Source organism: Pseudomonas sp. I8001, from assembly GCF_013385345.1.
Classification (GTDB): domain Bacteria; phylum Pseudomonadota; class Gammaproteobacteria; order Pseudomonadales; family Pseudomonadaceae; genus Aquipseudomonas.
This window is the reverse complement of the sequence record NZ_JACAQC010000032.1, coordinates 53416-110621: the sequence shown is the minus strand read 5'-3', so window position 1 is coordinate 110621 and position 57206 is coordinate 53416. Positions and strand designations below refer to the sequence as shown.

General features: G+C 62.2%; 53 protein-coding genes (1 of these 53 running past the window's edge). 30 read left to right on the top strand and 23 right to left on the bottom strand.

The window, feature by feature from the left end; translation table 11 throughout:
• Together HX839_RS21285 and HX839_RS21280 are read right to left on the bottom strand one after the other, a co-directional pair.
• Positions 1-1135, bottom strand: the 5' portion of a protein-coding gene (locus tag HX839_RS21285; protein ID WP_177067657.1) for a sensor histidine kinase. The gene continues 239 nt to the left of window position 1, outside the view; only the first 1135 of its 1374 coding nucleotides appear in the window; the start codon lies at positions 1133-1135; its stop codon lies beyond the left edge, outside the window.
• Complete coding sequence (locus HX839_RS21280; RefSeq protein ID WP_177021394.1) at positions 1132-1794, bottom strand: response regulator; 663 nt, start codon at positions 1792-1794, stop codon at positions 1132-1134. Before HX839_RS21280 ends, HX839_RS21285 begins: the two co-directional genes overlap by 4 nt.
• A 147-nt stretch (positions 1795-1941) precedes the next feature.
• On the opposite strand from HX839_RS21280, the gene HX839_RS21275 reads away from it, so the two are divergent.
• From HX839_RS21275 to phnX, 9 genes are all read left to right on the top strand, one after another.
• Positions 1942-2208: a PepSY domain-containing protein gene (locus HX839_RS21275; protein ID WP_003210334.1), complete on the top strand. Its 267-nt coding sequence runs from the start codon at positions 1942-1944 to the stop codon at positions 2206-2208.
• On the top strand, positions 2208-2753 hold the full coding sequence (locus HX839_RS21270; RefSeq protein ID WP_003210336.1) for a cytochrome b/b6 domain-containing protein: 546 nt from the start codon (positions 2208-2210) through the stop codon (positions 2751-2753). Before HX839_RS21275 ends, HX839_RS21270 begins: the two co-directional genes overlap by 1 nt.
• Before the next feature lie 23 nt (positions 2754-2776).
• On the top strand, positions 2777-4045 hold the full coding sequence (locus HX839_RS21265; protein ID WP_102606350.1) for an exo-alpha-sialidase: 1269 nt from the start codon (positions 2777-2779) through the stop codon (positions 4043-4045).
• Entirely contained in the window at positions 4045-4644 is a 600-nt protein-coding gene (locus HX839_RS21260) for a hypothetical protein (RefSeq protein ID WP_087695143.1), read from the top strand. The genes HX839_RS21265 and HX839_RS21260 overlap by 1 nt, the downstream gene beginning before the upstream one ends.
• The gene (locus HX839_RS21255; RefSeq protein ID WP_177067656.1) at positions 4644-6662 is read left to right on the top strand and encodes an LTA synthase family protein; all 2019 of its coding nucleotides are present in this window, start codon (positions 4644-4646) and stop codon (positions 6660-6662) included. The genes HX839_RS21260 and HX839_RS21255 overlap by 1 nt, the downstream gene beginning before the upstream one ends.
• Positions 6663-6788: 126 nt before the next feature.
• Positions 6789-7880, top strand: coding sequence for an iron-containing alcohol dehydrogenase PsrA (gene psrA, locus HX839_RS21250; RefSeq protein ID WP_003210343.1), 1092 nt, complete (start codon positions 6789-6791; stop codon positions 7878-7880).
• Positions 7881-7973: 93 nt separating this feature from the next.
• Positions 7974-9269, top strand: coding sequence for an MFS transporter (locus HX839_RS21245; RefSeq protein WP_003210345.1), 1296 nt, complete (start codon positions 7974-7976; stop codon positions 9267-9269).
• A 36-nt stretch (positions 9270-9305) separates the two neighbouring features.
• Positions 9306-10178: a LysR substrate-binding domain-containing protein gene (locus HX839_RS21240; RefSeq protein ID WP_087695146.1), complete on the top strand. Its 873-nt coding sequence runs from the start codon at positions 9306-9308 to the stop codon at positions 10176-10178.
• Positions 10179-10266: 88 nt separating this feature from the next.
• Entirely contained in the window at positions 10267-11094 is an 828-nt protein-coding gene (gene phnX, locus HX839_RS21235) for a phosphonoacetaldehyde hydrolase (protein WP_003210349.1), read from the top strand.
• Positions 11095-11133: 39 nt separating this feature from the next.
• On the opposite strand, the gene HX839_RS21230 is transcribed toward phnX, so the two are convergent.
• Entirely contained in the window at positions 11134-12099 is a 966-nt protein-coding gene (locus HX839_RS21230) for an oxidoreductase (protein WP_003210351.1), read from the bottom strand.
• A gap of 79 nt (positions 12100-12178) precedes the next feature.
• Between HX839_RS21230 and HX839_RS21225 the strand changes: the two genes are divergently transcribed.
• Positions 12179-13117 (top strand): AraC family transcriptional regulator, encoded by a 939-nt coding sequence (locus tag HX839_RS21225; protein ID WP_023659137.1) that lies wholly within the window; start codon positions 12179-12181, stop codon positions 13115-13117.
• A 1-nt stretch (position 13118) separates the two neighbouring features.
• On the opposite strand, the gene HX839_RS21220 is transcribed toward HX839_RS21225, so the two are convergent.
• Complete coding sequence (locus tag HX839_RS21220) at positions 13119-13502, bottom strand: cytochrome c family protein (protein ID WP_003210355.1); 384 nt, start codon at positions 13500-13502, stop codon at positions 13119-13121.
• A 27-nt stretch (positions 13503-13529) separates the two neighbouring features.
• On the bottom strand, positions 13530-14051 hold the full coding sequence (locus HX839_RS21215) for a GNAT family N-acetyltransferase (protein WP_177040133.1): 522 nt from the start codon (positions 14049-14051) through the stop codon (positions 13530-13532).
• A gap of 124 nt (positions 14052-14175) precedes the next feature.
• Between HX839_RS21215 and HX839_RS21210 the strand changes: the two genes are divergently transcribed.
• The 4 genes from HX839_RS21210 to HX839_RS21195 all read left to right on the top strand — a co-directional run bounded on the left by HX839_RS21210 (position 14176) and on the right by HX839_RS21195 (position 18356).
• The gene (locus HX839_RS21210; protein WP_008438472.1) at positions 14176-14895 is read left to right on the top strand and encodes an SDR family oxidoreductase; all 720 of its coding nucleotides are present in this window, start codon (positions 14176-14178) and stop codon (positions 14893-14895) included.
• A gap of 142 nt (positions 14896-15037) precedes the next feature.
• Entirely contained in the window at positions 15038-15415 is a 378-nt protein-coding gene (locus tag HX839_RS21205; RefSeq protein ID WP_003210361.1) for a response regulator, read from the top strand.
• Between the two features lie 101 nt (positions 15416-15516).
• Positions 15517-16131 carry a biliverdin-producing heme oxygenase gene (locus HX839_RS21200; RefSeq protein WP_177008168.1) on the top strand — a complete coding sequence of 205 codons (615 nt, stop codon included), beginning with the start codon at positions 15517-15519 and terminating at the stop codon, positions 16129-16131.
• Positions 16128-18356, top strand: a complete 2229-nt coding sequence (locus HX839_RS21195) for an ATP-binding protein (protein WP_102605925.1) — start codon at positions 16128-16130, stop codon at positions 18354-18356. Before HX839_RS21200 ends, HX839_RS21195 begins: the two co-directional genes overlap by 4 nt.
• A 360-nt stretch (positions 18357-18716) precedes the next feature.
• Here the strand turns inward: HX839_RS21195 and HX839_RS21190 are convergent, their stop codons facing one another.
• Positions 18717-20036: an ATP-binding protein gene (locus HX839_RS21190; RefSeq protein WP_102368174.1), complete on the bottom strand. Its 1320-nt coding sequence runs from the start codon at positions 20034-20036 to the stop codon at positions 18717-18719.
• Positions 20033-20743 carry a response regulator gene (locus tag HX839_RS21185; protein WP_023659139.1) on the bottom strand — a complete coding sequence of 237 codons (711 nt, stop codon included), beginning with the start codon at positions 20741-20743 and terminating at the stop codon, positions 20033-20035. Before HX839_RS21185 ends, HX839_RS21190 begins: the two co-directional genes overlap by 4 nt.
• Before the next feature lie 164 nt (positions 20744-20907).
• Between HX839_RS21185 and HX839_RS21180 the strand changes: the two genes are divergently transcribed.
• The 4 genes from HX839_RS21180 to HX839_RS21165 all read left to right on the top strand — a co-directional run bounded on the left by HX839_RS21180 (position 20908) and on the right by HX839_RS21165 (position 25139).
• Positions 20908-21696 carry a VacJ family lipoprotein gene (locus HX839_RS21180; RefSeq protein WP_003210369.1) on the top strand — a complete coding sequence of 263 codons (789 nt, stop codon included), beginning with the start codon at positions 20908-20910 and terminating at the stop codon, positions 21694-21696.
• Entirely contained in the window at positions 21686-21931 is a 246-nt protein-coding gene (locus HX839_RS21175; RefSeq protein WP_003210371.1) for a hypothetical protein, read from the top strand. The genes HX839_RS21180 and HX839_RS21175 overlap by 11 nt, the downstream gene beginning before the upstream one ends.
• A 137-nt stretch (positions 21932-22068) precedes the next feature.
• Positions 22069-23988 carry an alkaline phosphatase D family protein gene (locus HX839_RS21170; RefSeq protein ID WP_177067655.1) on the top strand — a complete coding sequence of 640 codons (1920 nt, stop codon included), beginning with the start codon at positions 22069-22071 and terminating at the stop codon, positions 23986-23988.
• 137 nt (positions 23989-24125) lie between these two features.
• A complete protein-coding gene (locus tag HX839_RS21165; protein ID WP_102605927.1) occupies positions 24126-25139 on the top strand; it encodes a diguanylate cyclase in 1014 nt (337 codons plus the stop codon).
• Between the two features lie 4 nt (positions 25140-25143).
• Here the strand turns inward: HX839_RS21165 and HX839_RS21160 are convergent, their stop codons facing one another.
• Positions 25144-26172 carry an amino acid ABC transporter substrate-binding protein gene (locus tag HX839_RS21160; RefSeq protein WP_008438485.1) on the bottom strand — a complete coding sequence of 343 codons (1029 nt, stop codon included), beginning with the start codon at positions 26170-26172 and terminating at the stop codon, positions 25144-25146.
• Positions 26173-26316: 144 nt separating this feature from the next.
• On the opposite strand from HX839_RS21160, the gene HX839_RS21155 reads away from it, so the two are divergent.
• Positions 26317-27213 carry a LysR substrate-binding domain-containing protein gene (locus HX839_RS21155; protein ID WP_003210377.1) on the top strand — a complete coding sequence of 299 codons (897 nt, stop codon included), beginning with the start codon at positions 26317-26319 and terminating at the stop codon, positions 27211-27213.
• Positions 27214-27319: 106 nt separating this feature from the next.
• Positions 27320-28570: an aspartate aminotransferase family protein gene (locus HX839_RS21150; protein ID WP_134325788.1), complete on the top strand. Its 1251-nt coding sequence runs from the start codon at positions 27320-27322 to the stop codon at positions 28568-28570.
• Between the two features lie 44 nt (positions 28571-28614).
• Here HX839_RS21150 and HX839_RS21145 read toward each other — a convergent pair whose 3' ends face one another.
• Positions 28615-28998, bottom strand: coding sequence for a DUF1640 domain-containing protein (locus tag HX839_RS21145; RefSeq protein WP_003210382.1), 384 nt, complete (start codon positions 28996-28998; stop codon positions 28615-28617).
• A 1-nt stretch (position 28999) separates the two neighbouring features.
• Positions 29000-29257, bottom strand: a complete 258-nt coding sequence (locus HX839_RS21140) for a hypothetical protein (protein WP_003210383.1) — start codon at positions 29255-29257, stop codon at positions 29000-29002.
• Positions 29258-29551: 294 nt separating this feature from the next.
• Here HX839_RS21140 and HX839_RS21135 point away from each other — a divergent pair, with 294 nt between their 5' ends.
• From HX839_RS21135 to HX839_RS21120, 4 genes are all read left to right on the top strand, one after another.
• Positions 29552-30889, top strand: a complete 1338-nt coding sequence (locus tag HX839_RS21135; RefSeq protein WP_177067654.1) for a carbohydrate porin — start codon at positions 29552-29554, stop codon at positions 30887-30889.
• 113 nt (positions 30890-31002) lie between these two features.
• Positions 31003-33420: a glucose/quinate/shikimate family membrane-bound PQQ-dependent dehydrogenase gene (locus HX839_RS21130; RefSeq protein ID WP_008438499.1), complete on the top strand. Its 2418-nt coding sequence runs from the start codon at positions 31003-31005 to the stop codon at positions 33418-33420.
• A gap of 244 nt (positions 33421-33664) precedes the next feature.
• Positions 33665-34522, top strand: a complete 858-nt coding sequence (locus HX839_RS21125; protein ID WP_102368166.1) for a 2OG-Fe(II) oxygenase — start codon at positions 33665-33667, stop codon at positions 34520-34522.
• Between the two features lie 34 nt (positions 34523-34556).
• Positions 34557-35981 (top strand): pyridoxal-dependent decarboxylase, encoded by a 1425-nt coding sequence (locus tag HX839_RS21120; RefSeq protein WP_177067653.1) that lies wholly within the window; start codon positions 34557-34559, stop codon positions 35979-35981.
• A 30-nt stretch (positions 35982-36011) separates the two neighbouring features.
• On the opposite strand, the gene HX839_RS21115 is transcribed toward HX839_RS21120, so the two are convergent.
• From HX839_RS21115 to HX839_RS21075, 9 genes are all read right to left on the bottom strand, one after another.
• Positions 36012-38348: a bifunctional diguanylate cyclase/phosphodiesterase gene (locus HX839_RS21115; protein WP_177067652.1), complete on the bottom strand. Its 2337-nt coding sequence runs from the start codon at positions 38346-38348 to the stop codon at positions 36012-36014.
• Positions 38349-38549: 201 nt separating this feature from the next.
• Complete coding sequence (locus tag HX839_RS21110; protein WP_177067651.1) at positions 38550-39725, bottom strand: PotD/PotF family extracellular solute-binding protein; 1176 nt, start codon at positions 39723-39725, stop codon at positions 38550-38552.
• Complete coding sequence (locus HX839_RS21105) at positions 39722-40696, bottom strand: GTP-binding protein (RefSeq protein WP_177067650.1); 975 nt, start codon at positions 40694-40696, stop codon at positions 39722-39724. Before HX839_RS21105 ends, HX839_RS21110 begins: the two co-directional genes overlap by 4 nt.
• Before the next feature lie 85 nt (positions 40697-40781).
• Positions 40782-41075 (bottom strand): hypothetical protein, encoded by a 294-nt coding sequence (locus tag HX839_RS21100; RefSeq protein ID WP_087695160.1) that lies wholly within the window; start codon positions 41073-41075, stop codon positions 40782-40784.
• A 13-nt stretch (positions 41076-41088) separates the two neighbouring features.
• A complete protein-coding gene (locus HX839_RS21095) occupies positions 41089-41838 on the bottom strand; it encodes an SDR family NAD(P)-dependent oxidoreductase (protein WP_177020385.1) in 750 nt (249 codons plus the stop codon).
• Positions 41839-41999: 161 nt separating this feature from the next.
• Positions 42000-42761 (bottom strand): SDR family NAD(P)-dependent oxidoreductase, encoded by a 762-nt coding sequence (locus HX839_RS21090; RefSeq protein WP_003210402.1) that lies wholly within the window; start codon positions 42759-42761, stop codon positions 42000-42002.
• Positions 42762-42773: 12 nt separating this feature from the next.
• Entirely contained in the window at positions 42774-44114 is a 1341-nt protein-coding gene (locus HX839_RS21085; RefSeq protein WP_003210404.1) for an MFS transporter, read from the bottom strand.
• A 42-nt stretch (positions 44115-44156) separates the two neighbouring features.
• Positions 44157-45035, bottom strand: coding sequence for a polysaccharide deacetylase (locus HX839_RS21080; protein WP_003210406.1), 879 nt, complete (start codon positions 45033-45035; stop codon positions 44157-44159).
• A gap of 11 nt (positions 45036-45046) precedes the next feature.
• Positions 45047-46390 (bottom strand): amidase, encoded by a 1344-nt coding sequence (locus tag HX839_RS21075; protein WP_177067649.1) that lies wholly within the window; start codon positions 46388-46390, stop codon positions 45047-45049.
• 336 nt (positions 46391-46726) lie between these two features.
• On the opposite strand from HX839_RS21075, the gene HX839_RS21070 reads away from it, so the two are divergent.
• The 6 genes from HX839_RS21070 to cmoB all read left to right on the top strand — a co-directional run bounded on the left by HX839_RS21070 (position 46727) and on the right by cmoB (position 53430).
• Complete coding sequence (locus HX839_RS21070) at positions 46727-47716, top strand: GntR family transcriptional regulator (protein WP_003210410.1); 990 nt, start codon at positions 46727-46729, stop codon at positions 47714-47716.
• 222 nt (positions 47717-47938) lie between these two features.
• Entirely contained in the window at positions 47939-50359 is a 2421-nt protein-coding gene (gene lon / locus HX839_RS21065; protein ID WP_003210412.1) for an endopeptidase La, read from the top strand.
• 199 nt (positions 50360-50558) lie between these two features.
• Complete coding sequence (locus HX839_RS21060) at positions 50559-50951, top strand: protease inhibitor I42 family protein (RefSeq protein WP_003210413.1); 393 nt, start codon at positions 50559-50561, stop codon at positions 50949-50951.
• 1 nt (position 50952) lies between these two features.
• Positions 50953-51597: a lysoplasmalogenase gene (locus tag HX839_RS21055; RefSeq protein WP_102605186.1), complete on the top strand. Its 645-nt coding sequence runs from the start codon at positions 50953-50955 to the stop codon at positions 51595-51597.
• 136 nt (positions 51598-51733) lie between these two features.
• Entirely contained in the window at positions 51734-52477 is a 744-nt protein-coding gene (gene cmoA, locus HX839_RS21050; protein WP_093201534.1) for a carboxy-S-adenosyl-L-methionine synthase CmoA, read from the top strand.
• Positions 52474-53430, top strand: a complete 957-nt coding sequence (gene cmoB, locus HX839_RS21045; protein WP_177040122.1) for a tRNA 5-methoxyuridine(34)/uridine 5-oxyacetic acid(34) synthase CmoB — start codon at positions 52474-52476, stop codon at positions 53428-53430. Before cmoA ends, cmoB begins: the two co-directional genes overlap by 4 nt.
• Before the next feature lie 138 nt (positions 53431-53568).
• On the opposite strand, the gene tadA is transcribed toward cmoB, so the two are convergent.
• From tadA to recO, 4 genes are all read right to left on the bottom strand, one after another.
• Positions 53569-54060, bottom strand: coding sequence for a tRNA adenosine(34) deaminase TadA (gene tadA / locus HX839_RS21040; RefSeq protein WP_003210422.1), 492 nt, complete (start codon positions 54058-54060; stop codon positions 53569-53571).
• Complete coding sequence (locus tag HX839_RS21035) at positions 54060-55439, bottom strand: multicopper oxidase family protein (protein WP_087695164.1); 1380 nt, start codon at positions 55437-55439, stop codon at positions 54060-54062. Before HX839_RS21035 ends, tadA begins: the two co-directional genes overlap by 1 nt.
• 218 nt (positions 55440-55657) lie before the next feature.
• The gene (gene pdxJ / locus HX839_RS21030; protein ID WP_003210427.1) at positions 55658-56401 is read right to left on the bottom strand and encodes a pyridoxine 5'-phosphate synthase; all 744 of its coding nucleotides are present in this window, start codon (positions 56399-56401) and stop codon (positions 55658-55660) included.
• Positions 56402-56453: 52 nt separating this feature from the next.
• Positions 56454-57143: a DNA repair protein RecO gene (recO, locus tag HX839_RS21025; RefSeq protein ID WP_093201548.1), complete on the bottom strand. Its 690-nt coding sequence runs from the start codon at positions 57141-57143 to the stop codon at positions 56454-56456.
• Positions 57144-57206: the final 63 nt, after the last annotated feature.

Genomic DNA, 57206 nt, shown 5'->3' with positions numbered 1-57206 from the left:
GCACCATCACCCTCACCTCACTCCCCGCCGGCGAGAAATTCAGCGCATTGGTCACCAGGTTCTGCAGCGCAATCGCCAACGCCACGGGGTCCGTTTCAATCCAGCATTCCTCATCCCCTTCCAGCACCAACTCAACGCCTTTCTCCATCGCCAGGGGCGTCAGTTCCGCAAGTTCTTCGCGCACCAACTCCGTCAACGGCACACGCACTCGTACGGTGTTGTTCAACTGCGGCTCGATGCGCGCCATGGTCAGCAGTTGGCTGCCAATACGCGTCGCCCGGTCCACGCCATTCACCAGGAAGTCCAACGCCTCTCGCCGCTGCTCCTCGGTTTCCGCGCTCTGGGCGTTCTGCGCGTGAATGCGCAATATCGCCAACGGCGTGCGCAGTTCATGCGCCGCGTCCGCGATAAACCGACGCTCCCGCTCCAGCAGGTCATCCACCTGCACCAGCAGGCGGTTCAGCGCGGTTTGCATCGGTTCCAGGTCCGCCGGCAACGGTTCAAGTTGCAGCGGTCGCAACGTATTGCTGTCCCGCCCGCGAATGGCCTGGGCCATGGCGCGCAGGGGCTTGAGGCCCCAGCCGATGGTCAGCCAGATCAACAACGCCAGCAGCGGCACGCCAATCAGGATGGGCCAGAGGGTGTGGCGGATGATGCGCTGGATCACGTCCTGGCGAATGTCGTCGCGCTCGCCCACCCAGATCAGCAGGCCTTGTTGCATGTCGGCGAGCATGAACGCGCACCAGTCATTGCCGTTTTCCATCAGGTCGTGAGGCCCGAGGGTGGTGGGCGGTGCGTTGAGGATCGGCGCGTCGGTGGAGCGCACCAGCAGTTGGCCGTCGGCGCGCCATACCTGGAAGGTCAGGCGGGTTTCGTAGGGGTGCGCGGCGCCGTCTTCGCCGACACGGCTCATGGCTTGATCGAAAGCCTGGTAGAGGCGGTCCCAGTCGGCATCGCCGGGATCGCGCTGGCGCAGTACGCCTTGCAGCAAACGGGCGCTTTGGGCGAGTTGGGCGTCGTAGACTTCTTCGATTTCGTGGTGGCTGTCCCGCAGCACGAGCCAACTGATCAGGCCATCACCCAGCAGGATCAGCACCAGTACCGGAATGAGGATGCGCGCGCGGACCGAATTCATGGTTTGAGTTCCACCATGTAGCCCACGCCACGCACGGTGCGGATCAGTTCGGTGGAGAGTTTTTTGCGCAGGTTGTGGATAAGGACTTCGAGGGTGTTGCTTTCGACGCGGTCCTGCCAGCCGTACAGCGCGCGGGACAACCGCTCGCGGGTGACGACTTTGCCGGGGCGCACCATCAGTTGGTGCAGCAGTTGGTATTCCATCGGCGTGACCACAACGTCCTCGCCTTGATAACTGACCTGTTGGGTCACCGGGTCCAGGCTCACGCCCGCATGTTCCAGCAATGGTTGCGCGCGGCCCTGGCTGCGGCGCAACAGGGCGCGCACACGGGCCTTGAACTCTTCGACGTCGAAGGGTTTGACCAGGTAGTCGTCGGCGCCGGCGTCCAGGCCGGCGATGCGCTCGGCGGTGCCGTCGCGGGCGGTAAGGATCAGCACCGGCAGGTCGTATTGCTCGGCGCGCAGGGTTTGCAGGAGTGTGAGGCCGTCAAGGCGCGGCAGGCCGAGGTCGAGCAGCAGCAGGTCGAAGCTTTCGGTGCGCAACGCGTGCAAGGCGCTGACGCCATCCTGCAACCAGTCCAGGGTGTAGCCTTCGGCGCCCAGGGCCACGCGGATCCCTTGGCCAAGGGCACGATCATCTTCGACAAGGAGCAGGCGCATAACTGATTCTCTGGAGTAACCGGCGGCATGATGCCGTGTAACCGTCGAGGCTATTTCGGGAAAGATGTTACGAGCCGTTGCCAACTAAGCTTTCGCTAAGGTTGGTTTTGCACAGTGAAATCTCCCACATCTGCTGAGAGTGCTTCCATGCGCAAAATTCTCTTGCTGTCGCTGATTATCGCCAGCCCCATGGCCTTCGCCGGCCCGCAATGCACCACTGCCGAGCGCTCGCAATGGCAGGACCAGAAGGCCTTTCAGGAGCAACTCAAGGCCCAGGGCTACGAGATCAGCAAGTTCAAGGTTACTGACGGCAACTGCTACGAGATCTATGGCTTTGACAAGGACAAGCGCAAGGTCGAGATCTACCACGATCCAGTCACCGGCAAGGCCGTGAAGACAGAGATCAAGGGCTGATGCCAGCAACCTCCCTGCGCCTCTGGGACCCGGTGGTGAGGGTGTTTCACCTCTCCATCGCCGGCGTCTTTGTGGCCAATTACTTCTTCAACGAAGCAGGCGACGACTGGCACGTATGGCTGGGCTATTACGCCATGGCCTGGTTGCTGGTGCGGTTGGTGTGGGGATTTGTCGGTCCGCGCAGCGCGCGCTGGGCGGACTTCTGGCCAACGCCGGAACGGCTCATGGGCCATGTGCGTTCACTGCTCAACCGCCGGCCGCAGCACCGCCTGGGCCATTCGCCCATTGGCGCGCTGGTGATGATTCTGATGTTGCTGGCGCTGCTGGCTATCGGTGCCAGTGGCTTTTTGATGCAGGAAGTCGACGCCCTGTGGGGCGCCGATTGGCCGCTGCTGTTGCACGAAACTGCCGCCAATGTACTGGCCGGCCTGGTAGGCGTGCATGTGCTGGCGGCGTTGTTTGAAAGTATCCAGGTGCGGGACAACCTGCCGTTATCCATGCTCACCGGCCGCAGGAGGCGCCTGCCGGATGACCGTGCGCAGTAATCCTTTTTCCCGACAGGTTCTCTATGCGCCCGCTTTTAATGATCTGCAGTCTGCTGGTGGTGTTTTTCGCTGCCTGGCAAAGTCATCCGCCCCACGTATTGGCGCCGTTTGCCCAAGGCCCCAAGGACAGCTCGCCAACAGAGGCCGCCCCGCAATACAGCAGCCGCTTTGTCTCCTCGCAGCTCAATGACTTTGTGCATTCCTCCTCGGTCACCGCCCTGCCCGGCGGCGACCTGATGGCCGTGTGGTTTGCCGGTTCCCGCGAGGGCGCCGCCGATGTGCAGGTGCGCACCGCGCGCTTTGACGCGAAAAGCGCCGAGTGGGGCCCGGAGCAAGTATTGGCCACCCGCGAAAGCACCCGCGACGGCACGCACCGCTACATCCGCAAGCTGGGCAACCCGGTGATCGCCCTGGCACCGGACAATCGCCTGTGGATGTTCTACGTTTCGGTGTCGGTAGGCGGCTGGGCCACCAGCGCGATCAACGTGATGGTCTCGGATGACCTGGGGACGAACTGGTCGGCCCCTCGGCAACTGATCACCTCGCCATTCTTCAATATCAGCACGCTGGTGCGCGCCGCACCGGTATTCCACGCTGACGGTTCCATCGGCCTGCCGGTGTACCACGAGTTCATGGGCAAATTCGCCGAGTACCTGTACTTGAGCCCCGACGGTGCGGTGGTCGACAAATTCCGTATCAGCCGTGGGAAGAACTCGCTGCAGCCGACCATCGTCCCGCAGGACGGCCAACGCGCCATCGCCATGTTGCGTTACGCCGGCGAAACCCATCACCGAGTCCTCGCCAGTCGCACCGAAGACGCCGGCCAAACCTGGAGCGAGCCTTACCCATTGGAACCGTCCAATCCCAACTCCTCGCTGGCAGCCGTCAGCACTGAAGGCGACGGTTTGCTCGTGGCCCTCAACGACCTGCAGGACGGCCGCTTCAAGCTCAGCCTGTACGGCACCGATGCCAAGCTCAATCAGTGGCGCACCGTGGTGGAACTGGATCAATCCCCCGACCCCTTGGGCCAACCGTTCTCCCCCGAGGCCTACAAGGAAATCATCGGCGAAGGCTTCCGCGCCTCCAGCGGTGCCCTGCGCCTGCCGCTGGAACAACGCTTCCTCAGCAACCTGGATTACCGGGTGTGCAAGCCCCGTGGCTGCGATTTCGAATACGAGTACCCGTACTTCAGCCGCAGCCCGGACGGCATGTACCACCTGGTGTACTCGTGGAATAACACCTTTATCAAACATGTCAGCTTCAACGAAGCCTGGCTGTCGGAGCGCCTGTGATGGTTTCTGTATGGCAAGCGCATTTGAGTTTTGTGCTGTTGGGTTTTGTGCTGCTCAGCCTGTTGCGCGTCACAACACCCTGGCGCCCCTGGCTGCTGCCGGTGTTGGTGGTGGTAAGTTTTATCCCGGTCAACGAACTGCCGTTGGCGGCGTATGTGCGCAGCTTCACCGATGACCTGGCCATCAGCACCCTGGTGTTGCTGGCGTGGGTCAGCCTGTGCCGGTTGGGTGTGGTGCAGCCGCTCCAGCGCCCGCTGAAGGTCCAGGTGCTGCTGCTGTTTGGCATCCTGAGCCTGGTGCTGTACCCGGCAACGATGGGCCTGACGTACTTTGACCCCTACCGCTGGGGTTTCAACCCTCGGCCGATGATCGTGCTGATAGGCGCGGCAGCACTGTTGATGCTCTGGCTGCGTAATACGCTGGCGGTGTGGATGCTCGCGGCGGGCACCCTGGCGTTCGCGCTGCGGCTCAAGGCCTCGGAAAACTACTGGGACTATCTGATCGACCCACTGCTGACGGGCTACTGCCTGGTGGCCGGGTTGTGGATGCTGGCGATGGCTGCCTGGCGCCCTCTTTTAAAATTGCACAGAGGTCAATGATGGGATGGTTGCACTCGCGCCGCCTGCGCTACGGCGTGGGCGCGATCGGTTTGGTATTTGCGTTGCTGGCGGCACTGCGGCTGGTGTTTGTATGGGGATTTTCCGGGGTCGACCTAAGGGAGCCCGCACTCCTGGAAACCGTGGGCATCGGCCTGCGTTTCGACCTGCGCCTGGCGGTGCTGATCCTGTTGCCCCTGGCACTGCTCGCCTGGCTGCCACGCTGGAACCTGGTGACTGTCCCCGCCCTGCGCTGGCTGGCACGGGGTTATCTGCTGCTGGCGCTGGCCATCGTCGGGCTGGTGTACATCATCGACTTCGGCCACTACGCCTACCTCGGTGTGCGCATCAACGCCACGGTGCTGCGTTACCTGGAAGACGCGCAGATTTCACAACAGATGGTGTGGGAAACCTACCCGGTGCTGTGGATAACCTTGAGCTGGCTTGCCGCCGTCGGCCTATGGACCTACGCCCTGGTTCGCCTTGAACGCATCACCCTGGATGGCGAACGCAAACCCATTGGCAAGTTGGCCATCGCATCCGTGGCCACCGTCGGCGTGATCGCGGTATTGCTGGCCCTGCTCGGCCGCGTCGCCAACCTCAATATCGAAAATCCCGTGCCCCTGCGCTGGAGCGACGCGTTCTTTTCCGGCAACAACCAGATCGCCGCCGCGGGCCTCAACCCGGTGCTGTTTCTGTACGACACCCTCAAGGTCGGCCAGTCGCAATTCGATGAGGCGCGGGTACGAGAGCATTACCCGCAAGTCGCGAATTATCTGGGGGTCAGCCAGCCCGACCCCGAGCAGTTGAACTTCGCCCGTGAACAAGCCGTGCAGCCTTATCAGCTCAAGGGCGAGCGCCCGCCGAACGTGATCTTCGTGATGCTCGAGTCCCTCGGCACCAGCGCCGTAGGCGCCTATGGCAACCCGCTGAACCCCACGCCGAACCTCGACAAGCTGGCGAAGGAAAGCTGGTTCTTCAAACACTTCTACGTGCCCGTCACCGGCACCGCCAAAACCGTGTGGGCGAGCATCACCGGCGTGCCCGACGTTACCCGCCAGGAGACGGCGACCCGCAACCCGCTGATCACCCGGCAACACACCTTGATCAATGCGTTCGAGGACTACCAGAAGCTCTACATGATCGGCGGCAATGCCGGCTGGGCGAATATCAACGCCTTGATCCGCCAGAGCATCGACGGCGTGAAGCTGTATGACGAAAGCCACTGGCGCTCGCCACGGGTGGACGTGTGGGGCGTTTCGGATCTGGACCTGTTCAAGGAAGGCGACGAACTGCTGCGGGCCATCCCCAAGGACCAACCGTTCTTCGCCTACCTGCAAACCTCCGGCAATCACCGCCCGTTCACCATCCCCAAGACCAACGATGGCTTCAAGGTGCATGACCTCACCGTGGAACAAGTCCAGGCCGCAGGCAGCCGCAGCGTCGAGCAGTACAACGCCGTGCGCCTGCTGGACTTCAACATCGGCCGCCTGATGGAAATCGCCAAGGCTGGCGGTTACTACGACAACACCATCTTCGTGTTCTTCGGCGACCACAACACCCGAATCAGCCAGATTCCGCACATGGCGCCGGCATTCGAGCAGCTTGGGCTGGAAAGCAACAACGTGCCGATGATGATCCACGCGCCCGGCCTGCAACCCCGGGTGATCGAAGAAGCCGTCGGCCTGGCGGACCTGCTGCCGACCGTGGCCGGCATGGCGGGCATACCGTTCCGCAATGGCGCGATGGGCCGGGATATCCAGCAACCTGCGCCGGAAGGCGAGCGCGTGGTGCCGCTGGTATTGCGCGAGGGCACGTTCCCGCTGATCGGCGGCGTGACCAAGGACTTCCTGCTGCAAATGGAGCACGACGGCAGCTCGCCGACCCTGCATGACCTGGCGTCGCAAACGCCGAGGGACAATGTGGCTCAGCAGTATCCCGAGGAGTTTGAGCGGTTGCAGGGGCTGACCCGTGGCCTGCATGAGAGTGCGCGATTGATGTTGTTCCGGAACGTGCGCTGAAGTCACCTGACGGTTGGGCTGTACTATCGGCCCAGCCAATCCATCCCCACAATCTATCGATTTGAGGTCCACCTCACCCTCCCCGACTATGGCGGCACTTCCAATAACAAAAACCAGGAACCCGCCATGACTGCCCGCTTCCACAACCCGGTAGACACCCGCTTCGGCTGGGGCTGCCTGCAAGAACTCGCCGCTCTTACCGAAGGCCAGAGCGTCGCCCTCGTGACCTTTCCCGAAGCCCGCGGGCTCGGTTTGGTAGACCGCATCCAGGCCCTGCTGGGCGAACGCCTGGTGTACGTCATTGAAGACGTACAGCCCAACCCTGACGTGGCCCAACTGCGCGACACCTACGAGCGTTTCTGGCTGCAGGCCGGTGACTGCCAGGTGGTGGTCGCCGTCGGCGGTGGCAGTGCAATTGATACGGCAAAGGCCTTGATCGTCGGCACAGATTCCGGGGATTTCGACGAGCTGCTGGCGTTGCTGGCCACCGGTAAACCTTTCGCGCCGGCCCGCCACAAGCTGTTGATTGCCGCACCGACCACCGCCGGCACCGGCAGCGAAGTCACGCCATGGGCGACGATCTGGGACTCCGCCAGCCTCAAGAAGTATTCGCTGCACCTGGACTGCACCTGGCCGACAGTGGCGATCATCGACCCGCAGTTGATGCTGACGGTGCCGGCCGGGGTCACGGTGTCCACCGGGCTGGATGCCTTGTCCCATGCGCTGGAATCGATCTGGAACGTCAACGCCAACCCGGTCTCGGACACCTTCGCCATCTCCGCCATCGAAGACATCCTGGAATGCCTGCCGCGCTTGCGGCGTGACCTCGGCAACCAGGAATTGCGCTCGCGCATGGCCTTGGCGGCGCTGAAAGCCGGCCTGGCTTTTTCCAACACCAAGACCGCCCTCGCCCACTCCATCTCTTATGAGATGACTCTGCACCACGGCCTGCCCCATGGCATCGCCTGTTCCTTCACTTTGCCGCTGGTACTGGGCCTGGCATGGGGGCACGACGCCGCGCGGGACCGCACTCTGCAACGGGTATTCGGCACCGACCTGCAGCAGGCCCAGGCGCAGTTGCGCGACTTCCTCCACAGCCTGGACGTGAAGACCGAATTTGCCGACTACGGCGTGAATGCCACCGAGGCCGAGGCGATGATCCGCTTCGCCCTGCAAGGCGCACGCGGCAAGAATTTCATCGGCGCGCAAGCGGCCTAGACTCACCGTAATTCGGTCGTTTCCTGTTGCACCTATCAAGAGTGCCCCCCAGCGGCTGCGGTCGCCGGGGCGAATAACAATAAGGAAAACATCATGAATCGTGCACACGTGCTGCCTGTTCCTGCCGTCCGTACCTCATCGTTTCGCGTAGCCCAGTGGCGCATGCTGCTGGCGGCGATGTTTTGTTATCTGTTTTTCTACACCGGCCGCCAGACCTTCGGCTTTGCCATCCCCGGGATCCAGGCCGAGTTCGGCCTGACCAAGGAAACCCTCGGCTGGGCCTCCGCGGCGATGCTTTGGGCCTACGCGATTGGCCAGGCGATCAACGGCAACCTCGCCGACAAGTTCGGCGGCCGCCGCATCATGACCCTGGGCGCGGTGCTGTCCTGCGCGGCCAACTGGGTCACCAGTTTCGCCAGCGGCTTTGCCGGGCTGATCCTGCCGTGGGGCATCAACGGTTACTTCCAGGCCCTCGGCTGGGCACCCGGCAGCCGGTTGATTTCCAATTGGTGGAGCGCCGGCGAGCGCGGCAAGGTGTATGGCTTTTATGTGTTCGCCGCCGGGTGCGCCTCGGTCCTGTCGTACGTCACCTCCATCGTGGTGCTGGAAGTGTTCCAACTGGAATGGCGCTGGATCTTCCGCCTGCCGGTGCTGTTGATGTTGGCGGGCGGCATCATTTTCTACCTGGTGGCCCGCGAGCGGCCTCAAGACATGGGCTTCGAGCCCCTGGCCGATACTGGCGTGGCGAATGCCGAAGACAAGAATCATGAAGTGGCCCACGGCGAAGTCGAATCCTCGGCGCAGCGCTACAAGGCGGTGCTGAAAAATCCGCGGCTGATCATCGCCGCGATCTCCCTGGGTTTCCAGAACGCCGCCCGCTACGGCCTGATCGTCTGGGTGCCGGTGCACTTCCTCGGGGCCAACTGGAAAAGCGGCGACAGCATGATCGACCCCAAGTGGATCACCGTGGCCCTGCCGGTGGGCATGGCCATCGGCGCCCTGAGCAACGGCTGGGTCTCGGACAAGCTGTTCGGCTCCAAACGCTACCTGGCGATCATGCTCTACATGTTCCTCGGCGCCGCCACCAGCCTGTGGATGTGGAGTTTGCCGCCCCACAGCGCAATCGGCCTGGTAGCGTTGTTCCTCTGCGGGTTCTTCGTGTATGGCCCGGCGTCGAGTTTCTGGGCGCTGTGCCCGGACCTGGTCGGCGCCAAGCGTGCGGGTACGGCCACGGGCGTGATGAATTTCTCATCCTATCTGTTCGCCGGCCTGGCGGAACCGCTGATCGGCAGTATGCTCGACAGTACCGGCAATACCTCGCTGATCTTCATCGTCGTGACCTCGGCCTGCCTGTGCAGCGCAGCGGTGGCGTTGTTTATCCGACGTTGATGACCGGCCCGGCGGACCTCAGGAACAGGACTCGTTATGTACCAGTACCACAAGTGGCTGCGCTCGTTTCATGCGGTGGCGAAGACCGGCAGTTTCACCCTCGCCGCCGAATACCTGAGCGTCGGCCAGCCGACGGTCAGCGAGCAGGTCAACGGGCTGGAGAAGCAGTTCTCGGTGGAGCTGTTCCACCGTCGCGGGCGGTTTATCGAGATGAGTGCCGCCGGGCACGCCCTTTACGGGATCACCCAGGGGCTGTTCGGCCAGGAGGATGAAGCCATGCAACTGTTGCAGAGTTTCAAGCAGCGCAAGACCGGGCTGCTGCGCCTGGGCGCGGTGTCGCCGCCGATCGCGATGAACCTGACCTACGAGCTGATGCAGCGCCACCCGGACATCGAACTGGAAACCTCGTTTTCCCCGGAAAAGGAAACCCTGGACCGGCTCTTCAACTTCGATATCGACGTGGCGATCCTGGCCCTTTCGGAGTTCGACCAGCGCTTTGATACCCAGCTGTACCGGCGCTATCCGATTATTGCGGTGGTGCGCGATGACCACCCGTGGGCCCGGCAGAAAGAGGTGCACGTGGAACAGATCAGCCGCGAAAAGTGGGTGATGCGCGAGAAAAGCTCACGCACCCGGCAACTGGTGGAAGAAAGCTGCAAGCGCCAGGGCATCGCCGTGAACTGCGTGATGCAGCTGAACAGTCGCGAAGCCATTGTGCACGCGATCACCAAGGGCATCGGCATCGGCTTTGTGTCTGCCGTGGAATACGCCGAAACCCCGGGCACCACGCCGATCACCTTCGTCGACCATCCGTTTTTCATCGACTACCACTTGTGTTGCCTGGGCATCCGCCGCAACCGACCGATGATCGCCGAGCTATTCGAGGCCAGCCCGATCCCGGCCACCTGATCGTCTTGACCGTTTAAACCCTCACCAGGCGCTTACCTCTTCTTTGAGAGAGGGACGGCCTGCTCACACCTGAAAATGGAGACTTGCCATGCACTACCAACAACCTTCCAAGCTGCAAGCCGTGGTCCTGGACTGGGCCGGCACCGTCGTCGACTTCGGTTCCTTCGCCCCCACGCAGATTTTTGTCGAGGCGTTCGGCGAGTTCGGCGTCGCCGTTTCCCTGGAGGAAGCCCGCGGCCCGATGGGCATGGGCAAGTGGGATCACATCCGCACCTTGTGCAACCTGCCGCAGATTGCCGAGCGTTATCGGGCGGTGTTTGATCGCTTGCCGACTGACGAGGATGTCACCGCACTGTATGAACGCTTCATGCCGTTGCAGATCGAGAAAATCGCGCTGCATTCGGCGGTCATTCCCGGCGCCCTTGAGGCGATCAACACCCTGCGCGGGCAGGGCTTGAAGATTGGCTCCTGCTCCGGGTACCCGGCGGTGGTGATGGCCAAGGTGGTCGAGCTGGCGCGACAGAACGGCTACGTCGCCGACCATGTGGTGGCGACCGACGAAGTGCCCAACGGGCGCCCGCATCCGGCGCAGGCACTGGCCAACGTGATTGCCCTGGGGGTCAGCGATGTGGCCGCGTGCGTGAAGGTCGACGACACCTGGCCGGGGATCCTGGAAGGCCGTAGCGCCGGCATGTGGACGGTGGCGTTGACCTGTTCCGGCAACGCACTGGGTTTGACCTACGAGCAATACAAGGCGCTGCCTGCTGCTGAGCTGGCGCTGGAGCGTGCGCGCATTACACAGATGTTCGAGGGCTCGCGGCCGCATTACCTGATCGACACCATCGTCGAACTGCCGGCGGTGATCGACGATATCAATGCGCGTTTGGCGCGCGGAGAAACGCCGCAGGGTTCTTGATGGGCCGATGGGGTCAGTGAACTGACCCCACACTGCGGCCTATCGCCCTGCGACAAGCTGCTCGCTAAGTATCCACAGCCGCTGCGCCAACCCGGTATCCACCGCCCACGGCCTGACACCCAACTGCTCTTCCGATTCCGCACTCACTGCCGCCGCCACATCACAGTTCTCGCAATAGACCCCGCCCATTCCCGCCAACTGCCCACTCACCGCGCACCACACACTGGTGGCCGCGCCTTGCTCCGGGGTTTTCATGTTCCGCTCAGGGTCGATCACCGGTTTCCCGTGCTCGTCGACATAGCCTGATGCCTGCAAGACTTCAGGCTTCATGTGCCGCACCAGATCGGTAATGATTCCACCGGGATGCACCGCAAAAGCCCTTACCCCACTCGCCGCACCGAGCGTATCCAGATGCACGGCGAACAGCGCATTGGCAGTCTTGGACTGACCGTAGGCCCTCCATGGATCGTAGGCCTGGCGCTCGAAATTCCAGTCGTCAAAGTCGACGGCGCCGTGCACATGCCCCCGTGAGGACAGCGTCACCACCCGTGCACCTTCGGCGCGCTGCAAGGCCGGCCACAAGCGCTGGGTAAGCAGGAAATGCCCGAGATGGTTGGTCGCAAACTGAGATTCGTAGCCCTGGGCATTGCGGCTCAGCGGCGGCGCCATGATGCCCGCGTTATTGATCAGCAGGTGCAGCGGGCAGCCTGTCGCCAGAAAGCGCTCGGCAAACTGTTCGATGGACTGGGCGTCCATCAAGTCCAGGGGTTCAAGTTGCAGCTGTGGGTAAGGTTTGAGAGCGGCGCGTGCCTTGGCCAGGTCACGGGCCGGGACGATCACGCGGGCGCCCGCGGCAGCCAGGGTACGGGCGGTGACGAGGCCAATGCCGGAGTAGCCGCCCGTGACAATCGCCACCTTGCCCGAGAGATCGACGCCCCGGATGACTTCGGCGGCGGTGGTTGCTGCTCCATAGCCGCTATGGATCGGTTTTTGTACTGTGGGCATGACAGAGTCTCCATTGGACGTGTGGTTAACACGCTACCCCTCGAAAGCCGTACTCTGAATACTCGAATATCCCATTTACATGCGTAAAAGTACGAATATGCCCAGCGACCCGTTTTCCGAGATTCTCACGTTCGTGAATGCCCAATCGGTTATGACCGGCGGCTTCAGCGCGGGCGGCGCCTGGGCCCTGCGTTTTCCCGCGCCGGACAAGATCAAGTTTTTCGGGGTGGTGAAGGGGCAGTGCTGGTTGTGGATGGATGGCGAACTGGCGCCGGTGTTGATTGAGGCGGGCGATGTGTTCCTGCTGTGTGCGCAACGCTCGTTTGTGCTTGCAGGCGATGTGTCGGTCGCGCCTTTGGAAGCGCGGCAATTATTCGCTGACGCCGGCCGCTTCCCGCAAATCGGTGACGGCCAGGGCTGTGTGCAAATCGGCGGCTACGTGCAACTGGACCCGGAGAGTGGCGGCCTGCTGGCCAACGCGCTGCCGCCCCTGATCCACGTGCGGGCCACGTCGCCGCAAGCGACAATCGTGCAATGGCTACTCGGCCAGTTGGCACATGAGGGGCAAGCCAATTTGCTCGGGGCAAGCTTGGCGTCGGCGCAACTGGCGCAGTTGATGTTTATCCAGATCCTGCGGGCCTATGTCGAGACCTCGGGCGTATTACCCGAAGGCTGGCTGCGCACGGTCAGCGACAAGCGCCTGGCCCCCGCGCTGCGCTTGATACACAGCGAGCCGGGGCGTGCCTGGACACTGGAAGACCTGGCTACGGCGGCTGCGATGTCGCGCACCACCTTTTCGCACTACTTCAAGAGCGTTGCCGGGGTACCACCGTTGGCGTACCTGACCGAGTGGCGCATGCGCCTTGCGCAACGAGCGTTGCGCGAGGGGAATCTGTCAGTGGGCGTGTTAGCGCAGTCGTTGGGGTACGGTTCTGAAAGTGCGTTCAGCAACGCCTTCAAGCGAGTGACAGGAAAGGCCCCGAGGCATTATCGGGACGCGTGCCGTCAATCAATGTGAATTACTGCGCCTGGAACGTCGCAAGGTACGCCAGCAGGTTATCGATCTTCTCCTGGTCGCTGATCCCCCAGAAAATCATCCGAGTGCCGCTCACGACCTTTTTCGGTGCCTCGATGTAGGCGGCCAGCTTGTCCCGCGTCCAGACCACGCCTGAATTCTTCATCGCATCTGAATACTGGTAATCAGTGGTCGTGCCGGCCGGGCGGCCAATGATGCCGTTGAGCTGCGGCCCGAAACCGCCCCGGGCATTTTCGCCGACGCTATGGCAACCGCCGCAGGTTTTGCTGAATAACTTTCCACCGGCTTCGGCGTCTCCCGCCGCCGCTGCCGGCAGGCTGACGAGACCGGCAATCAGGGCGAGGCTGAATAATACGACGTACTTCATGGGTAACTTTCCATCCGTTGTGCCGGTTCAGCTGGGGACTTGCCATGACATGGCACAGCGACTGCCCGGCGCAAAACCGTGACGATACTCCTCGCGCAGAGCCTCTGCCAAACGATGATCCGGCGCCAGCGAGCGCTCTGGCTGAAATCCCAGCCGCTGGTAGAACGGGGCATTCCAGGGCACATCGCGAAACGTGGTGAGGGTGACGGCCCGCAACCGGCGCAAACTTGCTTCATTCATCACGGCTTCCAGCAATTGCCGCCCTGCGCCACGGCCCTGCATGACCTGCGCCACCGACAGTTCATGGATGTGCAGGTCGTCATCAAGCATCTGTGCACTGAGAAAACCCTGGACCTGGCCAGCAGCATCCACCGCCACCCAACACGTACCCCACGCGATCAACTGCAGATGACGTTCAACACTCATGACCTCGGCATCGGCCAGCCAGCTCAAGGATTCGATCGCACGAAAGGACTGGGCCGCACTGCGCTCTATTGCAGGTAAACACACTGCGTCGGGTGCGGCGGCAAGTCGGATAACAGTGAGCATGAGGCAACCCGGGATCGTTGAAACACCTGAGATTAACATCTGGAAACAGCCACTCAATTGATATCACCCCACCACTCTGCTTGCATGCCCGCTCCTCTCGGCACAGCGGTTCAGGAGACAAGCGATGAAAACCATGGTGGTCGGTGCAAGCAAAGGATTGGGCAGGGCCTTGATGGAAGGGCTGGGCGGGGTTGGGGATACGCTGATCGGGGTGTCCCGCAGTCGCCCTGATCCCTTGACGTGCAGCACTGGCGCCGAGGTGCGCTGGGTGGAAGCAGACCTTGGCGTGCCTGGCCAAGCGGCGCACGTCATCGAGCAGGCGGTGGCGGCAGGCGGGCTGGACACACTGATCTATAACCTGGGCATCTGGGAGGCGCGGGCGTTTGATCCGGCGTACAGCTATCTCACCGACGAGGACACGCAACTGGAAGCCATCGTCAGTTGCAACATCACCGCACCGCTGTTGTTGATCAAGCGGCTGCTGCCGGTGTTATTGAAGAGCCCACAGCCGCGCATCATCCTCACCGGCTCGACCTCGGGACTGCCCCAGAGCGGCCGGCCCGAAGTGGCGTTCGGCGCCTCGAAATTCGCCTTGCGCGGCATCGCCGATGCGCTGCGTGAAGGCTATCGCCAGCAGCGCCTGGGCGTCACTTGCCTGAACCTGGGCTATCTGAATACCGAAGATTCCTTGAGCACCTCACGCACCCAGGCCGAACAGCGCGGTGAGGGCCAATTGATTCCGGTGCATGACGTGGTGCAGGTGGTGCGTATGGTCTTGAGCCTGTCCGGCGCCAGTTTCGTCAAGGAGCTGACGTTGCCGGCGCTGCTGGATGAACGCTTCTAGCAGGTTTCGCCAGTGGAGCGCCCTGCCCTGACGCAATTCAAAGACAACCAAATGACCACCCATCGCAAAAAAAACATCCAATCGAACCTAATCAACGGCGCCCCACTCCACCTTACTTAACCCGGATGGTGGAGTAAGGATCATGGCTCAGCCATCGATATTGGTGCTGGAAGACGACGAAATCATTCGCTCGTTGATGGTAGATGTACTGGAGGATTTCGGCGCGGTGGTGACCTCGTTTCCGTCCGCAGACGAAGGGATGATTTTTCTTGAACGAGCCAGTGATCCAGTAGACTTGATTGTCAGCGATATCCAGATGCCCGGCCTACTCAATGGCTACGACTTGAGCAAGGTGGTCGCCCATCGCTGGCCGACGCTGCCGGTGGTGCTGACCTCGGGCAACACCGCAATGGCCTCGCAGTTGGGCAGCACCGTACGGTTCCTGCCCAAGCCGTGGACCACCAAGCGCCTGATCGACTGCGTGCAGTCGGCCCTGGTGCAGGGTTCGCCCATGCACTGATAGCATCGCGATATCAGCCAAGGCGAACTTCACGGCGACTCCTGCGGTCAGTTATTAAGCAACCTTACATGGCCAGCAGGCCCCCAGTTCGAGTTTACTGAATGCATTCACAGGCCCATGACGTTGGTGCGCCCCCTGTACTTGAAGCCCTGCGCTCGGGTACCGCTTTACTGCACGTCGCCCTGGAAAAGCGCTTGCCGTTTTTCTCCCCGCAGCTGGATCACACTCGGTATAAACGCCTGCTCCAGGCCTATTACGGGTTCTACAACCCTCTGGAAACGACGCTGAACGACAGCGGCTTGATCCCCGTGGGGTTTGATCAGGTGCTGCGTCGCAAAACTCCCACCTTGCTGACGGATCTTCACGCCCTGGGCCTGGACGCCCGAGCCATCGCCGCCCTTCCCCATTGCATGTCGCTACCGCTCCTCGACACGCCGGCCGCCTGCCTGGGCGCGCTGTATGTGCTGGAAGGCGCCACCCTGGGCGGGCAGATCCTGCGCCGGGAAATGGCCCAGCGCCTGGGACTGGATGCCGACAACGGCGGCGCGTTTCTCAACGTGTACGGCGCTGAAACCGGTCGGCGCTGGAAAGACTTTCTCGACTACCTGAGCCATGTGCCCCTCGATGCGCACGCCAAACTGCGCGCCGTGAACGCGGCTCGCTCGACATTCAGCTGCTTTGAGCAATGGCTCGACAGCCAGGAGGTACTGCTATGAAACCCGAAGACTTTGAAGAGTTGCTTGCCAACTGTGCAGACGAACCCATCCGCTTCCCGGGGGCCATCCAGCCCCACGGTGCGCTGCTGACCCTGTCCGAGCCGGACCTGCATATCGTGCAGGTGAGCGCCAACGTAGCCGAACTGTTCAACCACTCACCGGAATCCCTGCTGGGCCAGCCGCTGCACACATTGATCGGCATTGAACATGCCGAAGCCGTCCGGGCAATGGTCACGCAAAACAGCTTTTTCGACGCCGCACCGCTGCACATGACCCTCAACGGCGCCGAGTTCGAAGGCTTGCTGCACCGCCATCAGGATGTACTGGTGCTGGAGTTCGAACCACGGCTCAAGGACTTCCAGCCGCGGGCACTCAATGGTCGGACCAGCAACCTGGGCAAGATGCTGCAACGCCTGCAGGCAGCGAAAACCCTGCAAGCCTTGTATGAAATCAGCGTCAACGAAATCCAGGCCATGACCGGCTATGACCGGGTGCTGATTTATCGTTTCGAAGAGGAAGGCCACGGCCAGGTGATCGCCGAAGCGTCCGCCCCGTCGATGGAATTGTTCAACGGCCTGTTCTTCCCGGCGTCTGACATCCCCGAACAAGCCCGGGAGCTGTACCGCACCAATTGGCTGCGGATCATCCCCAATGCCGATTACGAGGCAGTGCCGCTGGTGCCCAGGTTGCGCCCGGACACCGGCCAGCCCCTGGACCTGAGCTTCGCCACCCTGCGCAGCGTGTCGCCGATTCACTGCCAGTACATGAAAAACATGGGGGTGCTGTCGTCCATGAGCATCTCCCTGATGGCCGGCGACAAACTCTGGGGCCTGATCAGTTGCGGCAACCGCCAGCCGCTGCTGGTGCCCAATGATTTGCGCACCGCGTGCCAGACCATCGGCCAGGTGCTGTCGTTGCAGATCAGCGCCATGGAGGCCCTGGACCTAAGCCGCCAGCGCGAAGAAAAAGTCGAGGCCCTGGCCTTGCTCAGCCAGGCCATGCAGGCCTCGCCCGCAAACGTCTTCGATGGCCTGGCGCAGCGTCCGCAATTGCTGATGGACCTGACCCTCGCAGGCGGTGTGGCAATCATCGAAGACAAGCAACTGCACCGTTACGGCAATTGCCCGGAACCTGCGCAGATTCGCGCCCTGCACAAGTGGCTGCAAGAGACCGGGCAGCCGGTGTTTGCCAGCCATAACCTGGCCTCGGTTTACCCGCCGGCGGCTGAATACCAGCACGTAGCCAGTGGCGTGCTGGCCATGAGCTTGCCCAAGCCGGTGGACAACGGCGTGTTGTGGTTTCGTCCCGAAGTGAAGGAAAACATCAACTGGAGCGGCGACCCGAACAAACCCCTGGACCTGGAAAGCACCGACGCGGGCCTGCACCTTCGCCCACGCACCTCGTTTGAAATCTGGAAGGTGGAGATGGCCGGCATTTCCACCAAATGGAGCCACGGTGACCGCTTCGCCGCCAACGACCTGCGCCGCTCGGCCCTGGAAAATGACCTGGCCCGCCAGGTGCTGCGTGAACAACAGGCGGTGCGCGCCCGGGATGAACTGGTGGCGGTGGTTTCCCACGACCTGCGCAACCCGATGACGGTGATCTCGATGCTCTGCGGCATGATGCAAAAGGCCTTCAGTTCCGATGGCCCACACACCTCGCGACGGATTTCCTCGGCCATCGATACCATGCAACAAGCCGCCGGGCGCATGAATGTGCTGCTGGAAGATTTGCTCGACACCTCGAAGATCGAAGCCGGGCGCTACACCGTCAAGCCGGTGGCCCTGGACGTGAGCCAGATGTTCGAGGAGGCCTATTCACTGCTCGCGCCCCTGGCGATGGAAAAGGGCATCGACCTGTCCTTCAATGCCGAACCCGGGCTGCAAATCCATGCCGACCCGGAACGGTTGTTCCAGGTGCTGTCGAACCTGATCGGCAACGCCATCAAGTTCACCCCGCGCCAGGGCAATATCGGCATCAGTGCGTTGAGCAATGGCGAAGAGATCGTGTTTTCGGTGCGTGACTCCGGCGAAGGGATCGCCCCTGATCAGTTGCCTCACGTGTTTGATCGCTACTGGACGCAAACCGAAAACAATCCCACCGGCAGCGGCCTGGGCCTGTACATCACCCAAGGCATCGTGCAGGCCCACGGCGGGCGGATCGAGGCTGAGAGTGAGTTGGGGCGAGGCAGCGAATTTCGGTTTACGGTGCCCAAGCCGGCTTGAAACGGCGCCTCATCGAGACGGCGAAGCATATGGAAACCCAAAGGCCCGGAACGCCGGACCGGGCCAGGGCCACTGATCAGGACGCACTCAAAGGGAGGTGAATGCGCACACTTCACGTCCTTTCTAATGAGAGCCAACATCTATGTCCTTTCCAATCATTGGCAGCGCTTTCCATATCCAATCCTTCAATCAACCCACTCATTCGCCTCAAGCCACTCAACCCGTCCAACCTGTTCAGCCGGCCCTCAAACCAAACGATGAGCCCTCGCGTAGCAGCTCCAACCAGCAAATTTTTCAGTCGAATAGCGGTAATCTGACTGATCTGGGAAAAGGCAATTTGCCGTGAGGGTTTAAGCCTTCCTAAACCGGCAACACCACCACGGCGGCCAACCCGCCACACGGGCGATTCTCCAACGTCAGCGTTCCACCGTGTTCCAGGACAATCGCCCGTGCCGTGGAAAGGCCCAAACCGACCCCGCCGGTACTTTTATTGCGTGAGCCTTCCAGCCGAAAGAACGGCAGGAACACCTGCTCATGCTGCTCCTGCGGGATGCCCGGGCCACGGTCCAGTACCCGTATCGTCACCACGCCCGGACTCTGTTGCAGTTCGATTTCCGGCGCCCGCCCGTAGTGGATCGCATTGTCCATCAGGTTGGTCATCACTCGCTTGAGCCCCAGCGGGCGACCGAAATACACCAGCCGTGGCGGGCCATTGAAGGTGATGTCGATGGACTGGTCGCGGTAATCGTCAATCAGCGTTTGCAGCAACTCAGCGAGGTCAAGTTGGGTAGCCTGTTCCAGACGCGCATCGTCGCGAAAGAATTCCAGCGCGGTGTTGATCATCGCCTGCATCTCGTCGACATCCCGGAACAGGCGGTGCTGCTGGTCGGCATCTTCGATGAATTCCCCCCGCAGGCGCAGGCGGGTCAGCGGCGCACGCAGGTCATGGGAAATCGCGGCGAGCATCTGGGTGCGGTCCTGGATGAAGTGCTGCAACTGCGCCTGCATGCCGTTGAACGCGAGAATCGCCTGGCGGATTTCCTGGGGGCCGACCGGCTCGATAGGCGGCGCACGAAAGTCGGCGCCGAAACGTCGCACACCCTGGGCGAAATACTGCAGCGGCCGGGCCAGGCGCCGGGTGGCGATCAGCGTGACCAGCGCGGTGGAAATCAGTACCAGCATCAGCACGATCAGGCTTCGCGGGCCTTCCGCCAGGCCCCAGCTGCGCGACGGCGCGCTGAACATCAGCCAGGATTCATCCACCAGCTGCACCACCAGCGCATAGCGCCCGCCGGGGCCAGGCCAGTCGGACGGTTCGTAGGCTTCCATTCGCCGCTCCGGCCCCTTGAGCAGCTGCTTGAACACCTGGTCGGAGTGAAACCCCGGGTCTTCCAGAACCGGCACATCAATGCCTGTGCGGGTGGCCGACCAACTCACATTGAAGCTGTCATCGGCCACTGCCCGAGTCAGTTGCGCGCGCTGGGACGGCTCCGCCGCTTCGATCATCCGCACGATCACCGCGACCTTCTCCAACAGGCCGGTTTCACCCAACGGCGGCCTGGCCCAAACGCCAGCCAGTTGCACAAACAGCGCATTGAAGGCCAGCGCAGTGAGCATCGCAATCAGGATGGTCAGGGCAATCCAGCGGGCCACGGTGTCCCGAGGTTTGAAGCGGCTCATGAGCGGGTCACCGCGACGGTGAACTGGTAACCACCGTTGCGCACCGTACGAATCATCGCCGGGCGCTTGGTGTCGAACTCCAGCTTGCGTCGCAGGCGGCTGACCTGCACGTCGATGCTGCGGTCGAACGCGTCGTGGCTATGGCCCCGCGCCAGGTTCAGCAATTGCTCGCGGGTGAGCACGCGCTGCGGGTGTTCGACGAACACCAGCAGCAGGTCGAACTCCCCGGACGACAACGGGATCATCACCTGGTCCGGCGAGCGCAACTCACGGCGCGTCAGGTCCAGTTGCCAGCCGGCGAAACGAATCAGCGGGCGCGACACGTCGCCCAACGTCGGCCGGTTTTCACCCGCCCGACGCAGTACGGCGCGCACCCGGGCAAGTAATTCACGGGCATCGAAAGGTTTGCTCAGGTAATCATCTGCGCCCATTTCCAGGCCCACCACGCGATCACTCAGTTCGCCCATGGCGGTCAGCATGATCACCGGTGTTGCGTATTGCTGGCGCAGGCGCTGGCACAGCAACAGGCCGTTATCCCCCGGCAGCATCAGGTCGAGGATGATCAGGTCGGCAGGTGTACGCTCCATGGCCGCCCACAGCTCGGCGCCATTGGCGGCGGTCTCGACCGTGTAGCCATGTTGCAGGAAGAATTTCTTCAGCAGGGCGAGGACCTCGAGGTCATCGTCCACGATTAAAAGATGGCTCACCGATGGGCATCACTTGGTCTTGTCGATGCGCCATCTAAAACCATTCGACGCGGCCCGTCATATATTTCAATCGTGCAATAAAGCGTCAACGGCGCAATAAAGCAGACATCTTTGCGCAAGCTGCGGCTGCCAGCATCGGCTTCCTTTTCCCGGAGACTGACCCCATGCGCTCGCTGACGTATCCCCAGCACCTGGCTCGCCAGGCGGTGTTGTTGCTGACTGTGTCTTACCTCACAGGCTGCGCGAGCCCGGCCAACGTAACGAGTACCACACGCTGCGCACAGGTTTCCTACCCGGTGTATGACCCCGCCGAACCAGTCAACCGGGGCGTGTTCGCCTTCAACCGCGCGGTGGATGACTACGCCCTGGCGCCTGTAGCCCGAGGCTACCGATACATGCCGGAGTTTTTCCAGCAGGGTGTGCATAACTTCGCCAGCAACTTCAGCGAGCCCAAGGTCTTCATCAACGACCTGCTGCAAGGCAACCCACGGCGCTCGATCAACACCCTGGGACGTTTTGCGGTGAACACCACCGTGGGGATCGTCGGCTTGATCGATGTCTCGGACCCGCTGGGCATCCCTCGCCACACCGCCGACTTCGGCCAGACCTTTGGCGTGTGGGGGATTGGCAACGGGCCGATTGTCGAACTGCCGTTGCTGGGCACCGGCAACAGCCGCGATGCGGCGGGCAAGGTCCTGAACTTCCTGGTGGCGCCGCTGGGCGACAGCGATACCGTGCAAACCCTGGGCACCATCAGCCTGGTGGGTGGCACAGTGGACACGCGCGCCTCGTTGCTGCCGCTGACCGACAGCCTGCAAAAGCTGCCGGACTACTACAGTGCCTTGCGTAACGTGGTGGCCGAACACCGCGCGGCCTTTGTGCTGGAGGGCAAGCAGGGGGCGACGTCGCCTCAGGCCGATAATTGTGCACAGGGAGCCGGCGATGATTTCTGAATCAAGCTCACTGGTCCTGCAACGTCAGGTTCGTAAACGCGGGACCAGCGCCCTGCTCTGCCGGGAGACCCGCCTGAGCCTGTCGTCGGAGCAGGGCCGCCTGGTGCTGAGCCGCTATGTCGAACGGTACAGCCCGCAGGGTGTGCGCTGGGTCGAGCGCCAGCACAGTGTGGCCCTGGCCGAAGTGCTGCGCTGGATGATTGCCGAAGGCGAGACCTGCGCCACGCAGTCATGATTTGAGATGAAAGGTTTATAGCCCGGGCCAGTGGGCGCCGGGTAATTTGCGGCTCGCCCGGGTATCGCGCCTTAACAAAACGCTGACATTCAATGCGTTACCTTTTCGGCCCAACCTTGCCCAGAGCCGTTGCCTTGATGCCTCACCCCGACACACTTCCCGCTGTACTCGCCGGCCCGTTGCTGCGACGCCTGGAACCGCGGCGCCTGGTGATGTGGCTGGTGGGAAGTCGTCCCCTGGCATTGACCCTGAGGCTGCAAGTCGCCCAAGGCGCGGCGCTCGATATCGAGTTGGACGCCAGCCAATGCAAGGTGGTGCCCGTCGGGCGCCAGGCCTTTATCCACCTGATCGACGTACCGCTGGCGGAAGCCCTGCCCCAGGACGTGAGCATAGGCTACGACCTGCTGGTAAACCGTGCCGGTATCGCCGAATGGGCGCCGCACCTGCTCTACCCGGGCGCACAAGGCCCGCATTTCGTCCTGCACAGCCGCATCCACCAATTGGTCCACGGTTCCTGCCGCAAGCCCCATCACAGCGCAGCCGACGGTTTGCTGTGTGTCGACCGGCTGCTGGCCGCATCGAACACCCTGGAGGAACGCCCGGCCTTGTTGATGATGAGTGGCGACCAGGTCTACGCCGACGATGTCGCGGGGCCGATGCTGCGGGCCATTCATGCGCTGATCACGCGCCTCGGCCTGTTCGATGAACACCTCGACGGTGCCGTCGTCGACAACAGCGCCGCGCTTTATGAGCATGCCGCCAGCTACTACCATCGAGCCGACCTGTTGCCCGCCCTGAAGAGCAACGAGACCCTGCGCGAGCGTTTTTTTGGCGGGGTGAAGAAGCCTATTTTCACCAGCAGCAGCGCCGACAACCACCTGGTGACTTTTGCCGAAGTCATGGCGATGTACCTGCTGGCGTGGTCGCCCGTACCGTGGCAACTGATCACACCGCAAGCGCCGCAACTGCGCGCCGAAGGGCACGTACGCTATGGGCACGAGCAAGTGCAGATCGACACGTTCCGTGACGGCCTGGGTGGCGTGGCCAGGGTGTTCGCCCACCTCTCCTGCCTGATGATCTTCGATGATCACGACATCACCGACGACTGGAACCTCAGCGCCCAATGGGAAGAAACCGCCTACGGGCATCCGTTCTCCAAGCGCATCATCGGCAACGCACTGCTGGCCTACATGCTGTGCCAGGGCTGGGGCAATAACCCGGATGCGTTCGATACGGTGATCGGCAAAACCCTGGCGCTCACCACACAGGCCCACGACAACTACCTGCAGCCTGACGCTCAAGATGAGCTGGTGGATGACCTGCTGAAGTTCCAGCAATGGCATTACGTGCTGCCCACCACCCCCGCACTGGTAGTGCTCGACACCCGTACCCGGCGCTGGCGCAGCGAGTTCAACCTCAAGCAACCCTCCGGCCTGCTGGACTGGGAAGCACTGAGCGAACTGCAACAGGAGCTGCTGGATCACCCTTGCGCGATCATCGTTTCACCGGCGCCGATCTTCGGCGTCAAGCTGATCGAAACCGTGCAGAAGGCCTTCAGCTGGTGCGGCTACCCGCTGTTGGTGGACGCGGAAAACTGGATGGCCCACCGCGGCGCGGCACAGGTGATCCTCAACATCTTTCGTCACTCCCGCACACCGGGCAACTACGTGATCCTCTCGGGAGACGTGCACTACTCGTTCGTCTATGAAGTGCTGATTCGCCACCGCAATGCCGGTCCAAAAATCTGGCAGATCACCAGCAGCGGCATCAAGAACGAATTCCCGCCGCGCTTGCTGGAATGGTTCGACCGTCTCAATCGATGGCTCTACTCACCGCGCTCACCGCTGAACTGGTTCACCCGTCGCCGACTCATGCAGGTAGTGCCGCATATTCCGGAACACGCTGAAGCGGGCGAACGGCTCTGGAATTCTGCCGGGATCGGGCAGGTGTTTTTTAACCGGCAGGGGCAGCCTGAGGCGATTTATCAGCACAATGCCAATGGGACGCCCAGGACCAGGATGGCGGCGCCTGATCAGAAGCTGAACCCAAGCAAGTAGTGGCTTTTAGCCACATTCTCACTAGACCAAAGACCCCCTTCTAAGCGCCAAGGCGCCGTTGTACAGTACCGCCAGCCACGGAGTATCGGCATCAATTTTGGCTGGCCCCAGGAGCCAGTCCACGCAGGGAGTGCGCAATGGACGATACATCCGGCAGCGAACCGTCAAGGAAGGACTTTTGCGACCTTAACGCCGACATGCTGCATGCCATCATGGAACTGGTCAGCGACGGGATCTGGGACTGGAACGCCAACACCGGGTTCGTCTACCGCAACCCCGGCTGGTACGAAATGCTCGGCTATGCCCATCACTCCCTGGAAAACAGCGTATTCACCTGGGAAAACGTGATTCATCCCGATGACTATCCCCAAGTGATGGTGCTGTTTGATAACTACATCAACCGCCGCACCACTCACTATCAAGCCGAATACCGCTGCCGCAAGAAAGACGGCTCCTACCTGTGGATCGAAGACCGCGGCTACGTGATCGCACGTAACAGCGACGGCTCGGTGGCACGCATGGTCGGCGCCCACCGCAGTATCCAGGCGCGCAAACAGTCCATCGAACAGCTGGAGCGCCGCAATCAATCCCTTGAAGCCCTGGTGGCCGAGCGCACCCGCGAGCTGTCGCGGGTCAATCAACAACTGCAGTTGCAACTGGACGAGAATCGCTCCCTGGCCGAACGCGACGCCTTGACTCGCGTGGCCAATCGTTACCGCCTTGAACGCGTCCTGCTGGAAGAGTGCGCTCGCGCCCAACGGTTTCGCCTGCCGCTGTCGCTGATCGCCATGGACATTGACGACTTCAAGCCCATCAACGATCAGCACGGCCATGCCGTAGGCGATGAAACCCTGGTGCGCGTGGTGGAATGCCTGGAGGCCTGCATTCGCCACGGCGACTTGCTGGCCCGCTGGGGCGGCGATGAATTCATGGTCATCGTGCCCAAAAGCACGTTGGAGACCGCGCGGGAATTGGCCGAGCGGATGCGCTGTGCGCTCAAGGACTTGCCCGCCGTGGGCAGCTTCAAGGTGACGTTGAGCCTCGGCGTGGTAGAGCGACGCAACGATGAGTCACCCGCCTGCCTGATGGCCAGGGCCGATCAGGCGTTGTATCGCTCCAAGGCGGCGGGCAAGGACACGGTTTCTTCGTGAAACCTCAGCGAACCGGCGGCGCGTACTGGATCCCGCCGTTGCTCCATAGGGCATTAAGGCCGCGCTTGATCTTCAGCACGCTGCCCTGGCCGATGTTGCGCTCGAACACCTCGCTGTAGTTGCCCACTTGCTTGACGATCTGCACGACCCAGTCCTTGCGCAGTTTCAGGTCCTTGCCGTAGTCACCGTCTGCGCCGAGCAAACGGGCGACGTCCGGGTTCTTGCTGGACTTGGCTTGCTCTTCAACGTTCTGCGAAGTGATGCCCATTTCCTCGGCATTGAGCATGGCGAACAACGTCCACTTGACGATGCTGAACCACTCGTCGTCGCCCTTGCGCACCAGCGGGCCCAATGGTTCCTTGGAAATCACTTCCGGCAACACCACGAACTCATCCGGGTGAGCCATCTTGATCCGCTGGGCGTACAGCCCCGACTGGTCGGTGGTGAGCACGTCGCAGCGGCCCGCTTCGAGGCCCTTGGCACTTTCGTCAGCAGTGTCGAAGGTAATCGGCGTGTACTTCAGGCCGTTGGCGCGGAAGTAATCCGAGACGTTCAGCTCGGTGGTGGTGCCGGCCTGGATGCAGATGGTCGCGCCGTCCAGGTCCTTGGCGCTCTTCACACCGAGCTTGGTGTTCACCAGGAACCCGATGCCGTCGTAGTAGGTCACGCCGGTGAACACCATGCCCATGCCCGCGTCACGGGAACTGGTCCAGGTGGTGTTGCGGGAAATCAGGTCGATCTCGCCGGATTGCAACGCAGTGAAACGCTCCTTGGCGGTCAACTGGCTGAACTTCACCTTCGACGCATCACCAAAGAGTGCTGCAGCGACGGCGTGGCACACGTCCACATCAATGCCGGTCATCTTGCCGTTGGCGTCCGGCACGCCAAAACCCGGTAACCCATCACTGACCCCACACTGGATAAAACCCTTCTTCTGGATCGCATCCAGGGTCGCCCCCGCGTGTGCGCTTGCGGCCAGCCCCAATAGTGCTGCGGCGGTGAATGCCGCCAACGTGGATTTCATGTGCTTCATGCAAGGCGCTCCCTGTCGGTCTTTATTATTCGGCGCCACAAACCCGCGCCGTTTATAGTGTTGCCGGTCAGTATCAACGGCTTTACACCTTGGCCACAAACGACGTTTAGGCAAAGGCTCCTTCCGATTTGGAATGAACTTCTCATGATCTCGAAACGCTTGACCCCTTCGATGACCGCCCTGCAGTGCTTCGAAGCCGCCGCCCGCCACCTGAGTTTCACCCGCGCTGCCGAAGAACTGCACCTGACCCAGAGCGCGGTGAGCAAGCAGGTGGCACAGCTCGAAGAGATGCTCTGCCACCCGCTGTTCCAGCGAGTGCGCCAGCGTTTGTACCTGTCGCCGGCGGGCTCGCTGTACCTGGAGGAAGTACGCAAGATCCTCAACCAGGTGGATATTTCCAGCCGCTACATCCTCACTTACGGTGGCGAGACCGAAGTGCTGCGCATCGCCACCCAGCCGACCTTCGGTGACCGCTGGCTGGTGCCCAAGCTCAAGGATTTTGCCGCGCGCCATCCCAATATCCATCTGGACGTGCGCAACGAACTGGAGCCGTTCGACGTGTTGCAGGCCAAGGCGGATATCGCGTTTTTCTTCGGCCAGGGAGCGTGGCCGGGGGCAACTTGCATCGAGTTGTTTCGCGAAGCCGTGGTGCCGGTCTGTGCCCCCGGGTTTGTTGCCGCTGGCAGCGACGCCTCGTCCCGCCACACCTTGCTGCAATGCACCTCGCGCCCGGAAGCCTGGCACGAGTGGTTTCTGGAACAGGGCCTGCACTCGCAAAACAGCTACCACGGGCCGCGTTTCGACACGTTCTACATGTGCATCCGCGCCGCGCAATCGGGGTACGGCGTGGCGTTGGTGCCACAGTATCTGGTGGCCGAGGAATTGGCGAACGCCAGCCTGATGATCCCCTGGGATTACAGAATGCCGAGTGCCGGCGCGCACTTTATCGCCCATGCCGAGCATGCCGGGGAGATCCCGAAAGTGAAGGCGTTCCTGAACTGGATGGTGGATGTGGCGAGGGAGCTTGCTCCCTCGCCATAGCACATCCCGACTTTTAATAATGACCCGGCGACTTTATTTCGTTTGCGGGGCAAGGCGGCTCACGGCTTAGATAAAAGGACGCATCCTATTCTTGAGTCCCGGATCCATGAGCCGCGAAACCATCAGCCAATCGATTTCCATCGTCCACCCCATCAGCCTCAGCCATGGCCGGAACGCCGAAGTCTGGGACACCACCGGCAAGCGCTTCATCGATTTCGTCGGCGGCATCGGCGTGCTCAACCTGGGCCACTGCCACCCGCGTGTGGTGGAGGCGATCCGCGACCAGGCCACCAGGCTCACCCACTACGCCTTCAATGCCGCGCCTCACGCGCCCTACATCGAACTGATGGACCGTCTTACCGCATTCATCCCGGTGGATTACCCGGTCAGTGGCATGCTCACCAACAGTGGCGCGGAAGCGGCGGAAAACGCCCTGAAAATTGTCCGCGGCGCCACTGGCCGCACCGCCGTCATCGCCTTTGACGGTGCGTTTCACGGGCGCACGCTGGCGACGCTCAACCTCAATGGCAAGGTGGCGCCATACAAGCAAAAAGTCGGCGTATTGCCGGGGCCGGTGTTCCACCTGCCCTACCCCAGCCGCGACAACGGCGTGACCTGCGGCGAAGCACTCAAGGCGATGGACCGCCTGTTCAGCGTGGAAATCGACGTCGACGACGTGGCCTGTTTCATCATCGAACCCGTGCAGGGCGAAGGTGGTTTCCTGGCGCTGGACGTGGAATTTGCCCAGGCCCTGCGACGCTTCTGCGATGAGAAAAACATCCTGTTGATTGCCGATGAAATCCAGTCCGGCTTCGGCCGCACCGGCCAGCGCTTCGCCTTCTCACGCCTGGGCATCGAACCGGACCTGATCCTGCTGGGCAAAAGCATCGCCGGCGGTGTGCCGTTGGGTGCGGTGGTGGGTCGCAAGACATTGCTCGACAACCTGCCCAAAGGCGGCCTCGGCGGCACCTACTCCGGTAACCCGATTGCCTGCGCGGCGGCCTTGGCCACCCTGGATGAAATGACGGACGAGCACCTGCAAGGTTGGGGCACTCAGCAGGAAGAAGCGATCGTCAGTCGCTATGAATCATGGTGTTCGAAAAGGCTCTCCCCCTACCTCGGCCGCTTGACCGGCGTGGGCGCCATGCGTGGCATCGAACTGGCCAACGCCGACGGCAGCCCGGCGCCACAACAACTGACCCAGCTGCTGGCACTGGCCCGCGAGGCGGGTTTGTTGCTGATGCCCAGCGGCAAATCGCGGCATATCATCCGCCTGCTGGCGCCGTTGACGATTGAAGCGGCGGTGCTGGAGGAAGGGCTGGATATTCTTGAAGAGTGTTTGGCGAAGTTGGCTTAAAAACCAGAAAGCCCGGCGGGAAGCCGGGCTTCGAACGGAAAACGTCAGTGGACGAGTCGGGCGACGCCAAAGGCGATGGCAGACAAGGCGCCAGCTGTTCCGACAAACCATTTCAGCAGGCGGGTTTCCAACGATTGCATATCCGTTCTGAAATTGGCGATTGAGAGATCCAACCTGGAGGTTGCTTCGAGCAGGTCGATTTTGGTCTGCATCAGATCGGACTTGGTGGCCATGTGCTCCTGCATGCCATCCAGCTTCGTCTCGACGCGCTCCAATCTTGCCTCAACTTGTGAAATACGCTTTTCCAAATCGTTTTCTCCTCCGTTGCCCCCACCGCCTGCGCCGCCTTTGCGGTCGTAGCCTGATGACGAACCTTGACGGTACTCCTGGCGAAGATAGCTCACATTATCCTTGAGGTCATTCGCCATTTCAGGCCTCCTTCTTTTGGGTCAAAGCATTCAGTCCATCAGCTACACCTTCCATGCAGTCGATAAACTCATTCAGCTTCACCCATGCTTCATCTGCCGCCTGTTTTACATCCACGTCTTCACTATGTTTGAGCGCACCGGACAAGCTAATGATGCCGGAGCCGAGCCTAGCAATTGCACTGTGATACTGACCGAGAATAATGACTAGTTCCCCGGCTGTTACGGCCTTTGCCTCACCCACGTTGTCGTCGCCTTCCATGTCGACCCCCCATCTGTTTTGGTGACGCAGATAACCACGCCCTCAAACACAAACCAACGCACAGATTGCTACCAAATCCGACGATCCAGCGCACTATTACCAAATCCGAAAGAATCCATCTTCCGTTTAGCCCTTTCTCTCCCCGCGCCAGGGCTTTATCCTTGTCAGCAACAAACTGAAACGTTTCATCATTCCACCAAACCATCGACCGCCCGTGTTCAACGCCCTTGTGCGAACGCGCCAGGCCGCTGTTTGCGTTTCAAAACCATAAAATATTAAGACCCCATTTTGCCTATGCCTGCTTTCCCAAACCTGCGCCTGTGCGCTGCGCTGTTACCGTTCGGCCTGATCAACTGTGCCCAGGCCGCACCTGCCTTTGACGCTGAATCACCGTGGATGCTGGGTGATTTCGGCGGCGCTCGGACAGCGCTGTCTCAACAAGGCTACGACTTCAAATTCGACTACACCGGCGAAATGGGCAGCAACCTGCACGGCGGCTCGGATCACGACCGCACTGCGCGCTACAGCGACCAATTCGGCCTGGGCACGCACCTGGATCTGCAGAAGATCCTCGGCTGGCACGACGCCGAGTTCCAGTTGACGGTAACCGAGCGCAGCGGCAACAACATCACCAATGACCGGGTCAACGATCCGCGTGTGGGCGGTTTTACCTCGTCCCAGGAAGTCTGGGGCCGTGGCCAGACCTGGCGCCTGACGCAGATGTGGTACCAGCAGAAATTCTTCGACCAAAAGCTCGACGTCAAGGCCGGGCGCTTTGGCGAAGGTGAAGACTTCAACAGCTTCCCCTGCGACTTCCAGAACCTCGCATTCTGCGGCTCGCAGGTCGGTAACTGGGTTGGCAGCATCTGGTACAACTGGCCGGTGAGCCAGTGGGCGTTGCGGGTCAAATATCACCTGACGCCCGAGTTGTACGCCCAGGTCGGCGCCTACGAACAGAACCCGTCCAACCTCGATCGCGGCAACGGCTTCAAGCTCAGCGGCAGCGGCACCCAAGGCGCCCTGCTCCCGGTTGAGCTGGTGTGGACGCCTACGCTGAACGGCCTGCCCGGCGAATACCGCGCCGGCTACTACTACAGCAGCGCCAAGGCCAGCGATGTGTATAAAGACCGCAACGACCAGCCGGCAGCCCTCAGCGGCGAGGCCTATCGCAGCGCCTCCAGCAAGCACGGGGTGTGGCTGGGGGTGCAGCAGCAAGTCACCAGCCTGGCCAGCGACCATTCGCGGGGCTTGAACGTGTTCGCCAACGGCACGATGCACGACAAGAAAACCAACGCTGTGGATAACTACGTGCAAGCCGGCGTGGTCTACAAGGGCCTGTTCGACGCCCGCGCCAAGGACGATATCGGTTTCGCCGTGGCCCGGGTGCACGTCAACCCGGCCTACCGCAAGAATGCCGAGGCAAGCAACCAGGCCCACGCGGTATACGACTTCGATGACCCGTCCTACCTGCCGATTCAACACACGGAATACAGCGCTGAGCTCTATTACGGCATCCATGTCACCCAGTGGCTGACGGTGCGCCCGAACCTGCAATACATCCGTCACCCCGGAGCCGTGGCCCAGGTGGATGACGCGCTCATCGGCGGGATCAAGCTGCAAAGCTCATTCTGACGTTGTAAGTAAATTCTGAAGAAAACGAATTAGCCCTGAACCAAGCCTGCGCCGGAACGTCATCTACAGTGAACTGTGCGCAATCAATTCAAAACGTAACGGAGAACCACACTATGAGCACTGATGGTGCTTCAAGTCCAAGTCGCCTGCTGCCCAGGCTGCTGGGGATCTTGCTGCTGATAATGGGCCTGGCCTTGTTGGCCGGGGGGATCAAGCTGAGCATGCTCGGCGGGTCGCTGTATTACCTGCTGGCCGGTCTCGGCATCACCGTCACAGGCCTGTTGCTGCTGGCAACACGCCGTGCGGCGCTGGGCTTGTACGCACTGGTGCTGTTTGCCAGCACCGTATGGGCGCTGTGGGAAGTCGGCCTGGACTGGTGGCAACTGGTACCGCGCCTGGCCCTGCTGTTTGCCCTCGGCATCGTCATGCTGCTCCCGTGGTTCCGCCGTCCGTTGCTGCGTGGCCAAGCCTCGCCGCTGGGCACTGGCGCGCTGAGCGTCGCGGTGGTACTGGCCGGCGCCGCTGCATTGGCCAGCCAATTCACCGACCCGGGCGCCATGGTCAAGAAAGGCCAGCTGGACCGCGATGCGGTACCGGGCATGGCCAGCACTGCGCCAGCCCAGGCTGATGGTGACTGGAACTCCTATGGCCGTTCGGCCTTCGGTGATCGTTACTCGCCACTCGCACAGATCACTCCGGAAAACGCCCACAAGCTGGTTCCAGCCTGGACCTTCCGTACTGGCGACATCCCTGGCCCAGGCGATCCCGGTGAAACCACCGCGGAAAACACCCCGCTGAAAGTCAACGGCATGCTCTACGTGTGCACGCCCCACAGCCAGGTGATTGCCCTGGACCCGGACACCGGCAAGGAAATCTGGCGTTTCGACCCGAAGATCAGCAGCGAAGGTGCTGCCAACTTCAAGGGTTGGGCGCACATGACCTGCCGTGGCGTGTCGTATCACGATGACGCGGTCTATGCCTCGGAACAGAGCCCGACTGGCAGCGCCAGCCCGGCCGCCGCGCCGAATGCCTGCCCGAAACGCATCTTCGTCCCTACCGCCGACACCCGTCTGATCGCCCTGAACGCCGACACCGGCAAGATGTGCGAAGACTTCGGTGACAAAGGCCAGATCGACTTGCGTGCCAACATCGGCACCTTCGCCCCGGGCGGTTACTACTCCACCTCGCCACCGGCCGTCACCAAGAACCTGGTGGTAATCGGCGGTCACGTGACCGACAACGTCTCCACCGACGAGCCTAGCGGCGTGATCCGTGCGTTCGACGTGCACACCGGCAAGCTGGTGTGGAATTGGGACAGCGGCAACCCGGACGACACCACCCCGTTGGCCGAGGGCAAGACTTACACCCGCAACTCGCCAAACATGTGGTCGATGTTCGCGGTGGACGAAAAACTCGGCATGCTCTACCTGCCGATGGGTAACCAGATGCCCGACCAGTACGGCGGCGACCGGACTCCGGACTCCGAGAAGTACAGCGCCGGCCTGACTGCCCTGGACATCGACAGCGGCCACGTGAAGTGGACCTTCCAGTTCACTCACCATGACCTGTGGGACATGGACGTGGGCGGCCAGCCTTCGCTGATCGACATCAAGACCGCTGACGGCGTGAAGCAAGCGGTGATGGCGTCGACCAAGCAAGGCAGCATCTACGTGATCGACCGCTCGAACGGTCAGCCTGTAGTGCCGATCAATGAAATCCCTGTACCGCAAGGCGCAGTGGCCGGCGATCACACCGCACCGACCCAACCGAAGTCCGACCTGAACTTCATGCCACCGCCCCTCAAGGAGCGCGACATGTGGGGCGTGACGCCGTTCGACCAGATGCTGTGCCGGATTGACTTCAAATCCATGCGCTACGACGGTCCGTTCACCCCGCCGTCGCTGCAGGGCTCGATCGTTTACCCAGGTAACTTCGGCGTGTTCGACTGGGGTGGCATTTCCGTCGACCCGGTTCGCCAGATCGCGTTCGTGAACCCAAGCTACATGGCGTTCAAATCGAAACTGATCCCGGCTGCCGATATTGCCAAGCAAGGCCCACGGGTCAGCGAAACCGAAGGCGTGCAGCCAAACAAAGGCGCGCCGTACGGTGTGATCCTCGAAGCCATGCTGTCGCCACTGGGCCTGCCGTGCCAGGCGCCGGCGTGGGGTTATGTGGCCGCGGTCGACCTGACCAACCACCAGACCATCTGGATGCACAAGAACGGCACCGTGCGTGACAGCTCGCCGGTTCCGATTCCACTGACCATGGGCGTGCCAAGCCTGGGCGGGACTTTCACCACCGCCGGTGGCGTGTCCTTCCTCAGCGGTACCCTTGACCAGTACCTGCGTGCCTATGACGTGAAAAACGGCAAGCAGTTGTGGGAAGGCCGCCTGCCAGCAGGCGCGCAAACCACACCAATGACCTACACCGGCAAGGACGGCAAGCAGTACGTGCTGGTCATGGCCGGCGGTCATGGTTCCCTGGGCACCAAGCAGGGTGACTATGTGATGGCGTTCAAACTGCCGGATTAAGCAAAACCGGCAGTAAGAAAAAGGCGGCTACCTAAGTGGGTAGCCGCCTTTTTTTATGCGTGAAATAAAGCGATCCGATAGCGCCGATGTATTTAAAAGTTTACTCGGAAAAGTCCTATACCTCCCCAAAAGTCTTTCCCTCAACTTTGGCCCTGCGCCATCCGACGCTCACTGTCGCCAGTAAATCCCCAGCCAAACAAACGTTATCTATATGACGTGCTGTAACTAACATGGAGTTTTCATCATGACGGACCTCAACAGCGTTGAATCAATACCTGCAGTCCCGCATAGCCAGGCGCCCGGGATCCTGGCGCTCGAGCAACTCGACACACTCAGCCTGGAAAAACTTATTCGCGGAGAAATACTTGCCATCCGGGTACCTGACTACGCGAATGAACAAACCAGCGAAGTACTAAATAAACATATCAACGAAACGGCGACGCTCCAGGAATATAACCACGAGACCTATGAGCACGGAAAAGTTGTCCAGCATTTCTATGGTGTCCATCGCTGGGGAACACCGTTCAACTCCACCTACGGCAAGGCCGCAGACAGCTATTCGCAACAGAAATACTACGCAGACGCCACCCACATGCGCTGCGTGATCGATGACCTCTGTGCCCCGCGCAAACCACCCATCCATCTACTGATGGAGCATATCCGGCAGGTGTGGCCAGAAGGCGCGACAACCGCGGCGTTCCAGGGCCAGCCGATGTTCTGCGGCATTATCCGCGCCATGTTCCCGGAGACAGCCCACCTCTCCGAAACAGTCCCCCATGTCGATTGCCTGCCCTTGTCGATTGCCGAACTGGAACATCAATTCAGCGCGAATATTTACCTCGAAGTACCACCTTCCGGAGGTGAACTGGTCATTTGGGATACCGAGGCGTTTACCTACGACGAGGTCATCCGTTTCGAAGGGGCGGAACTGCCCGAAGATCGTTTGCAAAAACCGCTGCGCATCCAGCCGCAGAAAAACGAACTGGTGATTATCAATACTCGCCGTCCCCATGCCATTTGCGGTTTCGATTCAGGCAAGCGCATCAGCATCCAGTCGTTTATCGGCTATACCACTGGCCAGCCGTTTTACTTCTGGTGCTAACGCCTTTATTTCTCTTCCTGACGGACACCCTGATATGACACCTGAAGAATTCCGCCGACATGGCCACGCCATGATCGACCTGATTGCAGACTATCGACAAAACATCGAGCAACGCGGTGTGCAACCCACCACGGCCCCGGGAGAAATCAGGTCCGCATTGCCGGCCAGCCCGCCTGAGACAGCCGAACCGTTCGAACAGATCATGGGCGACGTCGAAACACTGATCATGCCCGGTCTGTTGCATTGGCAGCATCCAAGTTTCTTCGGGTTCTTCCCGTCGAATGTGGAACTGTCCTCCGTCCTCGGCGATTGCTTGAGTACCGGCCTGGGCGTGGTGGGATTGTCGTGGCAATCGAGCCCGGCCCTGACCGAAATCGAGGAAGTCACCACCGATTGGCTGCGCGACATGATCGGCCTGAGCGCCAACTGGAGCGGAGTGATCCAGGACTCGGCCTCGACCTCCACCCTGGTGGCGCTGATCAGCGCCCGCGAACGCAGCTCCCACTACGCGCTGATGCACGATGGCCTGCAAAACAGCGGCGCCCCCTTGATCGTCTACACCTCGGCCCACGCCCATAGTTCAGTGAACAAGGCCGCGATCCTGGCGGGGTTCGGCCAGAACAATATCCGTACCGTGGCAACCGACGAACACAATGCAATGTCACCGCATGCATTGGAGCGGGCAATCGAACAAGACCTGGCTGCCGGGAACAGACCCTGTGTGGTGATTGCGACCACCGGCACAACGGCAGCCATGGCCATCGACCCCCTGGAAGCCATCGGCGCCCTGACGCAACGCCACGGCCTGTGGTTGCATGTCGACTCAGCCATGGCCGGGGCCGCGATGATCCTCCCGGAATGCCGCGCACTGTGGCACGGCATCGAGAACGCCGACTCGCTGGTCCTCAACCCTCACAAATGGCTGGGGGCAGCGTTTGATTGCTCGGTGTACTTTGTACGCGACCCCGAGCACTTGATTCGCATCATGACCACCAACCCCAGCTATCTACAGTCCAAGGCTGACGGCCAGGTCAGGAACTACCGCGACTGGCGGATCTCCCTGGGCAGCCGGTTCCGCGCGCTGAAGCTGTGGTTCCTGATCCGCGAGCAAGGCGTCAGCGGCCTGCAGGCCCGGCTGCGGCGTGACCTGGCGAATGCCCGCTGGCTGGCAGAACAGATTGAAGGCAGCAAACACTGGAAACTGGTAGCCGCCGTCACCCTGCAAACCTTGTGCATTCGCCACGAGCCACCAGGCCTTGATGGTGAGGCGCTGGATACCTACACCCGGGCCTGGGCGGAAAAGCTCAACCATTCAGGCAGCGCCTACGTCACCCCCGCCGTGCTCGACGAGCGCTGGATGGTACGCGTGTCCATTGGCGCGCTGGGGACGGAGCGCCACCACGTCGAAGGCTTGTGGGAACGGTTGCAAAGCCTGGTCGATGCAACGGAGGAACACTGAAAGACCGGCGTCGGTGCAGCCACCGACGCCCTAGACCGGCACCCGCTCGCGGCGCATCCACATCTCAAACGCCATGGCATTCAACGGCCGGCTGATCAGATAGCCCTGGGCCGTGTCGCACTTCCAGAGCTTGAGCAGCTTGAGGCTGGGCTCGAATTCCACCCCTTCGGCCACCACCTTGAGCCCCAGGTTGTGGCTCATTTCGATGGTCGAGCGCACGATCACGCCGTCGCCGGAAGTGCTGTCGAGGTTGCGCACAAACGACTGGTCGATCTTCAATTCCTGCACCGGCAGGCGTTGCAGTTGCGCCAGGGATGAATAGCCGGTGCCGAAGTCATCCACCGAGAGGCTGATGCCACAAGCGCGCAGTTGCTCCAGCACGCTGAGGGCCTGGGCCGGGTTGTGCATGATCGCGCTTTCGGTGATTTCGAAAATCAGCTGCCGGGCCGATACCCGGTAGTGCGCCAGCAACTCGGTCACCCGCAGGGCCAGGCCGTCATCGGCCAGGTCATCCACCGAGATGTTCACCGACAACTGCACCTCCAACCCGCGTACCGCCCACTCGGCCAGTTGGCGAATGGCTTCTTCGATCACCCACTGGGTCAGGCTGCCCATGCTGCCGGTGCGCTCGGCCAGGGGAATGAACTCGGCCGGCGACACCAGGCCCAGGGTCGGGTGCTGCCAGCGCAACAGCGCTTCGGCCTGGCGCACATGGCCATGGTGCAGGTCGAGCTTGGGCTGGTAACACAGGTACAACTCGCCCTCCGTCGGCGCCCGGCGCAGGTCACGAATCAGGCTGATCTGGCGTTGATGGGCGAGGTCGCGGTCCTGCTGGTAGATCTGTAAGTAACCCGGGAACGCTGCCGCATCGTGGCGGGCAATCGCGGCGCGGCTGATCAGCTCTTCAACCTGCTGGCCGTCGGCCGGGTAGGCGGCGATGCCGATGCTCACTTCGTGGCGCAATTCATCGCCACCAATGCGCTGGGGTTCGGTGAGCAGCCCATACAAGCGGTCAGCCAGGGCCACCGCGCGGTCGATCGCGGTGTTTTCCAGCAGCAGCAAAAACTCGCTGCCGGTGATGCGCGCGGCGGTGTCGCTGGCCGACAGGCTCGACAGCAGGCAGCGGCTGGCTTCGCGGAGCATTTCTTCCACGCCTTCCGGGCCGTAGCCTTCGTTGATCACCCGGTAATTTTCAATCCCCAGGTACAGCAACACCACGGGCCGGCCGGCGCTGATGGCGCTGCCCAGGCGTTCCATGGCCAGCGCGCGGTTGGGCAGGCCGGTAAGCGGGTCGTGCAAGGCGTTGTGGGCCAGTTGTCGCTCGCGTACCGCGATCCCGGTTTGCATGGCGTTGAAGGCCTGGGCCAGCAGGCCGAATTCATCGTGGCTGCGCACCTGTACCGGTGTGCGGTAGTCACCGGCCCCGATGCGTTCGGCCGCCTGCACCAACGCATTGAGTGGGCGTGAAACCCGCCGCGCCAGAAACAACGCACCCGCGAGCGACACCAGCAGCACCACCAGGGCGATCGCGAGAAATTGCCGGTCCAGCGGCGCGAAGGATTCAAGGGCGTGGTCCAGCGGGCTTTGCAGCAGCACCCGGACCTCGCCACCGTCTGCCGTGTTGCCCAACGGCAGCACCTGGCTGAGATAGCGCTGGCCGTGGAACAGGTTCAATTGCGCCACCGGAGTGATGTACGCGCCCTGCAGGTTGCTGGCAATCGACGCCTGTAGCGCCTCGGGCTGAGTACTGAACAATTCGCCGGGCTGACCATGCTGCGCGCTGATGAACGACACTTCCAGGTTGCTCATGGAGCGCAATTCACTGGCAAAGATTTCGTCCATCGGAAAGCCCATGGCGACACGGGCGATCGGTGCGGGGTCGACGACTTCCTGTTGCACCAGCAGGAAAGGCCGGCCATCCAGGGCCACGATCAACATTTGCAGGCCGCTGCGCCGGGCCTGGCGCAAGGCATCGTTATAGGGAAAGGCCTGGCCGGACGTCAGCGCCGGTAACGTGCTGACCATCACGCGGCCGTCGAGCCCCAGCACAAATACCTCGCTGGAACTCAGGCCGGTACCATGCCGGCGCAGGGTCGCGAGAATCGCGTCGGGTTCGCCATCGGCGACAGCCTGGCGAAACGGCAGGTCCGCCGTCAGCCAGTTCAAGCCGTATTGCAGGCGCCGGCCACGCAGGTCGAGCAGGCGTTCGAACACCTGGCTGCCGGTTTCCAGCTGCACCTGGGCCTGGTTTTCCACGGCGCGATTGGTGGCGGTCTTCACCGCGAAATACACCGCCGCCACGACCACCAGCAACAGCAGCGCCAGCACCCCGGCAATCCGGGTTTGAAACGTATGGCGCCACCTCATTCTGTTGCCCTCTGGCAGCGCCTGCCCCCTCCAGCCGAAACGTCCCTTCGTCATACGCGTCCCTCGCGATAGCTGAACCGGCGTCAAATAAATATCCTTTTTACAGGGATATTTGAATTATCCAGATTAGCTGCGCAAGAGAAGAAGTGCACCCAATAAATACGGGAGTTTATATGTCATTAATTTGGCGACAGGCTGCCGTTACGACGCTCGCGCCCGCATGAAGTCCCCCCAACGCCGCACGAGATAGTTGTGCTCATCCATCACCGAGTTCCACACCGCGATATGCCCCATGCGCTGTTCATAGGAACCGCCGTCGCGCACGTCACCCACATCGATCAGCGGCAAGCCATCGCTGCCCAACAGCTCTTCCCGAGCGGGCAGCCCGGCGTACCAGTAGTCCCATTCGGCACTGCTCAGGTGATCACGGCTGCGAGCCGGGTTGCCGATGTAATAACCCTGGCGCGCCATCACCGCACCCGGCCAGCCGGACAGCCACCAGTTGAGGTAGGCATAGGCCGCATCCAGCACCGGGCCCTTGGCATGGCGCGACAGCGACAACCCGCCGAACCAGGCGCGATAGCCTTCACGGGGCACCGCCAGGCGGTATTTGACCCCGGCCCGATGCAGGCGCATCAGGGTCGGTGACCACAGGCTCTGGATATCGATGCTCGGGCTGAGCATCAGTTGCGCGGCTTCCTCGTCATCGGACCAGAACGCCGCGAAGTGGCCTTCCTTCTGTTTACGCACCAGGATATCGGCCAGTACATCGATCTCTTCGATGCTCATGTTGCCGATGTCCTTGAAGCTCGCGAGGCCCGCGCCTTGCACGGCCAGCGCCGCGTCGAGGGCGCCGATGGCGGCGTCGCTCTGCAACGCAGTGCGTGCGCCCCAGGCCGGGTCCAGCAACCAGCCCCAACTCTCGTTGGCGCGGTTGAACCCTTCGGGCAAGCGCTCGGGGCGGTAGGCGAAACTGTCGGCGTTGTGGGTCAGGGGCAGCATGCTGATGCGTTCGGTGACGGTGCTGCCGAGGCTGCCGTCGTGCTGCACGAAGAGGCGCTCGCTGGGCACACTGCCGCTGCCCAGACGGTCGTTGGCGGACAAGCGTCCGCGCTTGGGCAGGTCGTTGATCTCGTGCCACAGCGCAATGCGCCGGGTGTCGATCGGCTGGATCGCCCGCGCCGGCCACACGAAGTCGACGTTGTGAAACCACTGGTCGTAGAGGTCGTAGCTGTCAGGTTGCATCACCGCAATGCGCTGGGCCTGCTCGACATCATGCACCTGGTACACCAGGCGAATGCCCAGCTCTTTTTCCGCTCGCACACGCAAGGTTTCGAGCAAGGTCACCGAGGTGCCGAGGACGCGAAGCGTGATCATGCGGGGAACCTTCTGGAGAACACTTCAAAGGAGCGCCGCAGCAGAGCCGGGTCGAGCCCGCGCAGGATAAACACCAGGCGCGATTGCCGATCGGTCCCCGGCCAGGCAGGCAGGTGAACCGGGGCATGCAGGCAATGCTGCACGCCATGAATGACGATGGGAGCGTTACTGGCGTTCACGTTGAGCAGTCCTTTGACGCGAAGAATACGTTCGCCGTGGCATCTTAACAGCATCGATAACCAGACCCCGAAACCGACCCAATCCAGTGGCTGATCGAAGGTCAGGCAACAGACTTGCGCAGCGCCGTGGTTGGCGGCGGTGGTTTGATGGAGTTTCCAGCGGCTGACTTCTGCAGCGGGCTCGGCACTGCGCAGGCCTTCGCCAAGCAGCAGTTGTTCACCGCTGTCGATATCGCAGGTATTGAGGATCGGCGTACCGGCGCTCAGTGCCTGCAAGTGCAAGCGCAACGGGCCACAGTCTTCGACGAGGTCGGTCTTGCTCAACAGCAGGCGATCGGCAGCGGCCACTTGCGCCAGCCATTCCGGGTGCAGGCGCTCTTGCAAAGCGGCGTGGCTGGCGTCCACCAGCGTCACCACCAGGCCGATATGAAAGCGCCCGCGCAGTTGCACGTCGTTGTTCAAGGTCGCGAGGATTGGCGCCGGGTCGGCCAGGCCGGTGGTTTCCAGGATCACCCGCTTGAAAGCCGGAATCTCACCCCGCTCACGACGCTGCAACAGGCCGAGCAAGGCGTCTTTCAACTCGCCGCGAATCGAACAGCACACGCAGCCGCTGGGCAGCAGCACCGTGTCCGGCGCGACTTCCTCCACCAGCAGGTGGTCGATGCCGACGTCGCCGAACTCATTGATCAGCAACGCCGTGTCGCCGAGGCTTTCACCTTGCAGCAGGCGCTTGAGCAAGGTGGTCTTGCCGCTGCCGAGGAAGCCGGTGATGACGTTTAGCGCGATGCTCATAGTTCTACCTCAATGATGCCCCTGCAGGAGTCCGGCTTGCCGGCGATGGCGATATCAAGGACGCCATCGCCGACAAGCCGGGCTCCTACAGTTCCAGATGATCGAGCAGGCGCGGGTCCAACGGGTCCAGCGGTCGACCGAGCATGGTCTCTGCCGCCCGCCACAATTGATCCAGGCCGCTGGCCAGTTCCTGTTTGCCGGTGGCGCCCAGCAGCAGATAGGACGCGCCCTGGAAGTCTTCGACCTTGAGCCGGAACACCGCCAGCACCTGGTTGATCGCCGCGATTCGGCGCAGACGTTCGCGTCGGCGCGGCAATTCATCGCCCAAGGGATCGCTCCAGTGCAGGTCTTCGCCCAGCAGGCCGCAAAGTCCGCACATGCTTAGTACCCGCTCATGGCATGACGTCGCCGGAGTTCGGGCCAAGGGTCTGGCCGACGAACAGATTGCCGCCCGGCTCGCTGGCCAGCAGCACGGCAGTCGGTGCGACTTCGTCCGCCAGGCCGAAACGACCCAGGGGCAGCTCGGCGGCCTTGGCGCGTTTCCAGGTGTCGCTGATGCCGCCTACCAATGGCGTTTCGATAGGCCCGGGTGCGATAGCGTTGACCAGTACGTTGTCCTTGGCCACTTCCAGGGCCAGGGATTTAGTGAAACCGATCACGCCGGCCTTGGCCGCCGCATAGTGCGTCAACTCGGCGCCGCCCTTGATCCCCAGTTGCGAGGCGACATTGATGATCCGGCCCCAGCGCTGGGCGATCATGTGAGGCAAGGCGCGCTGGCTGGCGACGAACACGCTGGTGAGGTCGACGCGCAGCATGTCGTTCCACATGTCCAGGGTCAGGTCGACGCAACGGGCCTGGGTCAGCATGCCGGCGTTGTTGACCAAGATGTCGATGCCGCCGTAGTGGGTGACGCAGGCATCGACGCTGGCCCGGGCGCCGTCGACGGTACCGACATCGGCCACGCACTCGAGGACTTCGGCGCCGAGGTTGCGGCAGGTGATGGCGGTTTCGGCGAGGGTGGCGGCATCGCGGTCGGCCAGCAACAGGCGCGCGCCTTCGACGGCGTAGGCACGGGCGATGGCGGCGCCGATGCCGCTGCCGGCGCCGGTGATCACGGCACGGCGGTTAGCGAGTTGGGGCATGGTGAACTCCTGAAATAATCAAACGGCGAACGCGGTCAAAAATGTGGGAGCGGGCTTGCTCGCGAAAGCGGAGTGCCAGCCAATACATGCGGAACTGATCCACCGCATTCGCGAGCAAGCCCGCTCCCACATTTGGAGCGAGTCCGGCTTAAAACTGGGGGTTAGTCCGGCCAGCGCACGGTCAAGCCACCATCAATCACAATGCTCTGCCCGGTCAGGTAGCTCGACTCCTCACTGGTCAAGAACCGCACCAGGGACGCCACTTCATCCGCCCGCCCGACCCGGCCCAACGGAATCGCCCGCGCCGCTTTCGCCAGCCCTTCCGGCCCGAGGGAGTTCTTCGCGTCCAGCGACTGCGGCGTCTCGATCAACCCCGGAATCACCGCGTTGCAACGAATCCCCAACGGCGCCAATTCCACCGCCAGCGACCGACACAACCCCGGCACACCGGCCTTGGCCGCCGCATAGTGCGCGTGCTCCTGCCAGCCATACACGCCACCGGCAATCGACGAAATCGCCACCAGCGCACCGCCTTCATGCATGTGCCGGGTTGCCGCCCGGAAGGTGCGCATCACCCCGGTCAGGTCGACGTTGAGCATCTCGTTCCACAGCTCGTCGGTCATTTCCAGCAGTGGCGCACGGCGTAACAAACCGGCGTTGGCCACCGCGTAATCGAGGCGACCGAAGTGCTGGACCGCCTGCGCCGCCAGGTTATCCACAGAGGTTGTATCGCCCACGTCCAGCGGCAACATCAGGCATTCACCGCCCGCCTCTTCCACCAGCGCAACCGTGTGATGCGGGTCATGGGGATCGGCCGGGTAATACCCACCCACCACCGCCACGCCGCTGCGGGCGTACGCCACCGCGAGGGCCTGGCCGATGCCGCTGGCGGCACCGGTAATCAATGCAACTTTACGACTCATCGAATCAACTCCTTACTGGACGGTTTCCGGACGCACATGGCGCGCGGCAAACATCAACGCACCGGAGAGGAAGCACGGCACTGCGCCAAACCACAGCGCAGCGGTCTGCCAGTCACTCCCGGCCGACAACACCTGGGTCGCGCCGAACCCGGCGACCACCGCACCAATCGGCCCCATGGCATGGATGATCGCGCCACCGGTAGCCCGGATGCTGGTGGGGAAACTTTCACTGATGAAAAACAGCGCCGCCGAGTACGGCCCGATCAGGAAGAACAGGCCCAGGCTGTACAGCCCCACCACCATCGCCATGTTGCTCGGGCCAAACAGCATCCCGGCAAACGACAGCCCGCCGAGCATCCAGCCCAGGCCGATGACATTGCGCCGGCCGATCTTGTCGCCCATCCAGCCGTGGCTGAGGTAGCCGCAGTAGCCCACCAGGTTCGACAGCACGAGGATGATCAGCGAGTTCTCGAACGAGATGTGGTGCACGCTGACGATCACCGACGTACCCAGCACGCTGAACACCTGGATCGCCGCCCAGTTGAGCAGCAGCGCCGCACCGATCACCAGGGTTGCACGGCGGGCCGGGCCACGGAATGCGGCCTTGAGGCCGGCTTTGCTGTGTTCGTCATAGTCCACGCCGTAGGTCACAGCGACGTTTTGCGCTTCTTTCACCGCGCCGCTTTTACGCAGCTCGCTGATGCGCTGGTGAATCTGGAACTGCGGGCTTTCCTTGAGCTTGCGCGCCATGACCGCGATCACAATCGCCGGGATCGCCGCAAACACGAAGCACCCCTGCCAGCCAATCACCGGCAGCAACAGCGCGGTCAAACCCGCCGCGATCAACGCGCCCACCGGCCAGCCGCCCTGCACCAGGCTGTAGATAAAGCCGCGACGCTTGGCCAGTTTTGGATCATCGGACGCCGCGTACAGCTCGCTCAAGTAAGTCGCGTTGACGGTTTCCTCGGCATAACCCAGGCCACCCAGCGAACGGATCAGGATCAGCGACGACTTGCCCCACGCGCCGCCAATGGCGGTGAGCGCCGAGCAGATCGCCGAACCGGCCACGGTGAAAATAATCCCTTTGCGCCGACCCAGTTTGTCCACGATCGGACCGATGGCCAGCGCGACCACGGCGGTGCCTACCGCCACCCATGTCGCAATCTCCGCCTGCTCCACTTCACCCCAGTTAAAGTGCCGCCCGATTTCCGGCAGCAAGGTGCCGAAAAGGATGAAGTCATACACCGCAAACACCCAGGCGAAAAACGCGATCCAGGTGGCGAAACGCACTTCCTTGGGCGTCAGTTGCCGGGGTTTCCAGCCAGTCAGATCAAGCTTGTTGTAGATAGACATGAATCGCGCCTCGGGAGGTTGGCCAGGGTTTAGGTACGGGTGTCAGGTACGCGGTTGGCGGCGGATAAAGTCATCGGCGATTTCGTCGAAGGTGACGAAGCGCACGCCGGCATGGCTCTGGATGTGTTCGATCAGCCGCTCAAGCATCAGCAGCACTTGCGGGCGGCCGGACACGTCGGGGTGGATGGTCATGGTGAACACCGCGTGTTCGTGCTCGCGGTAGACCCAGTCGAACTGGTCGCGCCACATTTCTTCGAGGTGACGCGGGTTGACGAAGCCGTGGCTGTTGGGGGCTTTCTTGATGAACATCATCGGCGGCAGGTCGTCGAGGTACCAGTTGGCCGGGATCTCCACCAGGTCGGTTTCTTCGCCGCGCACAAGGGGTTTCATCCAGGTGTCGGGGTGCTGGCTGTAGTCGATCTTGGTCCAGGTGTCGCCCTTGCGCACGTAGTACGGGTGGAAGTCGTTGTGCATCAGGCTGTGGTCGTACTTGATGCCTTTTTTCAGCAGCAGTTCGTTGGTGACCTTGCTGAATTCCCACCACGGCGCGACGTAGCCGGTGGGGCGTTTGCCGGTGACCTGGGTGATCAGCTCGATGGACTTGTCGAGGACGATTTCTTCCTGCTCGGCCGTCATCGCAATCGGGTTTTCGTGGCTGTAGCCGTGCACACCGATTTCGTGACCGGCGTCGGCCACCGCCTTCATCTGCTCGGGGAAGGTTTCCATCGAGTGGCCGGGGATAAACCAGGTGGTGCGCAGGCCGTAGCGCTCGAACAATTTGAGCAGGCGTGGCGCACCGATTTCACCGGCGAACAGGCCGCGGGAAATGTCGTCCGGGGAATCTTCGCCGCCATAGGAACCGAGCCAGCCGGCGACCGCGTCGACGTCGACGCCAAATGCACAGAGGATGTCTTTAGCCATGATGTGTCTCCTTAAAAAGTGAGTGCGGTTTCTACTGACAGCGCGGCCCGAAGCAGGCGCGCGTCTTCGCCGCTGGGGGCGCTGAGCAACAGGCCGGTGGGCAGGCCCAGGGCATCGCGGCCGCTGGGCAGGCTGACGCCGGGCATGTCCAGCAGGCTGCCGGGCATGGTCAGGCGCAGGGTGGCGAGGTTGGTGCTGACGAACAGCTCAAAGTCGGCTTCCAACGGCGCCAGGGCCGGGGCCACATGGGCCACGGTGGGGGTGATGAGGATCGCGCCGTCGAGTTCGTCGACAAGCTGCTGTTGCAGACGGCGACGGGCGTCGTACAGCGCCAGCAGTTGGCTGGCCGGCAGTGTGCGGGCCGCTTCAAGGCGACGGCGAACGCGGGGGTCAAGTTGCTCGGCATCAGGGCTGTCGAGCAGGGCTTCGTGGAGGGCGAAGGCTTCGAAGGCGCCGAGCCAGCCCTGGTGCTGGATCAGGTCGAGGGTGGCCTGGAAGGTCCTCGAGGGGCGTACCTCAATCAGTGCGCCGTGCGCCTTCAATCGGTCCACACAACGTTGCAGGTTATCGCGCACCGCCGGTTCAACCCGTGCGTCTTCCAGCACACTTTGCTCGACCCAGAACCGCTGGCCATTGAGGCTGCGAGGCGGGCGTGGCGGGCGCTGCTCGCGACCATTGAGCAGGTCGTCGATGGCCAGTGCATCGCGCACGCTGCGGGTCAGCGGGCCGAGGCTGTCGAGGGTGTGAGCCAGCGGGAAAACGCCGTCGCGGCTGTAGCGCCGGCAACTGCTGCGATAACCGACCACGCCATTCAGCGCAGCCGGAATACGGATGGAGCCGGCGGTGTCGGTACCCATGGCGATCGGCACGATGCCGGCTGCCACGGCGACGGCTGAACCCGACGACGAACCGCCGGGAATCCGCGGTTGGTCGACGCTGCTCGGGTTGTGCGGCGTGCCGAAATGCGGGTTCAGGCCCAGGCCGGAATAGGCCAGCTCGCTGAGGTTGGTCTTGCCGATGCTGACCATTCCGGCGCGGCACAACAGGCCCACACTTGGTGCGTCCAGCAAGGCAGCCGGCGCATTACGGCGATAGGCCGCGCCCGCCGTGGTAATGCTGCCGGCCACATCAAACAGATCTTTCCAGGCCAGGGGCACGCCGTCGAACACGCTCAACGGCTGGCCGGCACGCCAACGGGCGACCGACGCTTCGGCCTCACGGCGAGCGCGCTCGGCGGTCAGGGAGATGAACACGCCGGGGGCCATGCTCGCATGGGCAAGTGCCTGTTCCAGGACCTGCACCGGGTCGCTGCGACCGCTGGCGAAATCCTCGGCCATTGAAGTGGCGTCTAACATGGGAATGACCTTTTAAAAATGTACATATTAATAAAATGTACATTTTACAAAAGCAGCTTTCGTGCCAGTCTCGTGGACAGCTTGTTTGCCACACCTGGCACTTTGGAGCAGATCCACGGGCTAGATGGGTTTCAGGCATTAAAAGAAATATCGGCCACTGTTTAAGGCTCGCCTGGAATGAAATAATGTATCTTTTATTAATAAATACATTTTGGTGCAGAAAAGTAACATCAACCCTCTGAAGGCCCCAAAAAAGTGCCACCGACGTGGCGCAGAGTGACAGGCGCAACTATGAGAGAATCCCCGGCCACCGACCCGTTTGCTCCAGAGAACCCGATGAAAGCAGTGTCAGCCTCGGCTTCCCGTTACGCGATGATTCACCAGGTTCTGCGCGACGCCATCACCCACGGCACCGCCCGCCATGGCCTGGTGTTGCTGGAAGCGCCGCTGGCCGAATTGTTCGGCACCAGCCGGGTGCCGGTGCGCAAGGCGCTGAACCTGTTGCATGACGAAGGGTTGATCTGCCGCTTCGATGGCCGGGGTTACCTGATCAACCCCGACGGCCTGGACATGGAGCCGCTGCGCCTGCCCCTGAGCCATGCGCACCTGGGCCTCAATGGTGAAGATGAATTGGTGGACACCCGGCCACTGGGGGAGCGCATCGTCGAGGAAATCGGCGCAGCGCTCTCGACCTGTATCGCCTTCGGGCATTATCGCCTCGATGAACAGGCCGCCGCCGAGCACTACAACGTCAGCCGCGCGGTGGTGCGTGAAGCGCTGATGCGCCTGCGGGACCGTGGCCTGGTGGAAAAGGAACCCTATTCCCAATGGCTGGCCGGGCCACTGACTGCCCGGGAAGTCACCGAAGACTACGAACTGCGCGCCTGCCTGGAGCCCGAAGCCCTGCGCCAGAGCGCGCCGAACCTCGACCGCGACCTGCTGCACGCCATGTTGCAGCGCGTGCTCGATGCGCAAAACAGCGCCCATTGCAGCCTGGAAGAGATCGAGCAGATCGAGGAAGACCTGCACCAGCACTGCCTCGCCGGCCTGCAAAATCGCAAGATCGCCGCGCTGATCCGCCAGGGGCAGAGCCCGATGATCATCAGCCGGATTTTCTACCGGCTGCTGGGCATCGGTGCCGATCCGGCGATGCTGGCCGAGCACCGGCTGATCCTGGAGTTGCTGTTGCATGGCGCCTTCGACGCCGCCGCGCTGAACCTGCGCGAGCACCTGCAACGGGCCCGGCAGCGGATGTTGCAGCGCTTGAAGGTGCTCTCGGTGCTGCCCGAACAGCCGTTGCCGGCCTACTTGCACAAACTCAGCTGACGAAATGCAATCGAAAATGTGGGAGCGGGCTTGCTCGCGAAGGCGGCGCATCAGTCACAAATGCATTGACTGACAGACCGCCTTCGCGAGCAAGCCCGCTCCCACATTTGTTCAGCGGTGCTTTTGAAAATATTGTGCAATATGTTGCTATCTCACCCCACCCATTGAAACCACTGCCGACCCGCCCCATCTAACTTGCATACTTCCTTATGCAGGTGCCCCATGAGCGACCAGCAAGAATTCCCGGACATCGATCTCAACGACTACGCCGACCCGGAAAACGCTGAACACACTTCCGCCAACACTGGCCTGGCCCTCCCAGGGCAAAACCTGCCCGACAAGGTCTACATCATCCCGATCCACAACCGGCCTTTCTTCCCGGCGCAAGTGTTGCCGGTGATCGTCAATGAAGAGCCGTGGGCCGAAACCCTGGAGCTGGTGAGCAAGTCCGACCACCACTCCCTTGCCCTGTTCTTCATGGAAACCCCGCCCGAAGATCCGCGCCACTTCGACACCTCCAGCCTGCCGCTGTACGGCACCCTGGTGAAGGTGCACCACGCCAGCCGCGAAAACGGCAAGCTGCAATTCGTCGCCCAGGGCCTGACCCGCGTGCGGATCAAGACCTGGCTCAAGCACCACCGCCCACCGTACCTGGTGGAAGTCGAATACCCGCACCAGCCGACCCAGCCGACCGACGAGGTCAAGGCCTACGGCATGGCGCTGATCAATGCGATCAAGGAACTGCTGCCGCTCAACCCGCTGTACAGCGAAGAACTGAAGAACTACCTCAACCGCTTCAGCCCCAACGATCCGTCGCCGCTGACGGACTTTGCCGCCGCCCTTACCTCGGCCACCGGCACTGAACTGCAGCAAGTGCTGGACTGCGTGCCCATGCTCAAGCGCATGGAAAAAGTCCTGCCGATGCTGCGCAAGGAAGTCGAAGTCGCGCGCCTGCAAAAAGAAATCTCCGCCGAAGTGAACCGCAAGATCGGCGAACACCAGCGCGAGTTCTTCCTCAAGGAACAACTCAAGGTCATCCAGCAAGAGCTGGGGCTGACCAAGGACGATCGCAGCGCCGACGTCGAGCAATTCGAACAACGCCTGGTGGACAAGGTCCTGCCGACCCAGGCGCAGAAACGCATCAGCGAAGAAATGAACAAGCTGTCGATCCTGGAAACCGGTTCGCCGGAGTACGCGGTCACCCGCAACTACCTGGACTGGGCCACCTCGGTGCCGTGGGGCGTGTATGGCGAGGACAAACTCGACCTCAAGCACGCCCGCAAGGTGCTCGACAAACACCACGCCGGCCTGGACGACATCAAGAGTCGGATCCTCGAGTTCCTCGCCGTGGGCGCCTATAAGGGCGAAGTCGCCGGCTCCATCGTGTTGCTGGTGGGCCCGCCAGGCGTGGGCAAGACCAGTGTCGGCAAATCGATTGCCGAATCCCTCGGCCGGCCGTTCTACCGCTTCAGCGTCGGCGGCATGCGCGACGAGGCCGAGATCAAGGGCCATCGCCGCACCTACATCGGTGCGATGCCGGGCAAGCTGGTGCAAGCCCTCAAAGATGTGGAAGTGATGAACCCGGTGATCATGCTCGACGAGATCGACAAGATGGGCCAGAGCTACCAGGGCGACCCGGCCTCGGCCCTGCTCGAAACCCTCGACCCGGAACAGAACGTCGAATTCCTCGACCACTACCTGGACCTGCGCCTGGACCTGTCCAAAGTGCTGTTCGTGTGCACCGCCAACACCCTGGATTCGATCCCCGGCCCGTTGCTGGACCGGATGGAAGTGATTCGCCTGTCGGGCTACATCACCGAAGAAAAGGTCGCGATTGCCAAGCGTCACCTGTGGCCCAAGCAGTTGGAAAAAGCCGGCGTGTCGAAAAACAGCCTCTCCATCAGCGACGGCGCCCTGCGCGCGCTGATCGATGGTTACGCTCGCGAAGCCGGGGTGCGCCAGCTGGAGAAACAGCTGGGCAAACTGGTGCGCAAGGCGGTGGTCAAGCTGCTGGATGAGCCGGACTCGGTGATCAAGATCGGCAACAAGGACCTGGAAGCCTCCCTGGGCATGCCGGTGTTCCGTAACGAGCAAGTGCTGTCGGGCACCGGTGTGATCACCGGCCTGGCCTGGACCAGCATGGGCGGCGCGACCCTGCCGATCGAGGCGACGCGCATCCACACGCTGAACCGTGGCTTCAAGCTCACCGGGCAACTGGGTGAAGTGATGAAGGAATCGGCCGAGATTGCCTACAGCTACATCAGCTCGAACCTGAAGTCGTTTGGCGGTGACCCGAAGTTCTTCGATGAAGCCTTCGTGCACCTGCACGTGCCGGAAGGTGCCACACCGAAAGACGGCCCGAGCGCGGGCGTGACCATGGCCAGTGCGCTGCTGTCGCTGGCGCGTAACCAGCCGCCGAAAAAAGGCGTGGCCATGACCGGTGAACTGACGTTGACCGGGCATGTGCTGCCGATTGGCGGGGTGCGCGAGAAGGTGATTGCGGCGCGGCGCCAGAAAATTCACGAACTGATCTTGCCGGAGCCTAACCGGGGGAGCTTTGAAGAGCTGCCGGAGTACCTGAAGGAAGGGATGACGGTGCACTTTGCCAAGCGCTTTGCGGATGTGGCGAAGGTGTTGTTCTGATAGTTATGTAGCGCCTGAGCTGGCCTCTTCGCGAGCAAGCCCGCTCCCACACTTGACCGAGTCCGTCCTTTGGAATGCGGTCGAATGTGGGAGCGGGCTTGCTCGCGAAGAGGCCGGTGCAGCCAACACAACGCCATCTGTCACACCTTGTCTCATCTTCGGTTATGCTCGCCCTTCGTCGCCAAACAACGGAGCCCCCATGACCGCTGCCCGTCTGCTTCTCCCCCTGAGCCTTTGCCTGCTCGCCGCCTGCGCCAGTGCGCCGAAGCAAAACGTCACCGTGGAAAAACAGAGCGCCTGCCCGCTGCAACTCAAGACCGGGCAAAACCTGATCCTGACCCTGCCCAGCAATCCCACCACCGGTTACCGCTGGGCCATCCAGGACTCGGCCGGCGGCGTGCTGCGCAGCCTGAGCCCCGAGGTCTACAGCAACACCGACGACACCGGCGTGGTCGGCAGTGGCGGCCAATCCACCTGGCGCTTCCAGGCCTTCAACGCCGGCCAGGGCCGTTTGCGCCTCACCTCACAACAACCCTGGGAGCCGGAAGCTGAACCGGCCGAAACCTTCGACTGCGCCATTACGGTGAACTGATATGCCATGGATGATCCTTGCGTTGATGGGGGCGGTAACCTTTATCTACGGCCTGAGCACCCACGCCACCCTGCTCTGCCTGTTGGTAAAGCCATTGCCGGTACTGGCGCTGCTGGGGTGGCTGCATGATGCGCCGCCCACCGACTATCGACGCTGGATCAGCCTGGGGCTGATTTTTTCCCTTGTGGGCGATGTGCTGCTGGCCTGGCCCGGCGACCTGTTCATCTTCGGCCTCGGTGCGTTTTTGTTCGCGCACCTGGCGTACCTGAAAGCCTACTTGAGCGACTGCCGCCGCCCGGCGATTTTGCCGCTGGTGCTGGCGCTGGTCGTCGGCGCGATCTTGCTGAGTATCCTGATTTCCCACGGCCTTGGCCCATTGCTGGTACCGGTGGTGGTTTACGCGCTGGTGATCAGCGCGATGCTGTGGCGAGCGTTGGCGCGCTTGGGCAGCGAAGTGCCCAAGCGCTCGGCCTACCTGGCGGCGGCAGGCGCGGCATCGTTCGTGTTCTCCGACACGCTGATCGGGATCAATCGGTTTGTGGTGGCGTTTGAAGCGGCGCCGTATTTGCTGATTGTCAGCTACTGGCTGGGGCAGTGGGGCATTACGGCCTCTTCCTTTCCTCAGAAAAAAACCGTCAACCTGTAGGAGCTGGCTTGCCAGCGAAAAAACCCACAGTTGCCGCGTTCATCCAGAAAGTACGCGTCATCGTTAACGAACATCGCCGGCAAGCCAGCTCCTACGCTAAAATGCCCGGCTTTCCCCCTTCGTCGCCGGAACAGCCGTGAGCAAAGAACCCGATCGCCTATTCGCCCAGCCCCTGCCCCAGGTGCCGGACTTCGCCTTCAACGAAGACGTGGTGCGGGTTTTCCCGGACATGATCAAGCGCTCGGTGCCCGGCTACCCGACCATCGTCGAGAACCTCGGCGTGCTCGCGGCGCAGTTTGCCCAACCCAATAGCGTGCTCTACGACCTCGGTTCATCCCTCGGCGCGGTGACCCAGGCCCTGCGCCGTCACGTGCGCACCGACGGTTGCCGGGTGATCGCTGTGGATAACTCGGCGGCGATGGTCGAGCGATGCCGCGAATACCTCAACGGCCAGGACTCGATGTTCCAGGAGTTGCTGCCAGTGGAGGTGATCGAGGGCGATATCCTCGCCCTGCAATTCCAACCGGCGTCGGTGGTGGCGCTGAACTTCACCCTGCAATTTATCGCCCCCGAACAACGCCTGGCCTTGCTCTCGCGCATTCGCCAATCGCTGCTGCCGGGCGGCGCGCTGATCCTTTCGGAAAAGCTGCGCTTCAATGACCCGGAAGAACATGCGCTGCTCACCGACTTGCACATCGCCTTCAAGCGCGCCAACGGCTACAGCGAACTGGAAATCGCCCAGAAGCGCAGCGCCATCGAAAACGTCATGAAGCCCGACAGCCTCGAAGAACACCGCGAACGCCTGCTGGCGGCCGGGTTCTCGAAAGTCGTGCCGTGGTTCCAGTGTCTTAACTTTGCCTCGTTGATTGCCTTGCCATGATTGATCTGTCTCCCCTCGCCCGCCACCTGGTCGGCACTCCCCTGGCCGTCTGGGCCCAGGGCCTGCAAGCGCAACTCGATGCGAAGATGGAAAAAGGCCATGGCGACCTGGAACGCTGGCAGAGCGCGCTGGATGCGCTGCCGAAGATCATGCCCAGTGAAATCGACCTGCTGAACGGCCTGGTGCTGGATACCGACTGCGACGACGACACCCGTGCGCAAATGCGTACTGCGCTGATGGGCCTTTGCCCGTGGCGCAAGGGCCCGTTCGATCTGTTCGGCGTGCACGTGGACACCGAATGGCGCTCGGACTGGAAGTGGTCACGGGTCGCGCCGCACCTGGACCTCAAGGGCAAACGCATCCTCGATGTGGGTTGCGGCAACGGCTATTACATGTGGCGCATGCTCGGCGCCGGCGCCGACAGTGTGATTGGCGTCGACCCGAACTGGTTGTTCTTCTGCCAGTTCCAGGCGGTGCAGCGTTATCTGCCGACGCCCAAGGCCTGGCACCTGCCGTTCCCGTTTGAAGACCTGCCGTCGAACATGGAAGGCTTCGACACGGTATTTTCCATGGGCGTGTTCTACCATCGCCGCTCGCCCATCGAGCATTTGCTGGCGCTGAAGGATTGCCTGGTCAAGGGTGGGGAGCTGGTGCTGGAGACGCTGGTGGTTGAAGGCGATCAGCAGCAAGTGCTGGTGCCGGAAGACCGCTACGCGCAGATGCGCAACGTTTGGTTCCTACCGTCGGTGCCGGCGCTGATGCTGTGGCTGCGGCGTGCGGGCTTCAGTGAGGTGCACTGTGTGGACGTGAGCGTGACCACGGTCGAGGAACAGCGCGGCACGGCGTGGATGAAGTATCAGTCCCTCAGCGACTTCCTGGACCCAGAAGATCACAGCAAGACCATCGAAGGGCTGCCGGCGCCGATGCGGGCGGTGATTGTCGCGAAGAAATAAGACTGCTGTTGTGTTGAAGAAATAAGACTGCTGTTGTGGCGAGGGAGCTTGCTCCCGCTGGAGTGCGCAGCGCTCCCCAGATTTTGGGGCCGCTACGCAGCCCAGCGGGAGCAAGCTCCCTCGCCACAGGGTATCGCGTCAGCCTTTGGCTCTTCGCGCCTTGAAGAACTCGCTCAACACCGTCCCGCACTCCTCGGCCAACACCCCGCCCTCATACAGCACCCGATGGTTGAGAAAGCCCTGGGTAAAAAACTGCCCCTGGCTTTGCACAATCCCGGCTTTGGGCTCCAGCGCGCCGTACACCACCCGGGCAATCCGTGAATGCACGATCAGCCCGGCGCACATGCTGCACGGCTCCAGCGTGACGTAGAGCGTACTGCCCGGCAGTCGATAATTACTGACAGCCTGAGCAGCGGCCCGAATCGCGACCATCTCGGCATGCGCACTGGGGTCGTTGCCGCTGATGGGGCAGTTGAAGCCGCGCCCGATCACTTCGCCATCCTGCACCAGCACCGCGCCCACCGGCACTTCGCCCAGCGCGGCCCCCTGGGCAGCCAGGGCCAGCGCTTCACGCATGAAGTCCTGGTCGCGGCTGCGGTCGATAATCGCCGTGGGGCGAAACTGGCGCATCACGCCACCTCGATGGCGGCCATCAGGCCGGTTTCCATGTGGTCGATCACATGGCAGTGGAACATCCAGACACCCGGGTTATCCGCCACCAGCGCCACGCGGGCACGCTCGTTCTTGCCCAGCAGGTAGGTGTCGGTGAAGTACGGAATCACCTTGTGGCGGTTCGAGGCGATGACCTTGAAACTCATGCCGTGCAGGTGGATCGGGTGTTGGTACTGGGTCATGTTCTTCAATTCGAAAATGTAGCTCTTGCCCTTTGCAAGCTTGGCAATCGGGCGGTCGGCGCAGGTCTTGTCGGTGATGTCCCAGGCCTGGCCGTTGATCTGCCACAGGCTCGGTGGCTTATTGTCCACGTTCACCGAGACCGATCCAACCCATTCGAAATTGAAGTTGAGTTTCTCGGCATTGGCCAGGTCCGGCTCGGCAATCGGGTTCGCCGGCAATGCAGGCGGCCATTCGGTCGCCGTGTCGGTGCTGGCCACCGAGCGGAAGGTGCCCAGGCGTACCGGGCCGTTGCGGATCGACAACTCTTCACCGGCGGGCGGCGCCTTGATCGCCAGGCAGATGCGCATGCCAGGGCCGAGCCAGTATTCCTTGCCCAGCGGGCGCGGTTCGATGGGGTTGCCGTCCAGGGCATAGATCTGCGCTTCAACGTCGGGGATGTTGATGCGATAGGTCAGGGTGTTATCGAGGTTGAGCAGGCGCACACGGGTGATCTGCCCGGCCGGCAAATCGATCACCGCCTGGGACACGCCATTGATGGTCGACAGGCGTCCGGCGGTGCCGCCCCGGGCCGCTTCGCGGGGAATGCTGAAGGCGACAAAAGCGCCCTCTTCGTCCACGTGCCAGCTTTTCAGGCTCAGGGTGCGTTCGTGCTTGAAACCGGTGGGTTCGCGCTCCTCGATGATGAGCGGGCCCACCAGGCCACGGCCCAGTTCTTCGCTGCTGTTCACGTGGGGGTGATACCAATAGCTGCCGGCATCGGGCACGCGGAATTTGTAGTCGAAGTATTCGCCCGGCAGTACCGGCAATTGCGAGACATACGGCACGCCGTCCATTTCCAGCGGCAGGCGTATGCCATGCCAGTGGATGGTGGTGGCGACCGGCAGGTGGTTGATAAAGCGCACCCGCAGCCATTCACCCTGGCGCACCCGCAACTCGGTGCCCGGCGCCGAAGGGCCGAAGGCCCAGGCCTGGGTCTTGTGCCCCGGCACCAGCTCCACGTCCAGCGGCGCGGCGATCAGCTCGTAATCGTGCCCCGCCTCGGCCTCGGCCACCTTCCCGAGCCAGTAGCGATAGGCGCCACCGGCACCGACGCCCACCACCGCGAGACCGGCAAGACCACCCAGGATTTGTCGACGGGAAAACGATTGGGACACAACAACCTCACGTATCTGCCGCGGGTCCGAGACCCGCAAAGGGCAGATACCATACACCGGCATCACCTAAACAGTAAGGGTTCGCATTGCCACATGTGGGAGCGGGCTTGTGTGGGAGCGGGCTTGCTCGCGAAGGCGGTGGGTCTGTTACTCATGCATCGCCTGACACGCCGCCTTCGCGAGCAAGCCCGCTCCCACATTGGATCTTCAGCGCTCTTTTAATGTTTGGCGGCGGCCAGAATCAAGGCCTTCATCTCGGCGACGGCGCCTTTGAAGCCGACGAACAGCGCGTGCGCCACCAGCGCATGGCCGATGTTCAGCTCGTTGATGCCCTTGATCGCAGCCACGGCTTCGACGTTATGGTAGTGCAGGCCGTGGCCGGCGTTGACGATCAGGCCTTCGCCCAGGCCGCAGTTGACGCCGTCGATGATGCGCTGTAATTCGTCGGCAACTTCGGTCGGCGTGGTCGCGTCGGCATAACGGCCCGTGTGCAGTTCGATGGCCGGGGCACCGACACGGCGCGAAGCTTCGATCTGGCGCTCGTCGGCGTCGATGAACAGCGAGACTTCACTGCCGATCTTCGACAGGCGCTCCACGGCAGCCTTGATCCGCGCTTCCTGGCCAGCCACATCGAGGCCGCCTTCGGTGGTCAGTTCCTGGCGGGTTTCCGGCACCAGGCAGATATGCGCCGGGCGGATGCGCTCGGCGAACGCCATCATCTCCTCGGTGACGCCCATTTCGAAGTTCATGCGGGTTTGCAGCACGTCCTTGAGCAGCAGCACGTCGCGCTCCTGGATGTGGCGGCGGTCTTCGCGCAGGTGCACGGTGATGCCGTCGGCGCCCGCTTCTTCGGCGTCCAGCGCGGCCTTGACCGGGTCCGGGTAACGGGTGCCCCGGGCCTGGCGCAGGGTGGCTACGTGGTCGATGTTCACGCCGAGAAGAATGCGATTGCTGGTGGTCACGAAAAGCGCTCCTGAAGAGGGAAGGAATCGCTGCACAGCATACACGGGGATGTCAGGGCTTTCGAAACAACTCGCGGCTGACCAGTGGCCGACCGCCCAGATGCACGGCCAGGGCTTGGCGCATCAGGCGCTTGGCGGCGGACAGGGCGCCGGGGGCGGTCCAGTCGGCTTCGCTCATGGCGAGCAATTCGGTGCCCTGGAACAGGCCGGGTTGCAGCAGGTAGACCCGCTCCAGGCCTGCGTCCACTTGCAGGCGATACATGCCGTCGGCGGCGATGGGGTCGCCGTGCAGGTCGTTGCTCAGTTCGAAGCCGTAGCCCAAGTCATCCAGCAGGCGCCATTCGAATGCGCGCAGCAGCGGTTCCAGGGGACGGCCTTCGGCGAGGGCGAGCAAGGTGGCGGCGTAGTGATCGAAGACGCCGGGGTGCGGGTCTTCGGCGGGGAGCAGGCGGATCAGCAATTCGTTGAGGTAGAGGCCGCTGAACAGCGCCTCACCGTTGAGCCAGTTGGAGGCGCCGGCAGCTTCCATGCGGCCGACGTTCTTCAGCTCGCCGCGTCCACGAAACTCCACTTCCAGGGCCACGAAGGGCCGCGCCAGGGTGCCGGCCTTGCCGCGTGCACTGCGCAAGACCGCGCGCAGGCGGCCTTGGGGCGTGAGGAAGTCCACCAGGGCGCTGGTCTCGCGGTAGGCGCGGCTGTGCAAGACGTAGGCGGGTTGGCCGGTGGGTGGGGTTTGAGACATGGGGTTCTCGCTGCGGGAACACGGTCTGGAAAACAACGACTATCCAATGTGGGAGCGGGCTTG

Bases quoted from the DNA above. Each gene is read 5' to 3' on its own strand.
- HX839_RS21280 (WP_177021394.1), bottom strand. From the start codon at position 1,794: ATGCGCCTGCTCCTTGTCGAAGATGATCGTGCCCTTGGCCAAGGGATC.
- HX839_RS21275 (WP_003210334.1), top strand. From the start codon at position 1,942: ATGCGCAAAATTCTCTTGCTGTCGCTGATTATCGCCAGCCCCATGGCC.
- HX839_RS21270 (WP_003210336.1), top strand. From the start codon at position 2,208: ATGCCAGCAACCTCCCTGCGCCTCTGGGACCCGGTGGTGAGGGTGTTT.
- HX839_RS21265 (WP_102606350.1), top strand. From the start codon at position 2,777: ATGCGCCCGCTTTTAATGATCTGCAGTCTGCTGGTGGTGTTTTTCGCT.
- HX839_RS21260 (WP_087695143.1), top strand. From the start codon at position 4,045: ATGGTTTCTGTATGGCAAGCGCATTTGAGTTTTGTGCTGTTGGGTTTT.
- HX839_RS21255 (WP_177067656.1), top strand. From the start codon at position 4,644: ATGGGATGGTTGCACTCGCGCCGCCTGCGCTACGGCGTGGGCGCGATC.
- psrA (WP_003210343.1), top strand. From the start codon at position 6,789: ATGACTGCCCGCTTCCACAACCCGGTAGACACCCGCTTCGGCTGGGGC.
- HX839_RS21245 (WP_003210345.1), top strand. From the start codon at position 7,974: ATGAATCGTGCACACGTGCTGCCTGTTCCTGCCGTCCGTACCTCATCG.
- HX839_RS21240 (WP_087695146.1), top strand. From the start codon at position 9,306: ATGTACCAGTACCACAAGTGGCTGCGCTCGTTTCATGCGGTGGCGAAG.
- phnX (WP_003210349.1), top strand. From the start codon at position 10,267: ATGCACTACCAACAACCTTCCAAGCTGCAAGCCGTGGTCCTGGACTGG.
- HX839_RS21230 (WP_003210351.1), bottom strand. From the start codon at position 12,099: ATGCCCACAGTACAAAAACCGATCCATAGCGGCTATGGAGCAGCAACC.
- HX839_RS21225 (WP_023659137.1), top strand. From the start codon at position 12,179: ATGCGTAAAAGTACGAATATGCCCAGCGACCCGTTTTCCGAGATTCTC.
- HX839_RS21220 (WP_003210355.1), bottom strand. From the start codon at position 13,502: ATGAAGTACGTCGTATTATTCAGCCTCGCCCTGATTGCCGGTCTCGTC.
- HX839_RS21215 (WP_177040133.1), bottom strand. From the start codon at position 14,051: ATGCTCACTGTTATCCGACTTGCCGCCGCACCCGACGCAGTGTGTTTA.
- HX839_RS21210 (WP_008438472.1), top strand. From the start codon at position 14,176: ATGAAAACCATGGTGGTCGGTGCAAGCAAAGGATTGGGCAGGGCCTTG.
- HX839_RS21205 (WP_003210361.1), top strand. From the start codon at position 15,038: ATGGCTCAGCCATCGATATTGGTGCTGGAAGACGACGAAATCATTCGC.
- HX839_RS21200 (WP_177008168.1), top strand. From the start codon at position 15,517: ATGCATTCACAGGCCCATGACGTTGGTGCGCCCCCTGTACTTGAAGCC.
- HX839_RS21195 (WP_102605925.1), top strand. From the start codon at position 16,128: ATGAAACCCGAAGACTTTGAAGAGTTGCTTGCCAACTGTGCAGACGAA.
- HX839_RS21190 (WP_102368174.1), bottom strand. From the start codon at position 20,036: ATGAGCCGCTTCAAACCTCGGGACACCGTGGCCCGCTGGATTGCCCTG.
- HX839_RS21180 (WP_003210369.1), top strand. From the start codon at position 20,908: ATGCGCTCGCTGACGTATCCCCAGCACCTGGCTCGCCAGGCGGTGTTG.
- HX839_RS21175 (WP_003210371.1), top strand. From the start codon at position 21,686: ATGATTTCTGAATCAAGCTCACTGGTCCTGCAACGTCAGGTTCGTAAA.
- HX839_RS21170 (WP_177067655.1), top strand. From the start codon at position 22,069: ATGCCTCACCCCGACACACTTCCCGCTGTACTCGCCGGCCCGTTGCTG.
- HX839_RS21165 (WP_102605927.1), top strand. From the start codon at position 24,126: ATGGACGATACATCCGGCAGCGAACCGTCAAGGAAGGACTTTTGCGAC.
- HX839_RS21160 (WP_008438485.1), bottom strand. From the start codon at position 26,172: ATGAAGCACATGAAATCCACGTTGGCGGCATTCACCGCCGCAGCACTA.
- HX839_RS21155 (WP_003210377.1), top strand. From the start codon at position 26,317: ATGATCTCGAAACGCTTGACCCCTTCGATGACCGCCCTGCAGTGCTTC.
- HX839_RS21150 (WP_134325788.1), top strand. From the start codon at position 27,320: ATGAGCCGCGAAACCATCAGCCAATCGATTTCCATCGTCCACCCCATC.
- HX839_RS21145 (WP_003210382.1), bottom strand. From the start codon at position 28,998: ATGGCGAATGACCTCAAGGATAATGTGAGCTATCTTCGCCAGGAGTAC.
- HX839_RS21140 (WP_003210383.1), bottom strand. From the start codon at position 29,257: ATGGAAGGCGACGACAACGTGGGTGAGGCAAAGGCCGTAACAGCCGGG.
- HX839_RS21135 (WP_177067654.1), top strand. From the start codon at position 29,552: ATGCCTGCTTTCCCAAACCTGCGCCTGTGCGCTGCGCTGTTACCGTTC.
- HX839_RS21130 (WP_008438499.1), top strand. From the start codon at position 31,003: ATGAGCACTGATGGTGCTTCAAGTCCAAGTCGCCTGCTGCCCAGGCTG.
- HX839_RS21125 (WP_102368166.1), top strand. From the start codon at position 33,665: ATGACGGACCTCAACAGCGTTGAATCAATACCTGCAGTCCCGCATAGC.
- HX839_RS21120 (WP_177067653.1), top strand. From the start codon at position 34,557: ATGACACCTGAAGAATTCCGCCGACATGGCCACGCCATGATCGACCTG.
- HX839_RS21115 (WP_177067652.1), bottom strand. From the start codon at position 38,348: ATGAGGTGGCGCCATACGTTTCAAACCCGGATTGCCGGGGTGCTGGCG.
- HX839_RS21110 (WP_177067651.1), bottom strand. From the start codon at position 39,725: ATGATCACGCTTCGCGTCCTCGGCACCTCGGTGACCTTGCTCGAAACC.
- HX839_RS21105 (WP_177067650.1), bottom strand. From the start codon at position 40,696: ATGAGCATCGCGCTAAACGTCATCACCGGCTTCCTCGGCAGCGGCAAG.
- HX839_RS21100 (WP_087695160.1), bottom strand. From the start codon at position 41,075: ATGTGCGGACTTTGCGGCCTGCTGGGCGAAGACCTGCACTGGAGCGAT.
- HX839_RS21095 (WP_177020385.1), bottom strand. From the start codon at position 41,838: ATGCCCCAACTCGCTAACCGCCGTGCCGTGATCACCGGCGCCGGCAGC.
- HX839_RS21090 (WP_003210402.1), bottom strand. From the start codon at position 42,761: ATGAGTCGTAAAGTTGCATTGATTACCGGTGCCGCCAGCGGCATCGGC.
- HX839_RS21085 (WP_003210404.1), bottom strand. From the start codon at position 44,114: ATGTCTATCTACAACAAGCTTGATCTGACTGGCTGGAAACCCCGGCAA.
- HX839_RS21080 (WP_003210406.1), bottom strand. From the start codon at position 45,035: ATGGCTAAAGACATCCTCTGTGCATTTGGCGTCGACGTCGACGCGGTC.
- HX839_RS21075 (WP_177067649.1), bottom strand. From the start codon at position 46,390: ATGTTAGACGCCACTTCAATGGCCGAGGATTTCGCCAGCGGTCGCAGC.
- HX839_RS21070 (WP_003210410.1), top strand. From the start codon at position 46,727: ATGAAAGCAGTGTCAGCCTCGGCTTCCCGTTACGCGATGATTCACCAG.
- lon (WP_003210412.1), top strand. From the start codon at position 47,939: ATGAGCGACCAGCAAGAATTCCCGGACATCGATCTCAACGACTACGCC.
- HX839_RS21060 (WP_003210413.1), top strand. From the start codon at position 50,559: ATGACCGCTGCCCGTCTGCTTCTCCCCCTGAGCCTTTGCCTGCTCGCC.
- HX839_RS21055 (WP_102605186.1), top strand. From the start codon at position 50,953: ATGCCATGGATGATCCTTGCGTTGATGGGGGCGGTAACCTTTATCTAC.
- cmoB (WP_177040122.1), top strand. From the start codon at position 52,474: ATGATTGATCTGTCTCCCCTCGCCCGCCACCTGGTCGGCACTCCCCTG.
- tadA (WP_003210422.1), bottom strand. From the start codon at position 54,060: ATGCGCCAGTTTCGCCCCACGGCGATTATCGACCGCAGCCGCGACCAG.
- recO (WP_093201548.1), bottom strand. From the start codon at position 57,143: ATGTCTCAAACCCCACCCACCGGCCAACCCGCCTACGTCTTGCACAGC.